This is a genomic window from Scandinavium manionii (assembly GCF_024764775.1).
Lineage (GTDB): Bacteria > Pseudomonadota > Gammaproteobacteria > Enterobacterales > Enterobacteriaceae > Scandinavium > Scandinavium manionii.
The window spans coordinates 1-57,671 of the sequence record NZ_JALIGC010000039.1; the positions used below are offsets into that span (position 1 = coordinate 1).

At 53.2% G+C, this 57,671-nt stretch carries 49 protein-coding genes and 1 rRNA gene (1 of these 50 running past the window's edge); 31 read left to right on the top strand and 19 right to left on the bottom strand.

Features of this window, described 5'->3' with window-relative positions; translation table 11 throughout:
* The first annotated feature begins 5 nt into the window (after positions 1-5).
* Positions 6-121, top strand: a 5S ribosomal RNA gene (rrf, locus tag MUU51_RS14535).
* Positions 122-379: 258 nt separating this feature from the next.
* Positions 380-1,678, top strand: coding sequence for an MFS family transporter (locus tag MUU51_RS14540; protein WP_159776367.1), 1,299 nt, complete (start codon positions 380-382; stop codon positions 1,676-1,678).
* Between the two features lies 1 nt (position 1,679).
* On the opposite strand, the gene MUU51_RS14545 is transcribed toward MUU51_RS14540, so the two are convergent.
* From MUU51_RS14545 to trxC, 5 genes are all read right to left on the bottom strand, one after another.
* Positions 1,680-2,003 carry a YfiM family lipoprotein gene (locus MUU51_RS14545; protein ID WP_159776365.1) on the bottom strand — a complete coding sequence of 108 codons (324 nt, stop codon included), beginning with the start codon at positions 2,001-2,003 and terminating at the stop codon, positions 1,680-1,682.
* Between the two features lie 45 nt (positions 2,004-2,048).
* Positions 2,049-3,404, bottom strand: a complete 1,356-nt coding sequence (pssA, locus tag MUU51_RS14550; protein ID WP_159776363.1) for a CDP-diacylglycerol--serine O-phosphatidyltransferase — start codon at positions 3,402-3,404, stop codon at positions 2,049-2,051.
* A 114-nt stretch (positions 3,405-3,518) separates the two neighbouring features.
* Entirely contained in the window at positions 3,519-6,176 is a 2,658-nt protein-coding gene (locus tag MUU51_RS14555) for a bifunctional acetate--CoA ligase family protein/GNAT family N-acetyltransferase (protein WP_258968002.1), read from the bottom strand.
* 35 nt (positions 6,177-6,211) lie between these two features.
* Entirely contained in the window at positions 6,212-6,910 is a 699-nt protein-coding gene (locus MUU51_RS14560) for a tRNA-uridine aminocarboxypropyltransferase (RefSeq protein WP_159776358.1), read from the bottom strand.
* Between the two features lie 69 nt (positions 6,911-6,979).
* A complete protein-coding gene (gene trxC / locus MUU51_RS14565) occupies positions 6,980-7,405 on the bottom strand; it encodes a thioredoxin TrxC (RefSeq protein ID WP_110508823.1) in 426 nt (141 codons plus the stop codon).
* Positions 7,406-7,613: 208 nt separating this feature from the next.
* On the opposite strand from trxC, the gene MUU51_RS14570 reads away from it, so the two are divergent.
* A complete protein-coding gene (locus MUU51_RS14570) occupies positions 7,614-8,711 on the top strand; it encodes a tRNA/rRNA methyltransferase (protein WP_159776356.1) in 1,098 nt (365 codons plus the stop codon).
* Positions 8,712-8,761: 50 nt separating this feature from the next.
* Here the strand turns inward: MUU51_RS14570 and ung are convergent, their stop codons facing one another.
* Positions 8,762-9,451 carry a uracil-DNA glycosylase gene (gene ung / locus MUU51_RS14575; protein WP_258968003.1) on the bottom strand — a complete coding sequence of 230 codons (690 nt, stop codon included), beginning with the start codon at positions 9,449-9,451 and terminating at the stop codon, positions 8,762-8,764.
* A 318-nt stretch (positions 9,452-9,769) separates the two neighbouring features.
* Here ung and grcA point away from each other — a divergent pair, with 318 nt between their 5' ends.
* Positions 9,770-10,153 (top strand): autonomous glycyl radical cofactor GrcA, encoded by a 384-nt coding sequence (gene grcA / locus MUU51_RS14580; RefSeq protein ID WP_110508829.1) that lies wholly within the window; start codon positions 9,770-9,772, stop codon positions 10,151-10,153.
* Between the two features lie 191 nt (positions 10,154-10,344).
* Here the strand turns inward: grcA and srmB are convergent, their stop codons facing one another.
* Positions 10,345-11,685: an ATP-dependent RNA helicase SrmB gene (srmB, locus tag MUU51_RS14585; protein ID WP_258968004.1), complete on the bottom strand. Its 1,341-nt coding sequence runs from the start codon at positions 11,683-11,685 to the stop codon at positions 10,345-10,347.
* 134 nt (positions 11,686-11,819) lie between these two features.
* On the opposite strand from srmB, the gene trmN reads away from it, so the two are divergent.
* Positions 11,820-12,557, top strand: coding sequence for a tRNA(1)(Val) (adenine(37)-N(6))-methyltransferase TrmN (gene trmN, locus MUU51_RS14590; RefSeq protein ID WP_159776375.1), 738 nt, complete (start codon positions 11,820-11,822; stop codon positions 12,555-12,557).
* Here the strand turns inward: trmN and nadB are convergent.
* A complete protein-coding gene (gene nadB, locus MUU51_RS14595) occupies positions 12,542-14,161 on the bottom strand; it encodes an L-aspartate oxidase (protein WP_258968005.1) in 1,620 nt (539 codons plus the stop codon). The two genes, trmN and nadB, sit on opposite strands and share 16 nt — an antisense overlap.
* Before the next feature lie 423 nt (positions 14,162-14,584).
* On the opposite strand from nadB, the gene rpoE reads away from it, so the two are divergent.
* The 11 genes from rpoE (at position 14,585) to acpS (ending at position 23,930) form a co-directional block, all read left to right on the top strand.
* Complete coding sequence (gene rpoE, locus MUU51_RS14600; protein ID WP_110508841.1) at positions 14,585-15,160, top strand: RNA polymerase sigma factor RpoE; 576 nt, start codon at positions 14,585-14,587, stop codon at positions 15,158-15,160.
* A 31-nt stretch (positions 15,161-15,191) separates the two neighbouring features.
* Positions 15,192-15,851 carry an anti-sigma-E factor RseA gene (gene rseA, locus MUU51_RS14605; RefSeq protein WP_258968006.1) on the top strand — a complete coding sequence of 220 codons (660 nt, stop codon included), beginning with the start codon at positions 15,192-15,194 and terminating at the stop codon, positions 15,849-15,851.
* Entirely contained in the window at positions 15,851-16,804 is a 954-nt protein-coding gene (gene rseB / locus MUU51_RS14610) for a sigma-E factor regulatory protein RseB (RefSeq protein WP_159776346.1), read from the top strand. Before rseA ends, rseB begins: the two co-directional genes overlap by 1 nt.
* Complete coding sequence (gene rseC / locus MUU51_RS14615) at positions 16,801-17,280, top strand: SoxR-reducing system protein RseC (protein WP_159776344.1); 480 nt, start codon at positions 16,801-16,803, stop codon at positions 17,278-17,280. Before rseB ends, rseC begins: the two co-directional genes overlap by 4 nt.
* A 185-nt stretch (positions 17,281-17,465) precedes the next feature.
* Positions 17,466-19,265, top strand: a complete 1,800-nt coding sequence (gene lepA, locus MUU51_RS14620) for a translation elongation factor 4 (protein WP_159776342.1) — start codon at positions 17,466-17,468, stop codon at positions 19,263-19,265.
* A gap of 17 nt (positions 19,266-19,282) precedes the next feature.
* Positions 19,283-20,257: a signal peptidase I gene (gene lepB / locus MUU51_RS14625; RefSeq protein WP_159776340.1), complete on the top strand. Its 975-nt coding sequence runs from the start codon at positions 19,283-19,285 to the stop codon at positions 20,255-20,257.
* A 223-nt stretch (positions 20,258-20,480) separates the two neighbouring features.
* Complete coding sequence (gene rnc, locus MUU51_RS14630; protein WP_159760801.1) at positions 20,481-21,161, top strand: ribonuclease III; 681 nt, start codon at positions 20,481-20,483, stop codon at positions 21,159-21,161.
* Entirely contained in the window at positions 21,158-22,063 is a 906-nt protein-coding gene (era, locus tag MUU51_RS14635; RefSeq protein ID WP_159776338.1) for a GTPase Era, read from the top strand. Before rnc ends, era begins: the two co-directional genes overlap by 4 nt.
* A 12-nt stretch (positions 22,064-22,075) precedes the next feature.
* Entirely contained in the window at positions 22,076-22,792 is a 717-nt protein-coding gene (gene recO / locus MUU51_RS14640) for a DNA repair protein RecO (protein ID WP_159776334.1), read from the top strand.
* 26 nt (positions 22,793-22,818) lie between these two features.
* Positions 22,819-23,550 carry a pyridoxine 5'-phosphate synthase gene (gene pdxJ / locus MUU51_RS14645; RefSeq protein ID WP_159776332.1) on the top strand — a complete coding sequence of 244 codons (732 nt, stop codon included), beginning with the start codon at positions 22,819-22,821 and terminating at the stop codon, positions 23,548-23,550.
* Entirely contained in the window at positions 23,550-23,930 is a 381-nt protein-coding gene (gene acpS / locus MUU51_RS14650; RefSeq protein WP_159776330.1) for a holo-ACP synthase, read from the top strand. The genes pdxJ and acpS overlap by 1 nt, the downstream gene beginning before the upstream one ends.
* On the opposite strand, the gene MUU51_RS14655 is transcribed toward acpS, so the two are convergent.
* Both MUU51_RS14655 and MUU51_RS14660 read right to left on the bottom strand, forming a co-directional pair.
* Positions 23,927-24,187 (bottom strand): YfhL family 4Fe-4S dicluster ferredoxin, encoded by a 261-nt coding sequence (locus tag MUU51_RS14655; RefSeq protein WP_159760791.1) that lies wholly within the window; start codon positions 24,185-24,187, stop codon positions 23,927-23,929. The genes acpS and MUU51_RS14655 overlap by 4 nt on opposite strands.
* Before the next feature lie 56 nt (positions 24,188-24,243).
* Positions 24,244-25,092, bottom strand: a complete 849-nt coding sequence (locus MUU51_RS14660) for a MurR/RpiR family transcriptional regulator (protein ID WP_159760789.1) — start codon at positions 25,090-25,092, stop codon at positions 24,244-24,246.
* 258 nt (positions 25,093-25,350) lie between these two features.
* Between MUU51_RS14660 and yfhb the strand changes: the two genes are divergently transcribed.
* Both yfhb and tadA read left to right on the top strand, forming a co-directional pair.
* Positions 25,351-25,986: a phosphatidylglycerophosphatase C gene (gene yfhb / locus MUU51_RS14665; RefSeq protein ID WP_159776328.1), complete on the top strand. Its 636-nt coding sequence runs from the start codon at positions 25,351-25,353 to the stop codon at positions 25,984-25,986.
* 20 nt (positions 25,987-26,006) lie between these two features.
* Complete coding sequence (gene tadA, locus MUU51_RS14670) at positions 26,007-26,546, top strand: tRNA adenosine(34) deaminase TadA (RefSeq protein WP_258968007.1); 540 nt, start codon at positions 26,007-26,009, stop codon at positions 26,544-26,546.
* Here tadA and mltF read toward each other — a convergent pair.
* On the bottom strand, positions 26,533-28,083 hold the full coding sequence (gene mltF / locus MUU51_RS14675) for a membrane-bound lytic murein transglycosylase MltF (protein ID WP_258968008.1): 1,551 nt from the start codon (positions 28,081-28,083) through the stop codon (positions 26,533-26,535). The genes tadA and mltF overlap by 14 nt on opposite strands.
* A gap of 256 nt (positions 28,084-28,339) precedes the next feature.
* Here mltF and purL point away from each other — a divergent pair, with 256 nt between their 5' ends.
* From purL to glnB, 5 genes are all read left to right on the top strand, one after another.
* Positions 28,340-32,227, top strand: coding sequence for a phosphoribosylformylglycinamidine synthase (gene purL / locus MUU51_RS14680; RefSeq protein WP_258968009.1), 3,888 nt, complete (start codon positions 28,340-28,342; stop codon positions 32,225-32,227).
* Between the two features lie 690 nt (positions 32,228-32,917).
* A complete protein-coding gene (qseE, locus tag MUU51_RS14685) occupies positions 32,918-34,354 on the top strand; it encodes a two component system sensor histidine kinase QseE/GlrK (protein WP_200849732.1) in 1,437 nt (478 codons plus the stop codon).
* Positions 34,351-35,067 (top strand): two-component system QseEF-associated lipoprotein QseG, encoded by a 717-nt coding sequence (gene qseG, locus MUU51_RS14690; RefSeq protein ID WP_258968010.1) that lies wholly within the window; start codon positions 34,351-34,353, stop codon positions 35,065-35,067. Before qseE ends, qseG begins: the two co-directional genes overlap by 4 nt.
* Positions 35,064-36,401: a two-component system response regulator GlrR gene (glrR, locus tag MUU51_RS14695; protein WP_159776316.1), complete on the top strand. Its 1,338-nt coding sequence runs from the start codon at positions 35,064-35,066 to the stop codon at positions 36,399-36,401. Before qseG ends, glrR begins: the two co-directional genes overlap by 4 nt.
* Positions 36,402-36,465: 64 nt before the next feature.
* Positions 36,466-36,804 (top strand): nitrogen regulatory protein P-II, encoded by a 339-nt coding sequence (gene glnB, locus MUU51_RS14700; protein WP_002914032.1) that lies wholly within the window; start codon positions 36,466-36,468, stop codon positions 36,802-36,804.
* A gap of 68 nt (positions 36,805-36,872) precedes the next feature.
* On the opposite strand, the gene dtpD is transcribed toward glnB, so the two are convergent.
* The 5 genes from dtpD to hmpA form a co-directional block, all read right to left on the bottom strand.
* Positions 36,873-38,339: a dipeptide permease DtpD gene (gene dtpD, locus MUU51_RS14705; protein ID WP_258968011.1), complete on the bottom strand. Its 1,467-nt coding sequence runs from the start codon at positions 38,337-38,339 to the stop codon at positions 36,873-36,875.
* Between the two features lie 136 nt (positions 38,340-38,475).
* Positions 38,476-40,617: a lysine decarboxylase CadA gene (cadA, locus tag MUU51_RS14710; RefSeq protein WP_159776311.1), complete on the bottom strand. Its 2,142-nt coding sequence runs from the start codon at positions 40,615-40,617 to the stop codon at positions 38,476-38,478.
* Positions 40,618-40,698: 81 nt separating this feature from the next.
* Complete coding sequence (cadB, locus tag MUU51_RS14715; RefSeq protein ID WP_258968012.1) at positions 40,699-42,024, bottom strand: cadaverine/lysine antiporter; 1,326 nt, start codon at positions 42,022-42,024, stop codon at positions 40,699-40,701.
* Between the two features lie 377 nt (positions 42,025-42,401).
* Entirely contained in the window at positions 42,402-43,901 is a 1,500-nt protein-coding gene (gene cadC, locus MUU51_RS14720) for a lysine decarboxylation/transport transcriptional activator CadC (protein ID WP_258968013.1), read from the bottom strand.
* A 180-nt stretch (positions 43,902-44,081) separates the two neighbouring features.
* Positions 44,082-45,260 (bottom strand): NO-inducible flavohemoprotein, encoded by a 1,179-nt coding sequence (gene hmpA / locus MUU51_RS14725; protein ID WP_258968014.1) that lies wholly within the window; start codon positions 45,258-45,260, stop codon positions 44,082-44,084.
* 315 nt (positions 45,261-45,575) lie between these two features.
* Here hmpA and glyA point away from each other — a divergent pair, with 315 nt between their 5' ends.
* Positions 45,576-46,829, top strand: coding sequence for a serine hydroxymethyltransferase (gene glyA, locus MUU51_RS14730; RefSeq protein WP_159776303.1), 1,254 nt, complete (start codon positions 45,576-45,578; stop codon positions 46,827-46,829).
* A 166-nt stretch (positions 46,830-46,995) separates the two neighbouring features.
* Here glyA and MUU51_RS14735 read toward each other — a convergent pair whose 3' ends face one another.
* Entirely contained in the window at positions 46,996-47,946 is a 951-nt protein-coding gene (locus tag MUU51_RS14735) for a LysR substrate-binding domain-containing protein (protein WP_258968015.1), read from the bottom strand.
* Between the two features lie 825 nt (positions 47,947-48,771).
* On the opposite strand from MUU51_RS14735, the gene MUU51_RS14740 reads away from it, so the two are divergent.
* From MUU51_RS14740 to MUU51_RS14770, 7 genes are all read left to right on the top strand, one after another.
* The gene (locus MUU51_RS14740; protein ID WP_159776298.1) at positions 48,772-49,371 is read left to right on the top strand and encodes a fimbrial protein; all 600 of its coding nucleotides are present in this window, start codon (positions 48,772-48,774) and stop codon (positions 49,369-49,371) included.
* A 122-nt stretch (positions 49,372-49,493) separates the two neighbouring features.
* On the top strand, positions 49,494-50,243 hold the full coding sequence (locus tag MUU51_RS14745; protein WP_258968016.1) for a fimbria/pilus periplasmic chaperone: 750 nt from the start codon (positions 49,494-49,496) through the stop codon (positions 50,241-50,243).
* A gap of 36 nt (positions 50,244-50,279) precedes the next feature.
* Positions 50,280-52,880, top strand: a complete 2,601-nt coding sequence (locus tag MUU51_RS14750; protein ID WP_258968017.1) for a fimbria/pilus outer membrane usher protein — start codon at positions 50,280-50,282, stop codon at positions 52,878-52,880.
* A gap of 18 nt (positions 52,881-52,898) precedes the next feature.
* On the top strand, positions 52,899-53,465 hold the full coding sequence (locus MUU51_RS14755; protein ID WP_258968018.1) for a fimbrial protein: 567 nt from the start codon (positions 52,899-52,901) through the stop codon (positions 53,463-53,465).
* A gap of 11 nt (positions 53,466-53,476) precedes the next feature.
* Positions 53,477-54,055: a fimbrial protein gene (locus MUU51_RS14760; RefSeq protein WP_258968019.1), complete on the top strand. Its 579-nt coding sequence runs from the start codon at positions 53,477-53,479 to the stop codon at positions 54,053-54,055.
* 109 nt (positions 54,056-54,164) lie between these two features.
* Entirely contained in the window at positions 54,165-54,779 is a 615-nt protein-coding gene (locus MUU51_RS14765) for a fimbrial protein (RefSeq protein ID WP_258968020.1), read from the top strand.
* A gap of 12 nt (positions 54,780-54,791) precedes the next feature.
* Entirely contained in the window at positions 54,792-56,000 is a 1,209-nt protein-coding gene (locus MUU51_RS14770) for a fimbrial protein (RefSeq protein ID WP_159776284.1), read from the top strand.
* Positions 56,001-56,103: 103 nt separating this feature from the next.
* Here the strand turns inward: MUU51_RS14770 and chiQ are convergent, their stop codons facing one another.
* The gene (gene chiQ, locus MUU51_RS14775) at positions 56,104-56,295 is read right to left on the bottom strand and encodes a ChiQ/YbfN family lipoprotein (protein ID WP_258968021.1); all 192 of its coding nucleotides are present in this window, start codon (positions 56,293-56,295) and stop codon (positions 56,104-56,106) included.
* Positions 56,288-57,671, bottom strand: the 3' portion of a protein-coding gene (locus MUU51_RS14780) for an alpha-amylase family protein (protein ID WP_258968022.1). 1,550 nt of this gene lie beyond the right edge of the window; 1,384 of the gene's 2,934 nt are visible here — the last part of the coding sequence; its start codon lies beyond the right edge, outside the window; the stop codon is at positions 56,288-56,290. Before MUU51_RS14780 ends, chiQ begins: the two co-directional genes overlap by 8 nt.

The window sequence follows — 57,671 nt, forward strand, 5'->3', positions numbered from 1 at the left end:
ATTTGCCTGGCGGCAACAGCGCGGTGGTCCCACCTGACCCCATGCCGAACTCAGAAGTGAAACGCCGTAGCGCCGATGGTAGTGTGGGGTCTCCCCATGCGAGAGTAGGGAACTGCCAGGCATCAAACAAGTAAGAAACCCCGACCGAAAGGCCGGGGTTTTTTGCGTTTATACGTCATAAAATCCATCCAGCAATACACCCACCTTAATCTCTTGCGACAATTCCTGATTACTGATCCTGCTAACGGAATTTGTGCTTTTGATCACAAAGTATATTATAACAACTATGTAACATTTGGGTTGATAATTGTTCTGCCTGAGCAGATGCTCAATATCTGCATCAGGAGCAGACCTGGTTTTTTGCTGGAGTATAATAACAATGACCGAGAATACGTATTCATCCCGAGAGTCCCTGATGGGCAGTGATTCACGGCGTCGGGTCTGGGCTATCGTGGGTGCTTCATCTGGTAACCTTGTCGAGTGGTTTGATTTTTACGTCTATTCGTTTTGCTCACTCTATTTTGCACATATCTTCTTCCCCTCAGACAATACCACTACACAGCTACTGCAAACCGCCGGCATTTTTGCTGCCGGTTTTCTGATGCGACCGATTGGCGGCTGGTTGTTTGGACGTATTGCCGATCGCCACGGACGAAAAAAGTCGATGCTGATTTCTGTCTGCATGATGTGCTTTGGCTCGTTGGTGATTGCCTGTCTGCCTGGATATGCGGCGATTGGCACCTGGGCTCCGGCATTGCTGCTACTGGCAAGATTGTTCCAGGGACTTTCCGTCGGCGGAGAGTACGGCACCAGCGCAACTTACATGAGTGAAGTGGCGATTGAAGGCCGGAAGGGGTTCTTTGCCTCATTTCAGTATGTAACGCTGATCGGCGGCCAGCTGTTGGCTCTGCTTGTGGTCGTTGTTCTTCAGCAAGTGCTGAGCAATGAGGATTTGCATACCTGGGGCTGGCGTATTCCCTTTGCGCTGGGTGCAGTACTGGCGTTAGTTGCACTTTGGTTACGTCGTCAGCTGGATGAAACGTCACAGCAGGAAACGCGCGCCTTGAAGGAAGCCGGATCGTTCAAAGGCCTGTGGCGCAACCGCAAAGCGTTTTTGATGGTGCTCGGCTTCACTGCCGGTGGTTCTTTGGTGTTCTATACCTTTACAACCTATATGCAAAAGTATTTGGTGAACACCACGGGTATGAGCGCAAGCGTGGCCAGCATCGTGATGACGGCTGCGCTTTTTTGCTATATGGCAGTGCAGCCGTTGTTCGGTGCTCTGTCCGACAGAATTGGTCGGCGTACGTCGATGCTGTGCTTTGGTGGACTGGCCACACTGTTTACCGTCCCAATCCTCACCGCACTCCAGCATGTGCATTCGCCGTATGCCGCGTTTGCATTAGTGATGTGCGCCTTGCTGATCGCCAGTTTTTACACATCGATAAGCGGGATCCTGAAAGCTGAAATGTTCCCCGCTCAGGTGCGTGCGCTTGGTGTTGGGTTATCTTACGCCGTCGCCAACGCGTTGTTCGGTGGTTCGGCAGAGTATGTCGCCCTGTCGCTGAAATCTATGGGCTTTGAGAGTGCGTTCTTCTGGTATGTCACTCTGCTGAGTGCGGTGGCATTTGTGGTATCGCTGATGCTGCACAGCAAAGGGAAGGGATTACGCCTGTAGCTTATTGATAGGCCATATGCCACACCGCATATCCGGTTGTGGCCCCGGCGACATCCCATGCAAAATCTTTCCAACTCCAGCCGCTGCCTGATGGGCGGCTGTCCCATGTTTCCTTTCCTGCACCAAGACTGAGAGAGAACATCAGGCCATAGGCTGCACTTCTATCCTGACTGAATCCTTGATGCTGGGCGTATTCGTTGCCTGCTGCGGAGAGAATGGCGGACGCAATAAAGTGTTGTGCCTTATCCTGTCCGGTCCAGGCATCATTGGCCATATGGCTGCAACCGCAAAGCCACAGTGAAGACAGCAGAACCAGAATACGCATAGCAGGCTCCCTGTAAAAAAGCCCCGACCATGCGGGGCTTGAGGATCACAGAATGCGGCTGATGAGCCTGTCGATTCGAATTCGACGCAGACGGCGAATCAGCTTACGGACTTTAACCGGATAGTCGGCGATACTTTGCAGATCGCGATAATGATTCACCACGGTGGTATGTTTGCGGATCAGTTCCAGCTCTTTATCCCTGGCCTCGGCCAACTGCTGTTTCGGATCGTGAATGAGAATTGCGTTCTCCAGATCCAGTCGCCATGCGCGTGGGTTCAGGTTGTTGCCGGTCAGCAGCATCCATTCATCATCGACCCACATGCCCTTCAGATGGTAGCTGTTGTCTTCATCTTTCCACAGGCGAACTACCAACTGGTCCGTATTCACATAATACTGCAGGCGGCTAAGGAAACGGCGCAGATTGATTTCATACAAATAAGGCAGCGCGCCGATGATTTTAAACGGCTGATCTTCTGGAATATAAAAGTCATTGGCCGTTTTATCACCAACAATAATTTCAACCTTTTTCCCCTGCCGCAGCAGGTGGATAATGTTTCGCACTAATACTGCAGGAAGGTTGAAATAAGGCGTACAGATAGTCAATTTCTCTTCGGCGCACGGCATCAAATGGAAAATCGTCTTATTGAGCATGCTCGATTTTCCGAGCCCAACCAGTGGCGTAACGGAGAGCTGCTCGTTATCAGCATCGCCCTGGAAATGGTAGCCGGTGTCACGCAGTTCCTGGCGATAGAGACGAATATCGTTTTTGATTTCCGGGCTTTTCGGGCGCTCATTATCATCGAGACGGTTTACGCCACGGCCATGCACCAGATTCTGATCCACCCAGTCAAACATGATATCGGCCATCTGCGCATTACCAATCGACTGGTAGCGGTCATAGCGATACTTATCATGCTGATGCAGGTAAACGTCGTTGATGCTCGCGCCGCTGTAGAGCACACAGTCGTCGATGATAAAGCCTTTATAGTGCAGAACACCTAACGCCTCGCGGGTATTAACCGGCACGCCGTACACCGGCACATCCACGCCAGGGTTTCCCTGAGCCATACGGGTGTACCAATCGGCGTTGGTGTTAGATGCAGCGGCACCAATGCGTCCACGCTGGGCGCGGTGCCAGTCTACCAGGATACGGACATCGAGTTCGGGGCGCTGACGCTTGGCGTCATAAATAGCCTGCAAAACCGCTTTACCGCCATCATCTTGTTCCAGATAAAGGGCGATAATGCAGATGCGGCGAGTCGCATTGGCGATTTTAGCCAACAGCACTTGCCGAAAATCCGCAGGGGCGTAAAAGAACTCGACATCATCAACTGACTGAGAAAGCTTAGGTAGTTGAGCAAGGTGTTGTTGATGCTTGTTGCGCTTAAATTTTGACAACATCACAGTGCGATTCTTCTCTGATTAATCAAGGGTCCTCTGTACCATGCAGACGACAGAAGCGAGCAATAATACCATCAGTACCAGCTAAAGTGGTCAACATTTCCAGCAGCTTAGTTACGATGGCGATGAGGATAGTCTTAATGTCAACCCGACAATGCCATCTTCAAGCTGGATATCGACGTCAAAACCCAGCTTACGGGCCAGAGCAATCATTCCCTGATTATTAGGCATGGTAATGCCATTCAAGCGTGATAGCCCATGTTCACGCGTATAGTCGATGAGTTTTTCCAGCAGACGACGCCCCAGGCCAAGGCCTTTTAAATCGGAACGCACCAGCACGGCAAACTCAGCATCAATATTGTCGGGGTCTGAAATCGCGCGCGTAACGCCCAGGATTTCAATCCCTGTCTCCGTGGAATGCACGGCGACAAAAGCCATTTCACGATCGTAGTCGATCTGCGTCATATTGGCTAAATCGTCATGGGTAAATTCATTGATTTCACTGAAGTAGCGGTAGTAGAGATCTTCTTTTGTGACCTGGGCGATAAACTTCTGCAACAGCGGTTCATCCTCCGGCAGGATGGGGCGAAACAGGCAGCGTTCACCGTTCTTCAGTTCGACCCACTCTTCAAATTGCTGCGGATATGGACGCACCGTTAAACGGCTTTCGCTATCCCCTTCAAACGGTCCGATTTCAAGCGTCACATCCAGTGCGGTAAATTCGTTCCCGGAGGCCAGCAAAGGATGAATGTCCAGGCGCTGGATCTCCGGACAGTCGACAATCAGATTCGACACCTGGACCAGCACCTGGCTGAGACCCATCACATCCAGCGGACGCAATGCACTTCTGCCACGGATCTTCTTACTTTTAATCGCCTGAATCACCAGATAACGGGCGAGATTCATGTTCAGCGGTGGCAGCGCCACGGCAGCCTGATCTTCTGCGCGCCATTCAATGCCCCCCTCGCCGAGCATAATAAGCGGGCCAAACAGCGGATCGTGTTCGACGACGATCCGCAGCTCCTGAGCACCCGCGCGGTTCGCCATACTCTGAACTAACAACCCGTGGATCCGCGCCTGAGGCCAGGTCATTTTCACGCGATCGAGAATGGCATCTGCCGCTTGCTGCACTTCTGCGGCGGTACGCAGATACAGCATCACGCCCTGAACTTCTGACTTATGCGGGATATCCGGCGAACGCAGTTTTAGCGCCACCGGATAGCCAATCTGTTCGGCGATATGCACCGCTTCGGCACTGTCTGCTGCTATCCACGTCGGCAGCGTGTGCATGTCGTAAGCTTTGAGGATTGGCTGAACTTCGTGAGTGTCGAGTGACGTGGCACCTTCCGCAATGGCCTGCTGAAGCAGCGCATGGGCGTCGGCGGTATTGGCGGTCAGATTGTCCGGTAATACCGGTGTTTCACGCAGTTGCTTCTGATTACGGCGATATTCCACCATATGCATAAATGCGGTGATGGTACCTTCCGGCGTGCGGTAGGTGGGAATACCGGCATCGCTAAATAAGCGGCGTGCTTCCTGTGAGGAATATTCTCCGCACCAGTTGGTTAACACGGTGACGTATTTGCCACGGGCGTGATGACTGAGGGTATCAATTAACGCCTGGGCGCTTTCTGTTCCCGGTGCGGCTGCGCTCGGGGAATGGATGACCAACAGAGCATCATAATCCTGGCTGTCGAGCAGAATACTCAGCGCTTTTTGATAGTGTTCGCTGCTGGCGTCATCGCGCAGGTCGAGAGGGTTCGCCGCCTCTACGCTACCCGGCAGCGCAACACGAAGATGGCTCAGCGTCTCGTCGCTGAGCGTTGCCAGCTTTCCATTGCGAAGCCAAAGTTCATCCAGCGCCAGTGCCGCAGGGGCTGCGCCGTTGCTGACAATCATCAGGCGTTCACCGCGCAGTGGTCGCATATGGCTCAGCGTTTCGACGGCGGAAAACAGCTCATGTGTATCTTGCACGCGCAATAAACCGGCTCGTTGAATGGCGGCATCCCAGGCCGGATCCATTCCTGAGTTCACATGCAACAAACGTTGGGCAGCCGGACTACGTCCACTCTTAATCACCAGAATCGGTTTATTACGCGAGGCGCTACGGGCAGCCGAAACGAAACGCCGTGCATCGCTGAGGTGCTCCAGATAGAGCAAAATGGCGCTGGTTTTGCTGTCGCGGGCGAGAAAGTCGAGCAGGTCATCAACGTCAATATCGAGACTGTCACCCAAGGCGATAAAATAGGAAAAGCCCATCTCGCGCTGTTGCGCCCAGTCAAGAATGGTATTGGACACCGCTGCCGATTGCGAAATAAACGCCAGCTTACCGCGACGAATCGGCACCGGCGAAAAGCTGGCATTCAGTCCTTGCCAGGGGGCAAGCAGCCCCAGACTGTTAGGGCCGAGAAGGCGCATCTGATAACGGGCGGCGCAGGCTTTCAGTTCGCTGAATTGTTCTGGCGGCGCGGAAAGAATAATACACGTTTTACAGCCTTTCTGACCGAGCGCTTCCAGCAGTTCCAGATTGCGTTTCGCATGGGTGCAGATAACGGCCAGGTCCGGCGTGAACGGCAGGCTGTCGATATCAGGCCAGGCCAGTACCCCCAGCACCGCTTTCCAGGTAGGCGTCACCGGCAAAACCGGCCCGCTAAAACCGCCGGCCAGCAGATTGCGCATCATAAGATAGCCCGCACGCTGCGGCTTCATTGATGCGCCAATGACGGCTATTGATTTGGGTCTCAGTAACGCTTCCAGTCCCCGTTGGCTCATCGCACTCTCTCCTGGACGATCGTTCCTGAATGATTTTAAACGCTTTCTGGCTCCGTCACTGTGATGTTTCCCTTATGCTGAGGTTTTCCTGCCAGATAACGGGCGCGGAAACACTGAAAATGCTTGCCCAGTGCGCCAGCGGCTTCGGTGTCATTCGCTAAATCTAGCAGTGCGATCGCCACTTCTGCAGTGCAGTACTGACCTTCAGCCTGCGCTGCCCGCAGGTGGTAGGCAGAAACGCGTGATAAATCGACAGAAATCACCGGCAGGCCATCGAGATAAGGGCTTTTGCGGAACATTTTCCGTGCTTCGGTCCAGGTACCATCGAGCATAATAAACAGCGGCGGCTTACCTGACGGGGGCGCGGTAATGACTTCGCGTTCAGCCCCGGCATAAGACGCCGGAAAGACAACCATCGGTTGATAATCCGGATTGCGGACTAAATCGAGTAGCGCCTGAGGCGGCTCAGTGCGCGACCATTGAAAGGCTTCGGTATCGGGAAGAATATCGGCAATCAGACGGCCGGTATTACTCGGCTTCATCGGCTCGGTATCAAACATCACCAGACAAAAACGGCTCCGGGCAGCAGAAGGCATGAGGGTTTCGCACAGGCACTGTTTCAGCGGTAAAAGACAGCGCTGGCATCGGCGAATACGATTTCCACGGGCAAGAAACGGGCGAGTGGCGCGGGCGAGACGATCGGCGCGCAGGCGGAGGACGGCGTTATCAGTCATTTGGCGTTGTGCTGGAAAAACGCCATTGTCGCAGAGGGGAAAGCGGGGCACAAGACGTGCCCCGGCAGATCAGGCTTCGGTAGCTTCGTTCAACCAGCTGTCGAACGGTGCTTTAGGCACTGCACCGTTGAGCATGTCCAGCACTTCGCCTTTATGGAAAATCATAATGGTTGGAATGCTGCGAATACGGAAACGTGCGCTAAGCTCGCGTTCGGCTTCAGTATTTACTTTTACGAAACGCATTTTACCGCTGCGCTCTTCCGCGACGTCTTCGAAAATTGGTGCAAAGTTACGACATGGGCCGCACCACGGTGCCCAGAAATCAACCACGACCGGCAAATCGTCTTTCAACAATTTATCCAGCGTTTCACCGGTAGCATTGATAACATCGCCATCAAACAGCTCGTGACCGCAGCGGCCACACTTGGCGGAGTCGTTAATACGATCGTCGGGGATACGGTTAAGCGCCTGGCAACTGGCACAAACGGTATTCATAGCTAACCTCTGGGTAATCGGGTTGAGTCAACGGCCTGAGTGGCCGAAATGTTTCCTTAATGTTGCGTATTATCGATGAGACTGTTTTAAAGGACAATGTGATTTATTCGATGAATATAATAGTCGCAGTCTTTGGTACGAAATCATGGCGAAGCTCGGACACATCGGGTAATCTTCGCGCTTCGCGCAGCGCAGGTGGAGAATAAAGATGAACGACGAACTGAAAAATAAAAGCGGCAAGGTCAAAGTGATGTACGTCCGCAGTGATGATGACTCGGATAAACGCACGGAAAACCCGCGCACCGGTAAAGGCGCTGGCCTGAGCCGCAATAGCCCGTCCCGTTCCGAAGGTGGTCGTCGTCCTGCGCGCGATAGTCGTGATGGAAAGTCTCGCGATGGCAAACCGCGTGGCGGTGACCGTTTCCGCGACCGTGATAACTCACGTGACAGCGGACCACGCGACGACAACCCATGGCGCACCGTGTCCCGCGCACCGGGCGCAGTTGTTGCAGACAAACCCGATCACGGCGGGATCAGCGGCAAGAGTTTTGTCGACCCGGAAGTTATCCGTCGTCAGCGTGCAGAAGAAACCCGTGTTTACGGCGAAAATGCCTGTCAGGCACTGTTCCTGAGCCGTCCGGACTGCATCGTTCGTGCCTGGTTCATCCAGAGCGTGACCCCGCGTTTCAAAGAAGCCCTGCGTTGGATGGCGGCAAACCGTAAAGCCTATCACGTGGTAGACGAAGCGGAGCTGGAGAAAGCGTCTGGCACCGAACACCACGGCGGCGTTTGCTTCCTGATCAAAAAGCGTAACGGTACCAGCGTTAAGCAGTGGGTAAGTGAAGCCGCTGCTGAAGACTGCGTACTGGCGCTGGAAGATGTGGGTAACCCACACAACCTTGGCGCAATAATGCGTAGCTGCGCACACTTCGGTGTGAAGGGGGTCGTGGTTCAGGATGCCGCAGTACTGGAGTCCGGTGCTGCAATCCGTACCGCAGAAGGTGGCGCAGAGCACGTACAACCGATCACCGCTGACAGCTTCATTGACGCGCTGGATCAGTTCCGCAAAGCGGGTTATGCGATTGTGACCACCTCCAGCCATAAAGGCACTCCGCTGTTCAAAGCGACGATGCCGAAGAAAATGGTACTGGTGCTGGGTCAGGAACGTGATGGTCTGTCCGATGCCGCTCTTGAGTCTTCAGACTTGAGCGTCGCTATCAACGGAACCGGCAATGTAGAAAGCCTGAACGTTTCCGTCGCAACCGGCGTTCTGCTGGCCGAATGGTGGCGTCAGAACAAAGGCTGATGCTTCGACATTGCTAAAATGAAAATGCCAGCGCGATGCTGGCATTTTTTTTACTCACTTTCAGCCGGCAGGACCGGCATCCAGTCAATTGGCGGCTCGCCGCGTTGCGCCAGCCATTCGTTGGCCAGTACAAAGTGATTTGAGCCAAAGAAGCCACGATGGGCCGAAAGTGGTGACGGATGCGGCGCTTTCAGCACGTGATGACGCTCGCGGTCGATAATCGCGCCTTTCTTCTGCGCATGCGCACCCCACAGTAAAAAGACCACGCCCTCGCAATGTTCATTGATTAAGGCAATCACTTTATCAGTAAAGGTTTCCCAGCCAAGGCTGGCGTGGGAATGCGCCTGGCCTGCGCGAACCGTCAGTACCGTGTTGAGCAACAGTACGCCCTGACGTGCCCAGCTTTCCAGATAACCGTGCCTCGGGCGAGTGAAGCCCGGAATGGTGCCTTCCAGCTCTTTATACATGTTTAACAGAGAAGGCGGCGTAGCAACGCCCGGGAGAACGGAAAACGCCAGTCCGTGCGCCTGGCCTGGGCCGTGATACGGATCCTGTCCGAGGATCACTACCTTCACATCGCGCAGTTCGGTATAGCGAAACGCATTGAACACATCTTTTTGCGGCGGATAAATCGTGGTTCCTGCCTGACGTTCCTCGGCAACGGTTGCCAGGGTATTGATGAAGTAGGGCTGTTCTTTTTCACTGGCTAGCACGTCGTGCCAGGTTAAGGACGTGGTCATGTCGCTCTCCTGCGAATATTGTTGGCGATAGCTTAACGGCTTCTTTGTATGGAACAAAATTTTGTCAGCGGGAAAGTTTTCTCGATCTCAAATAAAGTTGAATGTTTACAGACATATTTGTGTTTTGCAGGGCTTGAAAATTGACTTAAAACAACAAAATTCATAGATGTACTCAGTACACACACTAATTCTATTGATTTAAATCAATGATTGCCGGGGGGTAGACTGATATATATACACTCAAGCAACAATGGTTTTACCAATTGGCCAGCGTCTGGCCAATGCAAAAACGAATAAATGAGCCTAGGGAGGCATCAAATGATTACTGGTATCCAGATTACTAAAGCTGCAAACGACGACCTGCTCAACTCTTTCTGGCTGCTTGACAGCGAGAAAGGCGAAGCGCGCTGCCTGGTAGCTAAAGGCGGTTTCACTGAAGATCAGGTTGTTGCGGTTAACGCTCTGGGCGAAATCGAATACCGTGAAATCCCGGTAGACGTTCAGCCAGAAGTCCGCGTTGAAGGTGGACAGCACCTGAACGTGAACGTTCTGCGTCGCGAAACGCTGATGGACGCCGTTGAGCACCCAGAAAAATACCCACAGCTGACCATCCGTGTTTCTGGTTACGCGGTGCGTTTCAACTCACTGACTCCAGAACAGCAGCGCGACGTTATCGCTCGTACTTTCACTGAAAGCCTGTAATTTCTCAGGGGTGGGAAGTGACGGCGATCGGCTAAGTTAACGAAAGCCAAAACGCTCAGCACAGAACGGAGAATGACTCAGTCATTCTCCGTTTTTTTATGCGTGAATCGGGATGAAGTCATGCAAGAAGAGTGAGAAAGGGTGGGGGTGGAAAGGACAGAAAAAAGCCGGGAAATATCCCGGCTCACTTTTTACTCTTCGGTTTTCTTCGGCTCGGTCGCCGCGGCAGCAGCTGCACTTGGCTTACGGCGCTTACCGATGTTTTTGGCATCGCGATGGCGATTCTTCACGCGCGGTTTTTCTTTTTCCGCTTTTTTCTTCTCTTCGCGTTTAGCCATCACTTTCTTCGATGGCTTGCCTTGCAGTTTCTCGCTTGGGACACGAGTTTGCGGACGCATTTCATCAACCACGCGAGCTTTCAGTGGCTCTTCAATGTAGCGACCGATTTTGCTCAGCAGCAGATGGTCATGCGCTTCGACTAACGAAATAGCGATACCTTTACGTCCGGCACGGCCCGTACGGCCGATACGGTGCAAATAGGTATCACCGCTGCGTGGCATGTCGAAGTTGAAGACGTGGCTCACATCCGGAATGTCGATCCCGCGAGCAGCAACGTCGGTGGCAACCAGCACATTCACGCGGCCGTCGGTCAGGCGTAAAATCGCTTCGTTACGTTTGGCCTGAACCATCTCACCTTCGAGATAACAGTTATTGATGCCTTTCTCACGCAGCCAGCCTGCCAGCTCATGTACACGCTCACGTTTACGCACAAACACGATTGAACGCGTCGCGTCTTCTTGCTGAAGCAGGTGGATCAGCAGCGCCGTTTTGTGCTGAACGTCATCGGCACGGTAGTACCACTGGTGGATCTTCTTGCGCTCGCGGGTAGACGGCGTCGCAGACACTTCCACCGGTTCTTGCAGCAGACGCTCGGAGAAGTCCTTGATAGCATCGCCTTCCAGCGTGGCAGAGAACAGCATGGTCTGCTTACGCCAGCGCGTTTCCGCAGCGATGGTTTCGATATCCTGGGCAAAGCCCATGTCCAGCATGCGGTCCGCTTCATCGAGGATCAGCGTTTCAACCGCGCGGCAGTCAAAGTTTTCTTCTTTGATGTACTGCAGCAGACGTCCGGTGGTGGCCACCACGATGTCCTGGTTTTCACTGAACACTTCAGCGTGGTTCATATAGGCCACGCCGCCAGTGATGGTAGCGATGTCTAAATGGGTATTTTTCGCCAGCTCACGAGCATGATCGGCAACCTGCATCGCCAGTTCGCGAGTTGGGGTCACAATCAGAATGCGCGGCGGGCCGGATTTTTTGCGCGGGAAGTCGAGCAGGTGCTGCAACGCTGGCAGCAGATACGCCGCCGTTTTACCGGTGCCTGTCGGCGCAGAACCGAGGACATCACGGCCATCGAGCGCAGGCGGGATCGCAGCGGCCTGAATGGCGGTCGGGCGTGTGAAGCCTTTTTCCTGGAGCGCATCCAGAAGGCTATCGTCGAGTTCTAGTTCGGAAAAAGTCGTTACAGTCATGTTCTACCTCAGTATGGGCCGCCGATTATAGACGTTATGGCCGTAATCTTCATCTGTTTGTATGGCTATCTGTTCTCGGGTATTGTGCAGTACCCGACGCTCAGGGGATTTTATCAGGAAAAAGGTTGTTGATGATGAGTCAGTCTTCATCCGTGCTTCGTCGCAATGGATTTACGTTTAAGCAATTTTTTGTCGCTCACGATCGCTGTGCCATGAAGGTCGGGACGGACGGTATTCTGCTCGGTGCCTGGGCTCCTATTGCCCGTGTCAAACGGATCCTCGACATGGGGACCGGCAGTGGTCTGCTGGCGTTAATGTTAGCGCAGCGAACGGAAAACACAGTGATGATTGATGCCGTTGAACTCGACGCCGACGCCGCTGGGCAAGCTGCAGAAAACGTCGCCGAGTCGCCGTGGGCGGATCGTGTTCATATTCATACCGCCGATGTACAGCGCTGGCTGGTGGAAGAAAACAGCCGCTATGACCTGATTATCAGTAATCCTCCGTATTATGAGCAGGGGGTGGAATGCGCCACAACTCAGCGCGAGCAGGCACGATATACCACCACCCTCGATCACGCGGCGCTGCTTAACTGTGCGGCCAATGCGATTACCGAAGACGGTTTTTTCTGTGTAGTGTTGCCAGAGAATATCGGTAATGCGTTTACCGAACGCGCGCTGTCGATGGGTTGGCATTTACGTCTGCGAACCGACGTAGCAGAAACCGAGCTGCGTCTGCCGCATCGCGCGCTACTGGCCTTCTCGCCTCAGGCGGGCGAATGCTTCAGCGACAGGCTGGTTATCCGTGGGCCAGAGCAGCAATATTCCGAAGGCTACACTGCGCTGACCCAGGCATTTTACTTGTTTATGTGAGTCAACGGGGAGAGTACCGACGGCCCTGAGTTTTCCTGCAATTCAGGATAATCCAGAGTGTAATGCAGGCCGCGGCTCTCTTTACGCATCAGGGCGCAGCGTACGATTAGCTCCGCCACTTGCACCAGATTTCGCAATTCAAGCAGGTTATTCGACACGCGGAAACGGGAGTAGTACTCGTCCAGTTCCTGCTGCAATAAGGTAATACGACGCAGCGCGCGCTCCAGACGTTTGGTGGTGCGCACAATGCCGACGTAGTCCCACATAAACAGCCGCAGTTCGTGCCAATTATGCTGAATAACCACCAGTTCATCCGGATTCTCTACCCGACTTTCATCCCAGGCAGGCAGCGAATTGACTTCGCGAGCATAAGGCATCCGTTTCTTGATATCTTCAGCCGCCGACCAGCCATACACCAGACACTCAAGCAGTGAGTTTGACGCCATGCGATTGGCGCCGTGCAGGCCGGTGTAGCTGACTTCGCCGATGGCATAAAGCCCGTCAACGTCAGTCCGACCAAAATCATCCACCATCACGCCGCCGCAGGTGTAATGCGCAGCGGGAACGATCGGCACCGGTTCTTTCGTCAAATCGATGCCGAGGCTCAGCAGTTTTTCGTGGATCATCGGGAAATGCTGACGGACAAATGCTTCCGGTTTGTGGCTGATGTCGAGATACATACAGTCCGCGCCGAGACGTTTCATTTCATGATCAATCGCGCGGGCGACAATATCGCGCGGCGCTAGCTCTTCGCGTTCGTCGAAGTCTGGCATAAAGCGCGAGCCGTCCGGGCGTTTGAGCAGAGCGCCTTCGCCGCGCAGAGCTTCGGTCAGCAAGAAATTGCGCGCCTGCGGATGATAAAGCGCGGTCGGGTGGAACTGATTGAACTCAAGATTCGCTACCTGGCAGCCCGCACGCCAGGCCATCGCAATGCCATCGCCGGAGGAAATATCTGGATTAGTGGTGTACTGATACACCTTCGAGGCGCCACCGGTTGCCAGCACCACGGATTTTGCCGCGCAGGTTTCTACCGATTCTTTATTGCGATTCCAGACCCATGCGCCAACGACTCGTCGTGTTCCGGGCAGGCCAATTTTGTCGGAGACGATCAGGTCCACGGCGTTGCTGCGCTCAATCACCTGAATATTCGGGTGGTTTAACGCTTTTCCGACAAGCGTTGTTTCAACCTCTTTCCCTGTGGCATCAGCGGCATGAAGTATACGGCGATGGCTGTGACCACCTTCACGTGTCAGATGATAGCTGGCTTCGCCATTGGCCTGGACTTCCGTATCAAACAGCACGCCCTGGTCGATAAGCCACTGGACGCACGGGCGGGCGTTGCTGGCGACAAACGATACCGCATGGCGGTCGCAAAGACCGGCCCCGGCAATCAGCGTGTCGTCGACATGAGATTCAATGCTGTCCGTTTCGTCGAACACGGCGGCAATCCCACCCTGAGCGTAAAACGTCGAGCCTTCGCTGATGGGGCCTTTACTGAGCACAATGACTGAACTGTGCTCGGCGAGGCGTAGCGCAAGGGATAAACCGGCAGCACCGCTACCGACAATGAGCACATCACAGGAGAGGTCGGGAGTCGTTGTCATAGTCTGTGTTTAATTTACTAAACAAGGTTCAGGCAATGTAGCACCAGAGTCCCGCTTTTAGCACGATTATTTTTCTGTGTGGTTGTAATGGCTAAACAGAGAGGCTGAGCGGGAAAGTTTGTAAATCAAAGAAAATTATTGCGAAGCAGATCGTTACCTTCAGATTTTATGATGAAAAAGAGGTGGCATTACGGTACTCTGCAGACAGATTTCAGACGTTTATTGTGCGCCTGACACTTCATTTAGCAGTGGTAGACTTATAATGAGTGATAATGAACTGTCTATCCACAGTCACAAAAAGCAAAGGCGTAACTGAACTTTACGATAATAGCCCACTCTAAGCTGTTGCTTGCTCATAGTGCAGTATGTGGAGTGGCGTTTTGATTACGCATGGGAATAAGGTTTGAGGAGACATTACCTCGGATGAGCGAGCAGTTAACGGATCAGGTCCTTGTCGAGCGGGTCCAAAAGGGAGATCAGAAGGCCTTCAACCTGCTGGTGATACGCTATCAGCATAAAGTGGCAAACCTGGTTTCCCGATACGTACCGTCTGGCGATGTGCCTGACGTAGTACAAGAGTCTTTTATAAAGGCCTATCGTGCGCTGGATTCGTTCCGGGGAGATAGTGCTTTCTATACATGGCTGTACCGAATCGCCGTGAACACGGCAAAAAATTACCTGGTTGCTCAGGGGAGACGCCCACCAGCAAGTGATGTTGACGCGATTGAAGCAGAAAATTACGAAAGTGGCGGTGCACTGAAAGAAATTTCGAACCCTGAGAACTTAATGTTGTCAGAAGAACTGAGACAAATAGTGTTCCGTACCATTGAGTCTCTCCCGGAAGATTTACGCATGGCAATCACGTTACGGGAGTTGGATGGCCTGAGCTATGAAGAGATAGCCGCTATCATGGATTGTCCAGTGGGTACGGTTCGCTCGCGCATTTTCCGTGCACGAGAAGCTATTGATAATAAAGTTCAACCGCTAATCAGGCGTTGACGATAGCGGAATACTGGAAAAGGTATTAGGCATGCAGAAAGAAAAACTTTCCGCCTTAATGGATGGTGAAACGCTGGATAACGAGTTGCTCAATGAGCTGACCCGTTCATCTGAGATGCAAAAAGCATGGGAGAGCTACCATCTTATCCGCGATACCATGCGTGGTGAGACGGCGCAGACTCTCAATTTTGATATTTCAGCCCGCGTTATGGCCGCTATTGAGAATGAACCTGTACGTCTGGCGACGCCGCTCATTCCTGAAGCCCAACCCGCACCACACCAGTGGCAGAATATGCCGTTCTGGAAAAAAGTGCGTCCGTGGGCCAGCTCCCTTACCCAAATGGGCGTTGCAGCTTGCGTATCACTTGCGGTGATCGTGGGCGTTCAGCACTACAACGGGCAATCCAATTCGCCCGACCAGCCTGAAACGCCGGTGTTTAACACACTGCCGATGATGGGCAAAGCAAGTCCGGTCAGTCTGGGTGTTCCAGCCGATGCCAGCGCGAGCAGTAATGCAGGTACAGGTCAGCAGCAAGTTCAGGAACAGCGCCGTCGTATCAACGCGATGCTTCAGGACTACGAATTGCAGCGTCGTCTGCACTCCGAACAGCTTCAGTTTGAACAAGCCCAGACTCAGCAAGCTGCTGTTCAGGTGCCTGGATATCAAACGTTAGGAACGCAATCGCAGTAATGAAGCAACTTTGGTGTGCCATGTCTTTAATGGCTGGTAGCCTGTTCTTCTCCGCCAACGCCTCGGCAGATGTCTCGTCCGGGGCGTTGTTGCAGCAGATGAATCTGGCCAGCCAGTCTCTCAACTACGAGCTGTCGTTTGTCAGCATCAATAAGCAGGGCGTAGAGTCACTACGCTATCGTCACGCGCGTCTGAATAATCAGGCCCTGGCGCAACTGCTGCAGATGGACGGTCCGCGCCGTGAAGTCGTCCAGCGCGGAAACGAAATCAGCTATTTCGAGCCCGGTCTCGATCCCTTCACCCTGAACGGCGATTACATCGTCGATTCACTGCCATCTCTGGTCTATACCGACTTCAAACGCCTCGCGCCATACTACGACTTTATCTCCGTGGGTCGCACCCGCATTGCCGACAGGCTGTGTGAGGTCATCCGCGTGGTGGCGCGTGACGGGACGCGCTACAGCTATATCGTGTGGCTGGACTCGGAAACCAAACTGCCGATGCGTGTCGACTTGCTGGACAGAGACGGTGAAACGCTCGAGCAGTTCCGCGTTGTGGCGTTTAACGTCAGCGAGCAGGTGAGCAGCAACATGCAGACGTTGTCCACCGCGAGCCTGCCGCCGCTGTTGTCCGTGCCGGTTGGCGATAAAGTGAAATTCAGCTGGCTGCCGAGCTGGCTGCCGCAAGGGTTTGTTGAGGTTGCCGGAAGCCGTAGAACGTTGCCGACAATTGATACGCCGGTCGAGTCACGTCTTTATTCCGACGGGCTGTTTAGTTTCTCGGTGAACGTGAATCATGCCAATGCCAACAGCAGCGAGCAAGTCCTGCGCACCGGACGCCGTACAGTCAGCACCTCCGTTCGCGACAACTCTGAAATCACCATTGTGGGTGAGCTGCCACCGCAGACGGCGAAACGCATCGCGGACAGCATCAAATTCAAGGCGGCGCCATGATTAAAGAGTGGGCCACGGTTATCTCCTGGGGCGACGGAGTCGCGAAGGTGAGCTGTGACGTCAAATCCTCCTGTAGCAGTTGCTCCTCGCGGGCAGGCTGTGGCAGCCGGGTACTCAATAAGCTCGGGCCGCAAACGGAACATACCATTATCGTGCCCAGCGCGGAGCCGCTGATGGTGGGACAGAAAGTAGAGCTTGGCATCAGCGAGGGTAGCCTGTTGACCTCCGCGGTGCTGGTCTACATGACGCCGCTACTGGGTCTTTTCGTCATGGCTGCGGTGTTCCAGCTGTTATTTGGTAGTGATGTAGCCGCGTTTGCCGGTGGTGTTTTAGGTGGCGTGGGTGGCTTTTTGGTAGCCCGTGGCCTTTCCCCAAAACTGGCTTCTCGTGAAGCGTGGCAGCCGGTCATTATCAGTGTCGGTCTGCCGCCAAATATGCTGCGCGTCGACGCCTCATCTTCTGAACTGAGCCAGTAATTACGCTGGCTTTTATCTTTATTTACATCTCCAGCAGGATCTCCCCACAACTAACCGCTAAGCTTGCCGGAAGAGCATTTCCTGGCGACGGAGATGTAGTGTAGAATGCGGCGTTTTCGAACGATCAAACGTCAGGCGCAGACCCGCGGCCTCCAGGAATTCGTAAGGCATAACTAACTCTAACTATGAAGAATATACGTAACTTTTCGATCATTGCTCACATCGACCACGGTAAATCGACGTTGTCTGACCGTATTATCCAGATTTGCGGTGGTCTTTCCGATCGTGAAATGGCGGCGCAGGTTCTAGATTCCATGGATCTGGAACGTGAACGCGGCATCACCATCAAAGCGCAGAGCGTGACCCTGGATTACAAAGCGACGGATGGTGAAACCTACCAGCTTAACTTCATCGACACCCCGGGCCACGTTGACTTCTCCTATGAAGTTTCTCGTTCTTTGGCCGCCTGTGAAGGCGCACTGCTGGTGGTTGACGCCGGGCAGGGCGTAGAAGCACAGACGCTGGCCAACTGCTACACCGCGATGGAAATGAACCTGGAAGTGGTTCCCGTCCTGAACAAAATTGACCTGCCAGCGGCCGATCCGGAACGTGTGGCGGAAGAAATTGAAGATATCGTCGGCATCGACGCCGCAGACGCAGTGCGCTGCTCGGCGAAAACCGGCGTCGGCGTGCCTGAAGTATTAGAACGTCTGGTGCGTGATATCCCCGCGCCACAGGGCGATCCGGAAGCACCGCTGCAGGCGCTGATCATCGACTCCTGGTTTGATAACTACCTCGGCGTTGTGTCGCTTATTCGTGTGAAAAACGGCACCCTGCGCAAAGGCGACAAAGTTAAAGTCATGAGTACCGGCCAGGTCTACAACGCAGACCGCTTGGGTATCTTCACCCCTAAACAGGTTGACCGTACCCAGCTGAACTGCGGCGAAGTAGGCTGGCTGGTTTGTGCGATCAAAGACATCCTGGGCGCACCGGTTGGCGATACTCTGACGCTGTCCCGTAACCCGGCTGACAAAGCGCTGCCTGGCTTCAAGAAAGTCAAACCGCAGGTTTACGCGGGCCTGTTCCCGGTCAGTTCCGATGATTACGAGAACTTCCGTGACGCGCTGGGCAAACTGAGCCTCAACGATGCTTCCCTGTTCTACGAGCCAGAAAGCTCAACGGCGCTGGGCTTCGGCTTCCGCTGTGGCTTCCTCGGCCTGCTGCACATGGAAATCATCCAGGAGCGTCTGGAGCGTGAATACGATCTGGATCTGATCACCACCGCGCCGACGGTAGTGTATGAAGTGCAGACCACCAACAATGAAGTTATCTACGTTGATAGCCCGTCTAAACTGCCGCCGCTGAATAACATTGAAGAGCTCCGTGAGCCTATCGCTGAGTGTCACATGCTGCTGCCGCAGGAATATCTCGGCAACGTCATGACCCTGTGCGTGGAGAAACGTGGCGTGCAGACCAACATGGTTTACCACGGTAACCAGGTTGCGCTGACCTATGAAATTCCAATGGCTGAAGTGGTGCTCGACTTCTTCGACCGTCTGAAGTCCACCTCCCGTGGCTACGCGTCACTGGATTACAACTTCAAACGCTTCCAGGCATCCAACATGGTGCGTGTTGATGTCCTGATCAACGGCGAGCGTGTTGATGCCCTGGCGCTGATCACCCATAACGACAATGCGCCGTATCGCGGTCGTGAACTGGTTGAGAAGATGAAAGAACTGATCCCGCGTCAGCAGTTTGATATCGCGATCCAGGCGGCCATCGGTAACCACATCATTGCGCGTTCTACTGTGAAACAGCTGCGTAAAAACGTTCTGGCTAAATGCTACGGCGGCGATGTCAGCCGTAAGAAAAAGCTGCTGCAGAAACAGAAAGACGGTAAAAAACGTATGAAACAGGTTGGTAACGTTGAGCTGCCACAGGAAGCGTTCCTCGCCATTCTGCATGTCGGAAAAGATGGTAAATAACCAATAAAGGAGTTGGCATGGCGAACATGTTTGCCCTGATCCTGGTCATTGCGACCCTGGTGACAGGGATTTTATGGTGCCTGGATAAGTTTATTTTTGCACCAAAACGCCGTGAACGTCAGGCCGTTGCGCAGGTTGCAGCGGGTGATACGCTGGATAAAAAGACGTTGAAGAAAGTTGGCCCGAAACCGGGCTGGCTGGAAACGGGCGCATCTGTATTCCCGGTGCTGGCTATCGTGCTGATTGTGCGCTCATTTATTTATGAGCCATTCCAGATCCCATCAGGTTCCATGATGCCAACGCTGTTAATCGGTGACTTTATTCTGGTGGAGAAATTCGCCTATGGAATCAAAGACCCGATTTATCAGAATACGTTAATTGAAACCGGTCATCCGAAACGGGGTGATGTTGTGGTGTTCAAATATCCGGAAGATCCGCGTCTTGATTATATTAAGCGCGCTGTTGGTCTGCCGGGTGATAAAGTGACGTACGATCCTATCGCCAAAGAAGTCACCATTCAGCCAAACTGCAGTTCCGGTCAGGCGTGTGGTAACGCACTGCCGGTGACGTACTCCCACGTTGAGCCAAGCGATTTCGTACAGACCTTTGCCCGTCGTAACGGCGGCGAAGCGACTAGCGGTTTCTGGCAGTTGCCGAAAGGTGAGAACAAAGACAACGGCGTGCGTCTGAGCGAGCGCAAAGAAACGCTCGGTGATGTCACACACCGTATTCTGACTGTGCCAATCGCGCAGGACCAGCTGGGTATGTACTATCAACAGCAGGGCCAGCAGTTGGCGACCTGGGTTGTTCCACCGGGACACTACTTCATGATGGGTGATAACCGTGATAATAGCGCAGACAGCCGCTACTGGGGCTTTGTTCCGGAAGCGAATCTGGTCGGCAAAGCGGTTGGCATCTGGATGAGTTTCGAAAAACAGGAAGGTGAATGGCCGACGGGCGTACGCTTAAGTCGTATCGGCGGTATTCATTAATTTCTGACTTTTGTTCATGCTGCCATGCTTATCGTGGCAGCATGAATTATTTCGAATATAAATACCTTCCAGCTAACGACATCCCTACGCGTTGCGTATAGAATGTCCCCCCGAAGTTTTAGGTTGGTACCCATCAGGGATCCACGGCACACGAAACCGCGTTGGCTTTTTCAGGTCGGTTTCGTGTGCTGAATTATTGACGCATTCATCTATTTGGTAACGCATGAACCCCATCGTAATTAATCGGCTTCAACGGAAGCTGGGCTACACTTTTCAACATCAGGATCTGTTGCAGCAGGCTTTAACCCATCGAAGCGCGAGCAGTAAGCATAATGAACGCCTCGAATTCCTGGGTGACTCCATTTTAAGTTACGTCATCGCCAACGCGTTGTATCACCGTTTTCCGCGCGTAGATGAAGGTGATATGAGCCGTATGCGTGCCACGCTTGTGCGCGGCAATACGCTGGCCGAAATCGCCCGTGAATTTGAACTGGGTGAGTGCCTGCGTCTTGGTCCGGGTGAGCTGAAAAGCGGAGGCTTCCGCCGAGAATCAATTCTGGCTGATACCGTTGAAGCGCTGATCGGCGGCGTATTCCTCGACAGCGATATTCAAAATGTCGAAAGGCTGATCCTGAGCTGGTATCAAACCCGCCTGGATGAAATCAGCCCGGGTGATAAGCAAAAAGATCCGAAAACACGTTTGCAGGAATATTTACAGGGTCGTCACTTGCCACTGCCTTCCTATCTGGTTGTGCAGGTGCGTGGCGAAGCCCACGATCAGGAATTTACTATCCACTGCCAGGTCAGCGGCCTGAGTGAACCGGTAGTTGGCACAGGTTCCAGTCGCCGCAAGGCGGAGCAGGCTGCCGCCGAACAGGCGCTGAAAAAACTGGAGCTGGAATGAGCGACGAAAAGAGTTACTGCGGGTTTATTGCCATCGTTGGACGTCCCAACGTCGGCAAATCCACGCTGCTGAACAATCTGCTTGGGCAGAAGATATCCATTACCTCACGCAAAGCGCAAACCACGCGCCACCGCATCGTCGGTATCCATACCGAAGGGGCCTATCAGGCGATTTACGTCGATACCCCGGGTCTGCATATGGAAGAGAAGCGTGCCATCAACCGTCTGATGAACAAAGCCGCGAGCAGCTCTATCGGTGACGTTGAGCTGATCATCTTCGTGGTGGAAGGCACTCGCTGGACCGCTGACGACGAAATGGTGCTGAACAAGCTCCGTGGCGGTCGTGCGCCGGTTATCCTGGCGATCAACAAAGTGGATAACGTTCAGGAAAAAGCTGACCTGCTGCCGCATCTGCAGTTCCTTGGCAAGCAGATGGACTTCCTGGATATCGTGCCTATTTCTGCGGAAACCGGCTTCAACGTCGATACCATGGCAGGCATCGTGCGTAAGCATCTGCCGGAAGCGATTCACCACTTCCCGGAAGATTACATTACCGACCGTTCCCAGCGTTTCATGGCTTCTGAAATCATCCGTGAAAAACTGATGCGTTTCTTGGGTGCCGAACTGCCGTACTCCGTCACGGTAGAAATCGAGCGTTTCCAGACTAACGAACGCGGTGGATATGACATTCACGGTTTGATCCTGGTGGAGCGTGAAGGCCAGAAAAAGATGGTGATTGGCAACAAAGGTGCCAAGATCAAAACCATCGGAATCGAAGCCCGCAAAGATATGCAGGAGATGTTCGAATCCCCTGTACACCTTGAGCTGTGGGTGAAAGTGAAATCTGGCTGGGCCGATGACGAGCGTGCTTTACGTAGTCTCGGTTATGTCGATGATCTTTAAGTAATCCCAGATATGGATGGATGGCAGCGCGCTTTCGTCCTCCACAGCCGTCCCTGGAGCGAAACCAGTCTTATTCTGGACGTCTTCACGGAAGAGTCGGGCCGCGTGCGCCTTGTTGCTAAAGGCGCACGTTCCAAACGTTCAAATCTCAAAGGTGCGCTTCAGCCCTTTACCCCCTTGCTGGTTCGTTTTGGTGGCCGCGGTGATGTCAAAACGCTGCGCAGCGCCGAAGCTGTCTCTCTCGCACTTCCCCTCAGCGGTTTCGCGCTTTATAGCGGTTTATACGTCAACGAACTCATCTCTCGCGTGCTGGAAAACGAAACCCGTTTCTCCGAGCTCTTTTTCGATTATCTGCACTGTATTCAGGCGCTGGCTGGTGTGACGGGTACGCCGGAGCCTGTGCTGCGTCGCTTTGAGCTGGCGCTGCTGGCACATCTCGGATACGGCGTGGATTTCCTGCACTGTGCGGGCAGCGGTGAGCCGGTGGAAGACACCATGACCTACCGTTATCGTGAAGAAAAAGGCTTTATCGCAAGTGTAGTGATTGATAACAACACGTTTACCGGGCACCATTTGAAGGCTCTCGCCAACCGCGAATTCCCCGATGTGGATGCATTGCGGGCGGCGAAGCGCTTCACCCGTATGGCGCTCAAGCCGTACCTGGGAGGAAAACCGCTCAAAAGCCGCGAACTGTTCCGACAGTTTGTGCCAAAGCGTCAGGAACCGTAGAACCAAAATCAAAAACGAGGATTGTCATGGCTGAATTACTGTTAGGCGTCAACATTGACCATATCGCCACGCTGCGTAACGCACGCGGTACCGCGTATCCGGACCCGGTTCAGGCTGCATTTATCGCCGAACAGGCGGGTGCTGATGGCATCACGGTGCATCTGCGCGAAGACCGTCGTCACATCACAGACCGCGACGTGCGCATTCTGCGCCAGACCCTCGATACCCGCATGAACCTCGAAATGGCCGTTACCGAAGAAATGCTGACGATTGCCTGTGAAACCAAACCGCATTTCTGCTGCCTGGTGCCGGAAAAGCGTCAGGAAGTGACCACCGAAGGCGGGCTGGACGTTGCCGGGCAGCTCGACAAAATGCGCGACGCCTGTAAACGTCTGGCGGATGCCGGGATCCTGGTGTCGCTGTTTATCGACGCCGACCGCGCACAAATTAAAGCCGCTGCCGATGTGGGCGCGCCGTACATTGAAATCCACACTGGCTGTTACGCCGATGCGGAAAGTGAAGCGCAGCAGACAAAAGAGCTGGAACGCATCGCCAGCGCGGCGACCTACGCGGCGAGTCTTGGCCTGAAGGTGAACGCCGGGCACGGCCTGACCTATCACAACGTCAAAGCCATTGCCGCGCTGCCGGAAATGCACGAGTTGAATATCGGCCACGCGATTATTGGTCGTGCGGTAATGAGTGGCCTGAAAGAGGCTGTTTCAGAAATGAAGCGTCTGATGCAGGAAGCGCGTCGCTAATGGCCATCGTCGGTATCGGTACCGATATCGTTGAAATTACCCGCATCGAAGCGGTGATCGCCCGCAGTGGCGATCGCCTTGCGCGACGGGTGCTCAGCGAAGGCGAATGGAAAATCTGGGAAACGCACCAGCAGCCGGTGCGTTTTCTCGCCAAGCGATTTGCGGTGAAAGAGGCGGCGTCAAAAGCGCTCGGCACCGGTATCCGTAACGGACTGGCGTTTGAACAGTTTGAAGTTTACAACGATGAGCTGGGCAAACCGAAGCTGCGACTCTGGGGCGCTGCAAGCGAGCTGGCCGATCAGCTGGGCGTGGCCCATATTCACGTCACGCTGGCGGACGAACGTCATTACGCCTGCGCAACGGTGATAATGGAGAGTTAGATTTTATCTGCGTGGTGCAGCTGGACGAACTTATCCCACAGCTGCTCTTCGTTTTCAACGTGCTCAGGATTGACGATGATGGTGTTGGGGATAGGGCACACTTTCTGACAGGTCGGCGTTTCGTAATGGCCGACACACTCCGTACAGCGATCGCTGTTAATCTCATAAATGCTATTGCCCATCGAAATCGCCTCGTTAGGGCATTCCGGTTCGCACATATCGCAATTGATGCATTTTTTGGTAATTAACAGCGCCATACAGAAATTCTCAGAAACAACACAAACAGGGCGGGCATTATACGCTCATTCCTTGCTCAAACCAGCTTTTTCACCAGCGCTTCACTGTGCCGAATTCTGTCCGGCGCATGTTCCAGATCCTGCTGAACCAGCCCCATAAACAGCAAATCGGTCAGCATCATCTGTGCGCTGGTGGAAGAGATCGCCGCGCTGCGCGTCGCGAGTTCTTCTGCAATGGTGTACAAACAATGGCTCGCCCGTTGCTGTAACGCATTCGGTGAAAAACCGGTAATCGCCAGAATTTTCCCGCCCACGCGCAGCGTTTCGTCCGCCGCGAGGTTTATCTCCCGCCGTTCACCAGAATAGGAAATTGCCAGCAGTAAATCGTCAGAGGTCATCGCCTGCACTGTAGCCAGTAACGCGTGCATGTCCTGCTCGGCAACGGCGTTAAAACCAATCTTCATTAACTTCCAGCTGAAGTTTTGCGCCACCAGGCCTGAAGCACCGATTCCGGTCAGCACGATGCGCCGGGCATTACGCAGTAAATCAACGCTTTCCCGTAGCTTCTCTTCGGTATTCACATCCAGCGACGCATGCATCGCCGAGATATTGTCTTTGATGAGTTTCTCACCCACCAGACGCAGCGGATCGTCGCCGCGAATTTGGTTATGAACCGGCACCGACTGCGGATGAGGATTGCTGGCCAGCGCTTCACTCAACGCCAGTTTCAGTGCCGGAAACCCCTTAAAACCCAGTTTCTGGGCGAACTTCACTACACTAGACTGGCTGACACCGGCTACGCCAGCCAGCTGCTGCGAGCTGAGATGGCGCGCCTCGTCCGGCTGCGTCAAGATGAAATCCGCCAGCTTTTTATCACTTTGCGCAAGCCCGGAATAACGCTGGCGAATACGAATCAAACAGTTCATTGGCTCTCCAGAGGGCCGGACAACGGCCGCCTGTCAGAATTTTGTCTTTGATTATAGGGGATTGTGATGCACACACGGCTCATTACGGAATAGTCGTGCTGCGTCCTTAACCGATTCATTATTTTAATCAAAAGGATACGCTGTCTCCCTCACAAGGGAAAGACGCATTGCGGATCGTTTTTGGAAATGTGAGGTTCTGGCTGTTAGGCTATTTGACAGGAGTGACTCATACGCGCTGACCTTTTTAAGGAGAACAGTTTGGTAAGCAACTCGCGTCGGGTAGTGTTTTTTGACCTGGATGGTACGCTGCATCAGCAGGATATGTTTGGCAGCTTTTTACGGTATTTGTTACGCCATAACCCATTAAATGTGCTCTTGGTTCTGCCGATATTACCGGTGATTGGCGTCGCGCTGCTGGTGAAAGGGCGGGCGGCACGCTGGCCGATGAGCCTCCTGCTGTGGGCCGCAACGTTTGGGCACAGTGAGGTGCGGCTGAAGGCCATTGAAGCCAAATTTGTGCAGTGGTTCCGCGGGCATGTGACGGCGTTCCCGGTGGTGCATCAGCGCCTCACGGAGTACCTGACCAGCTCCGATGCCGACGTCTGGCTGATAACCGGTTCGCCTAAATCGCTGGTCGAGCAGGTATATGTCGACACGCCGTGGCTGCCGAGGGTGAATCTCATCGCCAGCATGACCGAGCGACGTTACGGTGGCTGGGTGCTGACGCTGCGCTGTTTAGGCCATGAAAAAGTTGCGCAGCTCGAGCAGAAAATTGGCACGCCGCTACGCCTGTATAGCGGCTACAGCGACAGCAATCAGGACAACCCGCTGCTCTATTTCTGCCAGCACCGTTGGCGGGTGACGCCGCAGGGTAATCTACAACAGCTGGAGTAAAAACCGCTCCGCTGTGTATAATGCGCCCCGTTTTTAAACCCGGAGTAGACGCTTTGTCTGATATCGAACTGAACCACGAACACTGGATGCGTCATGCGCTAACTCTTGCCCAACGTGCCAGGGAAGAAGGGGAGGTGCCGGTCGGGGCGGTACTGGTTTATCAGAATCAGGCGATTGGCGAAGGCTGGAACCGCCCGATTGGGCGTCATGACCCGACGGCGCATGCTGAAATCATGGCGCTGCGACAGGGCGGGATGGTGTTACAGAACTACCGTCTGATAGACACCACGCTGTACGTGACCCTTGAACCGTGCGTGATGTGCGCCGGAGCGATGGTACACAGCCGCATCGGACAGCTGGTGTTTGGTGCGCGGGATGCCAAAACCGGGGCCGCGGGTTCATTGATTGATGTGCTGCATCATCCAGGCATGAATCATCGGGTAGAGATAACGGAAGGGGTGCTGGCCGACGACTGCTCGTCAATGCTAAGTGATTTCTTCCGTCATCGTCGTGAGCAGAAAAAAAACCTCAAACGAGGCACACACGCTAACGACGCGTAAAATCAAACAGGCCGTTCGGATGCTTGACTTCTATCTGACCGCTGCGTTCATCGGAATGCAGCGAGATAAACGGCAGCACGCCCAGGCTAGTGTGGTTTAACTCATTTGGCCTGACCGCCGGATAATCCTGCGCGTACTCCACTTCCTGCGCCGCTTTCTTCTCTTTTTCCAGCAAATAGCCGACCAGGCTTATCTGATACTTACGGATGTTTTCCACGTAAGCGTAGGCTTCGTGCCCGCGCGCATAGCCGTACGTCAGACGCGTGTAGTAAGGCTTCTGGCTGAGAAGCGGCAGGCGCTGCTTCACATCGGCCCAGCTGTCCGGATTGCCTTTTTGTTTCGCAGTTAGCGCCCGGGCATCGAGCATATGCGCGTATCCCATGTTATACGCCGCCAGCGCAAACCAAATCCGTTCCTCTTTCGGCACCGTGTCCGGCACCTTATCCATCATGTCCTGCAAATAACGCATCCCGCCACTGATGCTCTGTTCAGCATCGGTTCGGTCGGTCAGGCCCAGGCTTTGCGCGGTATTTTTGGTGAGCATCATCATGCCGCGCACGCCAGTCGGGGAGGTCGCCAGCGGGTCCCAATGGGATTCCTGCCAGGCAATCGCTGCCAGCAGACGCCAGTCAATGTCCTCGGCGTACTTCAGGAACAGCGGCTCAAAATCGGGCAGCAGGTTATCGACCGCGCGCAGGAAGGTGCGGGTATCGAAATAGTCGAAGTCGCCACCGTGGCCGAGATACTTCTCTTCAAGACGCGCCAGAGTGCCGTCTTCATTAATGTTGTTGAAGAAATCGAGCATCGCCGCAGGTAGCGTGTTATCGCTATCCTTCATGCTAAACCAGGTGACAGGCTGTTCATCAGTGATATCCAGCGCCACCGCCAACTCCGGGTGAACGCGCTGGAACAGGCTTATCGCTACCGAATCGGCAATGGTGTAATCGAGCTTGCCGTCGATAATATCCTCCATCAGCTCAACGCTGCCGCGCTTATCGTCCACCGTCCAGTCGAGGTTGGGGTACTTTTCCGCCTTCAGAGCCTGTAAATCGGTGATCGCCACGTGGCCCGGTGCAATGGTTAATTGCTGTGCGGTGATATTATCCAGCGTTCGCGGACGGAAACTACCTTTGCGGTAAACCAGCTGCTGGGAAACTGAGTAGTACGCCGGGCCAGCCTGATAGTTTTTGGTGCGCTCGCTGTTGTACACCAGACCGGCGGCCAGCATATCGGCATTGTCGTTATCGAGGTCATCAAACAGCTGACTGATGTTCTGGCGAACGGTGATTTTGAGCTTAACGCCAAGATAATTGGCAAACTGCTGAGCCAGTTCGTAGTCGAGGCCGTAATCTTTTTCGTTAATGCTGGCGAACGTCAGGGGAGAAACCAGGGTACTGACGCGCAGCTCACCGCGCGCCTGGATAGCGGCGATGCGATTCTCTGGTTTACTGAACCAGGGAATAGAGGGCCATAGCGCCGCTGCCAGTAGCAGGGTGACAATGCCGATAAACAGATAATTAATCTTTAATTTTTTCAATTAGTTAATTCTCTGTGAAGAGAGCGATCTCAGGCAATAGTTACCATGTTAAAGTTTAGGGGCACTTCAGAATGAGCGGCATTTTGCTTAACAATGCGGCAGTTGGCAACCCATTCATGCATTTCACCGCATCGGGTGGTAAAACGCAGCGGCAATTTTATTTTGACGCAAACGGTTACGTCGCTGCTTCAGATCCACTATAATGGCGCCCGTTTTCCGCCATTGCGCACACTGAAACCCAGAAGACGAGAGACTTATGATGGAAATTCTGCGTGGTTCGCCTGCACTGTCTGCATTTCGTATTACTAAACTGCTGGCACGTTTTCAGGCAGCCAACCTTCCGGTCAGCAACATTTACGCCGAGTACGTGCATTTCGCCGAACTGAACGCCCCGCTTTCAGAACAGGAACATGACCGACTGGCACAGTTGCTGCAGTATGGCCCAAGCCTCAGCAGCCATACGCCCGCTGGAAAATTACTGCTCGTCACCCCCCGCCCTGGCACCATCTCCCCCTGGTCTTCAAAAGCAACGGACATCGCCCATAACTGCGGCCTGGACACCATCGTCCGCCTCGAGCGCGGCGTTGCGTATTACGTTGAAGCCTCAACCCTGAGCGATGCTCAGTGGAGCCAGGTAGCGGCAGAATTGCATGACCGCATGATGGAAACCGTATTTGGTGCGCTGCAGGATGCGGAAAACCTGTTCGCCCATCATCAACCGGCCCCGGTATCCAGCGTGGACGTGCTGGGTCAGGGACGTCAGGCGTTAGTGGAAGCCAACCAGCGTCTCGGTCTGGCGCTGGCGGAAGATGAAATCGACTATCTGTTCGACGCGTTCACCACCCTGAACCGTAACCCGAACGATATCGAACTCTACATGTTTGCGCAGGCTAACTCTGAGCACTGCCGACACAAAATTTTCAACGCCGATTGGGTTATCGACGGTGAAGTACAGCCGAAGTCGCTGTTCAAGATGATCAAAAATACCTTCGAGAAAACCCCGGATCACGTGCTGTCTGCTTACAAAGACAACGCCGCGGTAATGGAAGGTTCGGACGTCGGTCGCTTCTATGCCGACCGTGACGCCCTGCGTTATGACTTCCATCAGGAACCGACCCACATCCTGATGAAAGTAGAAACTCACAACCACCCGACAGCCATCTCTCCGTGGCCGGGGGCAGCGACAGGCTCCGGCGGTGAAATTCGCGATGAAGGCGCGACCGGGCGCGGCGCGAAGCCAAAAGCTGGGCTGGGCGGTTTCTCCGTTTCCAACCTGCGCATCCCGGGCTTTGAACAGCCGTGGGAAGAAGATTTCGGTAAACCAGACCGCATCGTCACTGCGCTGGACATCATGACCGACGGCCCGCTGGGCGGTGCCGCGTTCAACAATGAATTTGGTCGCCCGGCGCTGAACGGCTACTTCCGTACCTACGAAGAGAAAGTGAACAGTCATAACGGTGAAGAGCTGCGCGGCTATCACAAGCCGATCATGCTGGCGGGCGGGATCGGCAACATTCGTGCCGATCACGTGCAAAAAGGCGAGATCAACGTCGGCGCGAAGCTGATAGTCCTCGGCGGTCCGGCGATGAATATCGGCCTCGGCGGCGGGGCAGCCTCCTCCATGGCGTCCGGCCAGTCTGATGCGGATCTGGATTTTGCCTCCGTACAGCGCGATAACCCGGAAATGGAACGTCGCTGTCAGGAAGTCATCGACCGCTGCTGGCAAATGGGCGAAGCGAACCCGATTCTGTTTATTCACGACGTTGGCGCGGGCGGTTTGTCTAACGCGATGCCGGAGCTGGTGAGTGACGGTAATCGCGGCGGGCGCTTTAACCTGCGCGATATCCTCAGCGATGAGCCGGGCATGAGCCCACTGGAAATCTGGTGTAACGAATCCCAGGAGCGCTACGTGCTCGCCGTTGCCGCAGAACAGCTGCCGCTGTTTGATGAGCTGTGCCGCCGCGAGCGCGCACCGTATGCGGTGATTGGTGAAGCGACCGAAGAGATGCACCTGAGCCTCAGCGACACCCATTTCGACAACCAGCCTATCGATCTGCCGCTGGATGTGCTGCTCGGCAAAACGCCGAAAATGACCCGCGATGCGACAACTCAGAACGCTCATGGCGAAGCGCTGGACCGTCAGGGCATCACTCTCGAAGACGCGGTCAACCGCGTGCTGCATCTGCCAACGGTGGCTGAGAAAACCTTCCTCGTTACCATCGGCGACCGTTCGGTAACCGGTATGGTGGCGCGTGACCAGATGGTCGGCCCATGGCAGGTTCCAGTCGCAAACTGTGCGGTGACCACCGCCAGCCTTGATAGCTACTACGGTGAAGCGATGGCGATGGGGGAACGTGCGCCGGTAGCGCTGCTCGATTTCGCCGCGTCTGCCCGTCTGGCTGTCGGCGAAGCGTTGACCAACATCGTCGGTACGCAGGTCGGCGACCTGAAACGCATCAAACTTTCCGCTAACTGGATGGCGGCGGCAGGGCACCCGGGTGAAGATGCAGGCCTGTACGCGGCGGTGAAAGCGGTCGGCGAAGAGCTGTGTCCGGCGCTGGGTCTGACCATACCGGTCGGTAAAGACTCAATGTCGATGAAAACCCGCTGGCAGGAAGGCAGCGAACAGCGTGAAATGACGTCGCCGTTGTCGCTGGTGATTACCGCCTTTGCCCGCGTGGAAGATGTGCGTCGCACCGTTACTCCGCAGCTTTCTACCGAAGATAACGCCTTGCTGCTTATCGATCTCGGCAAAGGCCACAACGCGCTCGGCGCTACGGCGCTGGCGCAGGTTTATCGCCAGCTCGGCGACAAAACCGCCGACGTTCGCAGTACCGAACAACTGAAAGGCTTCTGGGATGCGATGCAGGTGCTGGTGGCAGAACGTAAACTGCTGGCCTGGCACGACCGCTCTGACGGCGGTCTGCTGGTGACGCTCGCGGAAATGGTCTTCACCGGTCACTGCGGTGTTGACGTTGATATCGCTGCGTTGGGTGAAGATAATCTGGCGGCGCTGTTTAACGAAGAGCTGGGCGGTGTCATTCAGGTTCGTGCAGAAGACCGCGCGCAGGTCGAAAGCATCTTTGCCGCACATGGCCTCGCCGATTGCGTCCATGTGCTCGGTAAAGCGACCGAAGGCGATCGTTTCGTGATAACCGCAGGCGGTCATCCGGTTTACAGCGAAAGCCGTACCACGCTTCGTATGTGGTGGGCAGAAACCACCTGGCAGATGCAGCGTCTGCGCGACAACCCGGAGTGCGCCGATCAGGAGCACGAGGCGAAGCGCAATGACAACGATCCGGGCCTGAACGTGAAGCTCAGTTTCGACATCAACGAAGACGTCGCGGCACCGTACATTGCCAAAGGCGCACGTCCGAAAGTGGCGGTCTTGCGTGAGCAGGGCGTGAACTCCCACGTTGAAATGGCGGCGGCGTTCCACCGCGCAGGCTTCGATGCCATCGACGTTCACATGAGTGATCTGCTGGCTGGCCGTACCGGTCTGGACGATTTCCAGGCGCTGGTAGCCTGTGGCGGCTTCTCTTACGGTGACGTACTGGGTGCCGGTGAAGGCTGGGCGAAATCGATTCTGTTCAATGACCGCGTGCGCAATGAGTTCGAAACCTTCTTCCATCGGCCACATACCCTGGCGTTGGGCGTATGCAACGGCTGTCAGATGATGTCGAACCTGCGTGACCTGATCCCGGGCAGCAGCCTGTGGCCGCGCTTTGTGCGTAACCATTCTGACCGTTTTGAAGCGCGTTTCAGCCTGGTCGAAGTGACTCAGAGCCCATCGCTGCTGTTGCAGGGCATGGTCGGTTCGCAGATGCCCATCGCCGTTTCCCACGGTGAAGGCCGCGTTGAAGTACGTGACGACGCGCATCTGGCGCAGCTGGAAAGCAAAGGTCTGGTGGCGTTGCGGTTTGTCGACCATTACGGCAACGTGACGCAGAATTACCCGGCAAACCCGAACGGTTCACCGAACGGGATCACCGCCGTAACCAGCGAAAGCGGGCGCGTCACCCTGATGATGCCGCATCCGGAGCGCGTATACCGTACGGTTGCCAACTCCTGGCACCCGGAAAACTGGGGCGAAGATAGTCCGTGGATGCGTATTTTCCGCAACGCGCGTAAGCAGTTGGGTTAATCTGCTTCCCCGTCTAAAAAGCCTTCCCGATAACGGAAGGCTTTTTTATTTGTGACGCAGGATGAAAAGAGTGTCTGGAAAAGACGACAGGGCCCCGTTGCGCTGTCGCCATTTGGAGACGTTTATTGTACTGATATTTATGATTTATTTTTTTTGCTGATAATTCTGTCTCTTATTGGAGACAGTGTGGTTGAAAAGTACTCCGCTTGGGATGTGTCATTTTTACCTATAATCGTTATTAATATCAGATGCTTAAATATAAACTTTGCGTTATGGCACGGTTACTGCATAATACTGTGCAGTGGCTCATTCACCTTCTTATGTCAGCCCCTTCGGGAAGCGCTACATAAACCTCGAATGACGCACAAAAAGGTGCCTGCCGTCCAACATCTGATATCAGCATAGCTATATCAACCATCGGGCGAAACGTGGAGTTAGGCACCGCCTTATTCAATAACAACGCCGGGTTTAGCCCGGCGTTGTTGTATCTGTACCCTGACCTCAGTTACCCTGCCTTCGAGCCTATTCCATTAGGGCTATCTTTTTTGCCATTTTGGACTTGGGCAGTGCTCGAAATCCTCATGTACTACGTGTACGCTCCGGTTTCTGCGCGCTGTCCGCGTCTAAACTGTCTGTAACGATAACGCCTACTGGAATAGACTCTTACTCTAATAACTAAGGGCGAACCCATTGAAACGCTGGTCTCTTTTCCCCCGCTCGCTGCGCCAACTGGTGATGCTGTCGTTTCTGTTGATCCTGCTTCCGCTGCTGGTGCTGGCGTGGCAGGCATGGCAGAGCCTGAATGCGCTAAGTTCGCAGGCTGCACAGACCAATCGCACGACGCTGATTGATGCGCGTCGTAGCGAAGCGATGACCAATGCCGCCCTGGAAATGGAGCGCAGCTACCGCCAGTACTGCGTGCTGGATGACGCCACGCTGGCGAAGGTTTATCAGGGCCAGCGTAAGCGCTACAGCGAAATGCTGGATGCACACGCGGGTGTTCTGCCTGATGACAAGCTTTATCAAACGCTGCGTCAGGATTTGAGCGACCTTGCCGAGCTGCGCTGCAAAAACAGTGGGCCGGAAGAAAAAGCTGCCGCACAGCTGGAAGCGTTCGCCTCTGCCAATACCGAGATGGTTCAGGCTACCCGCACGGTGGTGTTTTCGCGTGGTCAGCAGCTGCAAAAGGAAATCGCCGAGCGCGGGCAGTTCTTTGGCTGGCAGGCGCTGGTGCTGTTCATGGTCAGCCTGACCATGATGGTGCTTTTTACCCGCATGATTATCGGCCCGGTAAAGAACATCCAGCGGATGATTAACCGGCTGGGCGAAGGCAAATCGCTCGGCAGTTCGGCGATGCTGACCGGCCCGCGCGAGCTGCAGTCTGTCGGACAGCGTATTGTCTGGCTCAGCGAACGCCTGTCCTGGCTTGAGTCCCAGCGCCATCAGTTTTTACGCCATCTCTCCCATGAGTTAAAAACGCCGCTCGCCAGTATGCGTGAGGGTACCGAACTGCTGGCGGATGAGGTCGTCGGGCCGCTCACCTCAGAGCAAAAAGAGGTGGTATCGATTCTTGATGACAGTAGCCGCAATCTGCAAAAGCTGATTGAGCAACTGCTTGATTACAACCGAAAACTGGCCGACAGCCCGGTGGAAATGGAAAAAGTCGAGCTGGCACCGCTGATGGAGAGGGTCGTCTCCGCCCACAGTTTGCCGGCACGAGCTAAAATGATGCATACCCGCGTTGAACTTGAGGCGGGGGAGTGCTGGGCCGAGCCGATGTTGCTGCTGAGCGCGCTGGATAATCTCTATTCCAATGCGGTGCACTACGGCAGTGAATCCGGTACCATTTATCTGCGCAGTCGCCAGCAGGGAAACACGATTTTCCTTGAGGTGATGAACAGCGGGACGCCGATCCCGGATGCGGAACTGACCATGATTTTTGAGCCTTTTTATCAGGGCAGTCATCAACGCAAAGGAGCTGTGAAGGGAAGCGGTTTGGGACTGAGTATTGCCCAGGATTGTATTCGCCGGATGCAGGGTTCCCTGCAGTTGGTCGATGCGCCAGAAGGCAACGTTTGCTTCCGCATAGAGCTCTCTCTTTCAGACACGGATAAACCTATTAAATGAAGCAATGTCTGGTGAAAATGTCCCCCATTTTTCTTTCGCTCCTGGCCGGAGCGTCATGTTTGCTGCTGGCCGGGTGTACCCCTTCTCCGCATGCAATGAATGCCAGTGACGAAGACAAGTTGCCTCAGCAGCAGGTGGCGGATTTCCTCTCCACCGACTGTATGGACGTCTGGTCGCTGCACGGTGATGCCACTGAGAAAAACCCGCTGTACTGGCTGCGTGGGATGGATTGTGCCGAGCGTCTGTCGCCTGAAATGGCGCGTAGCGAGGCCCGTCAGCATATCGACGACAACTGGCAGGACGCATTCCGCCGCGGCATATTGCTCGCCAGCGCCAAAATAAGCCCGCTCGAGCGCCGGGATGCGGTGAGCCGCCTCGACAGTTTTATCCCGCAGTTTCCATCACAGGTGCGCCCGCTGTATCAAATCTGGCGCGACGGCCAGGCCTCGCAGCTCCAGCTATCCGACGAGCGTTCGCGCTACAGTAAACTGCAACAGTCATCAGATGCTGAACTCGATATTCTTCGTCAACAGCAGCAGCATCTGCGAAGCCAGCTCGATTTAACCACGCGTAAACTGGAGAATCTGACCGATATCGAACGTCAGCTTTCCAGCCGCAAACCGGCGAACAGCAGCTTTACCCCGGATCCGGGGCATGCGGCTGACTCGTCACCCGCGGCGAAAGACGCCCCGGCCGGAGAGGAAAAACCATGACAGGACGCAAGCCCGCACACCTTTTACTGGTCGATGACGATCCTGGCTTACTTAAGCTGCTCGGCATGCGTTTGACCAGCGAAGGCTTCTCGGTGGTAACCGCCGAAAGCGGACAGGAAGGGCTGCGCGTGCTGGCGCGTGAAAACGTCGATCTGGTGATAAGCGATCTGCGGATGGACGAAATGGACGGGCTGCAGCTTTTCGCTGAGATCCAAAAAGTGCAGCCGGGGAAACCGGTGATCATCCTGACCGCGCACGGATCGATTCCTGATGCCGTCGCCGCCACGCAGCAGGGCGTCTTCAGCTTCCTGACCAAGCCGGTGGACAAAGACGCGCTGTATAAAGCCATTGATGAAGCGCTGGTGCATACCGCCGCCGCGACTGACGATCAGTGGCGCGAATCGATTGTAACCCGAAGCCCGGTGATGCTGCGTTTGCTGGAGCAGGCGCGAATGGTGGCACAGTCCGATGTCAGCGTGCTGATTAACGGGCAGAGCGGTACCGGGAAAGAGATTTTCGCCCAGGCCATTCACAATGCCAGCCCGCGCGGAAAGTACCCGTTCATCGCCATCAACTGTGGCGCACTGCCGGAACAGCTGTTGGAGTCTGAACTGTTCGGTCATGCGCGCGGGGCGTTTACCGGCGCGGTCAGCAATCGTGAAGGCCTGTTCCAGGCAGCTGAAGGCGGCACGCTGTTCCTTGATGAGATTGGTGATATGCCGTCGCCGCTGCAGGTCAAACTGCTGCGCGTACTGCAGGAGCGCAAAATCCGTCCGCTGGGCAGCAACCGCGATATCGACATTAACGTGCGGATTGTTTCCGCCACCCACCGTGATTTACCGAAGGCGATGGCGCGCGGCGAATTCCGCGAGGATTTGTACTACCGTCTCAACGTCGTCAGCCTGAAAATTCCGTCGCTGGCCGAGCGTACCGAAGATATCCCGCTGCTGGCCAATCATCTGCTGCGTCAGTCCGCCGACCGCCATAAGCCGTTCGTCAGGGCATTCTCGACCGATGCGATGAAACGACTGATGACCGCCAACTGGCCGGGGAACGTACGTCAGCTGGTGAACGTCATCGAGCAGTGCGTGGCGCTCACGTCGTCGCCGGTGATTGGCGATGCGCTGGTGGAGCAGGCGCTGGAAGGGGAAAACACCGCGCTGCCGACGTTTGTCGAGGCGCGTAATCAGTTTGAACTCAACTACCTGCGCAAGCTGCTGCAAATCACCAAAGGGAATGTGACGCACGCCGCGAGAATGGCGGGGCGCAACCGTACCGAATTCTACAAATTACTCTCGCGCCACGAACTCGATGCCAACGATTTTAAAGAGTAGCCCGCCACCCGCTACGACGTTATGATAGGGTAAGCAACCGGTTACGCGGATAAGACAGGAAACCATGAAAAAGATTGATGCGATTATTAAACCCTTCAAACTCGATGATGTGCGTGAAGCGCTGGCGGAAGTCGGCATCACCGGGATGACGGTAACGGAAGTGAAAGGCTTTGGTCGTCAGAAAGGTCACACCGAGCTGTACCGTGGCGCGGAATACATGGTCGATTTTCTGCCGAAGGTGAAAATTGAAATTGTGGTGACTGACGATATCGTCGATACCTGCGTGGATACCATTATCCGCACGGCACAGACCGGAAAAATCGGTGACGGCAAGATTTTTGTCTTCGACGTAGCGCGCGTGATTCGTATCCGTACCGGCGAAGAAGACGACGCGGCAATCTGATTTTTGCGCGTCTCTCCCCGAGGCGCGTTATCGCTGCCCGCCACGTTCCGCGGGCAGCGGTTTAAACGTTACTCCTCACCGGCCTCTGCCAGCTCTGGCACACCGTTTCCCAACAGTTTTCTGCCCGCCAGCACAATAATCATCACTGCCACGCAGCCGAGCGTCCATTCGCTCATTTGTGAGAAAAAGTGACCGTAGGCGGCGACGGCAGTTTCGCTGATTTGCGATTCGGTGGTGCGCTGTGCCACCACGCCCGCCAGCCAGTTAGCGACGGCACCGGTCGCCAGCATGTAGATGCCAGTCAGCACGCCGGTGACGCCCGGCATATTCAGACGCGTTATTTGCGCCATTGCGACTGGATCGATAAACAATTCGGCAAACCCCATTAGTGCCAGACCCGCCACCATCAGGCTCATAGAGGCGTGACCGTGGATCTGGCCCTCGCGAGCATTGAGTGCCAGCAGCATAAAGCCTGCGCCCATCAGCGCCAGACCGAAGGCAAACTTCAGCCATACGCGTAATGCTGAATGAGGATGATCACCCGGATTCACTAGCCAGGCCAGCACCACGCCTGCGCTCATCACCGCAACCGCATTCACCGACTGGAACAGCGCGGTCGGCACAGTGAACTGCAGCCACTGGCGGTTAACAAAGTGGTCTATAAACAGGCTTATTGAGCTGCCGCCCTGCTGAGCTAATACCCAGAACAGTGTGCCGCTCAGCATCAGCAGAACAATTTGCCACAGCGCGCGACGGTGCTCCGGCGAAGTAATCATAATCCGCGCCATCATCTGTGCAGCAAAGAGGCAGACCGCCGCCAGCAGATAACCTGCCCAGTCGCGTTCCAGCAATATAGTGAAGAACACCGGTGCGATGCACAGCATTACCACCAGCCAGCCCCAGACCGGCAGGACAAAGTGTTTGCTGTTCAGGGCAGGTCGATTGACGCCGCGGGTATGACGAAAGTGATGATGACCGCTGAGGAAAACCATCAGGCCGATAAACATGCCGATTCCGGCCAGCGCAAAGCCGACATGCCAGCCGTACCACTGAGCGGCCAGCCCGCAGACAATTGGGGCGGCGATAGAGCCGATGTTTCCCGCGGCGTACAACAGCGAGAATCCGCCGTCACGGCGGCTGTCATTCGCGTCGTACAGTTCTCCCAGCAAGCAGCTGATGTTCGATTTGAACAGGCCATAGCCGCAGATGATGATCGCCAGCGCCAGATACAGGCTCGTCGCGGAATCAGACTCGAGGCCCAGCACGATGTGGCCCAGCGTCATCAGAAGCGCACCGGTAATCACTGCGACGCGGTTGCCGAGCAGACGGTCGGCAATCCAGCCGCCGAGAATAGGGGTGACGTACACCAGTGAGGCGTAGGCGCTGAACAGGCCAATGGCGTGGCTGTCGTCGAAGCCGAGCTGGTGGGTGAGATAAAGGATGAGCAGGGCACGCATGCCGTAAAAGCTGAAGTATTCCCAGATTTGAATCGCCACGATGTAGTAAATCGCGCGCGGTTGTGAGGGTGTTTGCATGTTGTCTCCCTGCGCTTTGTCAGAGTTGCCCGGCGGCGTTGTGCTTGCGCGGGCCTACGGGATAAAAATGTAGTAGGCCGGGTAAGCGCCGCGCCACCCGGCAAAAAGGGAAGTGGCACGCCACTTCCCTCGTTTCTTACTTACTGTTTTTCAGCACTTTAACGGTGTAACGCCCGTCAGTCTGACGATAAGCACCGTGGATGTCGGTTTCGAAGCCCGGATAGTGAGCGCCGATTTCACACAGCATCTGCAAGAATTCCAGCACCGGACGGCTTTCCTCGGTGATCATCTCACCTGGCATAACCAGCGGTACGCCTGGAGGATACGGCAGGATCATGTTGGCATTCACCCGACCCACGGTCTCCTCGAGGTAAACCTCTTCGGTTTCACCGTGCAGCTCTTTCTGGAACGCGTCGAACGGCGTCATCACCATCGCTGGCAGCACTTCAAATGCCCGGAACATCAGGTCCGGCAGGTTGTGATGTTCAACCAGTTTGTGGATGTTCTGCGCCAAATCCTGTACGCGCATGTTTTCGTAAAATTCTGGATTTTCACGATACAGTGATGGCAGCAGGTTTTTCACTCGCAGGTTCAGGTCGAACGCACGTTTGAAATCGGTCAGCGCACGCAGCAGGCTCAACGCTTTGGTTTTGTCGATCCCGATGCTGAACAGGAACAGCAGGTTATACGGACCGGTTTTCTCAACCACGAGCCCACGCTCATCGAGGTATTTCGCCACGATGCTCGCCGGAATACCAAACTCATCCATCGAACCGTCTTTTTTCATTCCCGGAGTCAGAATGGTGACTTTGATCGGGTCAAGATACATATGTTCGTTGTCGATGTTTTTGAAGCCGTGCCACGCGCTGTCTGAGCGCAACGGCCAGCATTCCGCACCGTCAATGTGCTCAGGCTGCCAGACGTCGAAGAACCAGCCTTCGGATTCGCCTTTCAGACGTTTAATCTCTTTACGGAACTTGATAGCGCGTTCAATAGAACCGTTGATCAGGCGCTTACCGGCGTTACCTTTCATCATCGCCGCTGCGGTTTCGGTGGAGGCCACAATCCCGTAATGCGGAGAAGTAGTCGTGTGCATCATGTAGGCTTCGTTAAAGGTTTCTTCGTTAACGTCGCCCTTCACGTGGATCATCGATGCCTGAGAGAACGCAGCCAGTAGTTTGTGCGTAGACTGGGTTTCGTAAATCACTTTCCCTTCCACGCGACCGCCGCTCATCCCGCTTTTCCCCGCGTAAATCGGCGAGAAGTTGGTGTAAGGCACCCAGGCAGAATCGAAGTGAATCGATTTCACATCGAGGGTTTTCTTGATGAAGTCGGTGTTATACAGCAGACCATCATACGTCGAGTTGGTGATCACCGCGTGTACCGGCCAGCTGGCGTTCGGTGTTTCTTTTACGCGTTTCGCAATGGTCGCGCGCTGGAATTCGCTCTGCGGAATGCCGCCGAGGATGCCGTAGGCGTTACGGGTCGGACGGAAATAAATCGGCGTGATGTTGCTCATCATCATCAGATGGGTGAGCGACTTATGGCAGTTACGGTCGATAAGCACGGTGCTGCCCGCCGGAGCGGAATACATACCGACGATTTTGTTCGCCGTGGATGTGCCGTTGGTCACCATATAGCTGCGTTCAGCGTTGAAGACGCGGGCGATGTACTCTTCCGCTTCTTTGTGCGGGCCGCTGTGGTCGAGCAGAGATCCCAGTTCAGACACGGAAATCGACACGTCAGATTTCATGGTGTTCGGGCCAAAGAAATCATAAAACAGGCTGCCGACCGGGCTTTTCTGGAAGGCGGTACCGCCCATGTGGCCTGGCGTACAGAAGGTGTATTTGCCTTCACGCACATATTTGAACAGCGATTTGGTCAGCGGCGGCAGGATTGTGTCGATGTACTCGTCGGTATTCTGCTGGATTTTCGCCGCGATATCTTCCGCTGCACCCAGCGCATATTCGAAGAAGCGCACCTGCATCCGCAGGTCATTCAGGCTCACATCGAGAGTTGAGTAGGTATTGGCAAAGGCGTACAGCGGCATGTACTCGTTCAGCTTGCTAATTTCTTCACACAGTTCGAGATTGTATTTATCCCAGTCGAAAATCACGCCGCACAGGCGGGCATTGTTCTCAATCAGCTTCAGTAAATCTTCGCGATCGTTAGGGTAAACGATGCGGAAATCCAGGTGCTCAAGGGCGCGGTGCAGTTCACGAATAGGCTCTTCTTTGAAGTAGACACCCATGTGATTCATGATTGCGATAACGTTCATAGTCGTATCTCCAGGCGTAGAAGGCCCCTCCCGTCACGAGGTGACAGGTGAAGAGAGGAGCCGTGAGAAATGGGTTAGGGCTTAGTGAGCGCTGGCGGTGTTGTCGTCGCTGTGTTCACGCTGGTTCATTTTGCGGCCGTAGAACATCAGGATGATGAGGCTCACGATAAAGGTGCCGGACAGCTCGAAGGAGCTGGCGCCCATCAGGGCAATGAAGCAGAACGCACAGCCGAGCACGGCACAAATCAGGCTCACCAGGTTGCGGATGTTGACGCCTTCAAAACGAATCAGGTCAACGCAGGAGTAAAAGTAAGGCAGCATGGTCAGCAGAACCGCGATACCGGTTAACTCGCCGAACAGGTCAGAGGCTTTACCGCCACTGGAGTTCATCACCGTAATCAGGATCATCAGGGCGGTCATTTTCACCGCGGCCAGCAGCAGACCTTTTTTAGGGATGCCGTTGGCATCAACTTCGGCATACACTTTCGGGAAGTTGCCATCATCAGCGGCACGTTTACCGGCCTGGCCGACCAGCATCATCCACGAACCCAGAGAGGTCAGGCAGGCGAACGCGGTAAAGGCGGAGACCATCGGCGCAGCCCAGCTGCCCATAATGGTGGAGGCGCTGATAGCGAACGGCGCTCCCGATGCTGCCATTTCAGCCGCAGGGTACATACCGGTAATGACCTGAGTCGCCAGAATATAAATCACACCCGCGATTGCTGTACCCAGCATGGTTGCCAGCGGTACGGTGCGTTTCGGGTTTTTGACCATACCGGTGCTGACAGCGGCAGATTCAACGCCGACGAACGCCCACAGGCACAGCAAGATACTTTTGATTACCGCGTGATAATCCGTGGTGGCCGAGGTGTTCCAGTTAGCCTGATAAGTCGCCATATCAAACCAGTGCCAGCCGATAACCGCTGTCACCACGACCGGAATAAGCACCAGCACCAGACCAATGGTGGTCAGGCGACTCACCCAGGTACCACCGAGCATATTCACGAAGGTGAAAATCCAGACAATAGCAATACAGGCCAGACCGGCCGGTACGGGATCATTTAAGACCGGGAAGAAGGTCGAAAGATAAGAAACGGCGGTAATGCCGATTGCCAGGTTACCAATCCAGTTCGCGTGGTAATAAAGGACACCGGTCTGGAAGCCGAACGCCGGGGATAATTCACCCGCGTAGGCAATCGGGCCACCTTCTTGTGGGTTTTTGGTTGCCAGTCGGGCGTAAACATAAGCCAGAGACATTGCACCAATAATAGAAATAACCCAGCCCCAGATGGCAATGCCACCGATGCTGGCGAGGTTCGCGGGTAATAAGGCAATGCCGCTCCCCATCATATTCCCGGCGACTACACCGGTACAGGCGAAGAGCCCGATCTTTTTGGCAGAACTCATGGTTTGTATTCTCCTGGTGTTTATTTTGGAGGCCCGGGACATATTGCAAGTTATGGTTATGACCCGACCGACTGAGTTCAAGATTAAAGATCTCCAGCAGAGAAGTCCTAAAGATAAAGTGAAGTAATCGCAAACGTCAGACAAATGACATCCTGACTTTTCTGCGTTAACACATCAGGATGACATGTTGATATCATGAAAAGGTAAATATCGTTGTTTTTCAGTGTGTTGTTTTTGGTTTTGCGGGTTAAATCAATGTTGCTTTGCGCGGGTTTTTGTCTCGAAAGAGATAACAATTCAGGTGTTCATGAGATACATATAATTAACCTCATCACGCGTGTTTTATTCCACGCGATGAGGTTATTCATATTTCTGACTTATTCTGCAGCGAGGAAGTTGTCGAGATAGGGGACGACGCGGGTAACGGAAGTCTGGAATACGCTATTTTCAATCCAGTAAAGTGTGTTCTCGCCTGGTCGCAAATTGAATGCGGTAATATACGCGTCTGCCGCGAGACGGTTTTTACCTTTCATTTCGTAGACCTTGCCGAGCAACACGTAATTCATCCACGACATTTCAAGGTCAATGCCTGAATTAATCGCCGTGAATGCATCATCAACTTTTCCTTGTCCAAGCATATCGATGGTCTTTATTTGATAGAATGCCGCGGTATTTTTAATCTCAGGATTATTGCTGACACGGGTTATTTCCGCATTGAGCTCCGCCAGCTGTGTTTCATTCATCGGCTGCTGAGAATGACGTAAGACATCGACAATGGCTTTTTCCGCCAGCGCATAGGTAAAGCCCGGCGAATCGGAAATCACGTCGTCGAGAACCGCGCTGGCTTTGCTGAGTGAATCAATATCGCCTTTCATTAATAGCTGATGCGCCTGATAAAAGTGAGTCAGCGATGTGCTCTGCGGCGGCTGGTACATGTGAAGCATGGCCTGCATCCGCTCTGGCCACGGCTGCGTCAGCGCCTCCGACAGGCTGCTCATCAGGTCGTTCTGAATCGACAGCGGGTTAGCGCTGGTGACGAAGTAACGCTTATCGAGCATCATGGAGCCGTCGGCGTTATCAACCAGCTGCACTGACATAAAGCACTGCTGAGCGCGGTAATGGCGCTGATTCACAAACTCAATGGTCAGCGTTTTACCCGAACTGCTCGGCTCGTTGACGTTGTAGTTGGTTTTGTCATGCACCATATAGGTCGAGAAAGTATTTAACGACGTGGTAATCAGGCTGCCAAGCCCCACCGCGTACGTTCGCTGCGAGGCCGCATTATTACAGGAGTTGCCGTCCGCCAAACGGATATCGATATCGCGCGGGTTGAGCAACAGGCGCGTTTTGGTGACTGGCGGATGGGAGTTTATTGTCGACATTGCGACCAGCGCCACACAGCTGAACAACGCCAGCAAGAACAGTCCCCAGACCCACCAGGTCGTAATGCTGCGGCGTTTTTCTGGCGGGGTTGTTCGTGCACGGTCAGGTTCTGTGCCTGGGATTATTATCGCCGCAGGAGGCGGGACTGGCGTTAATTCTGCACCTTCTTCCGTGCACCAGATAACGGTGGCCGCCAGCTTATAGCCGCGCTTCGGCACCGTCACAATGTATTCCGGGCTGCTCTCATCACCGTCTTTCAGCGACTTACGCAATTCAGAAATGCTCTGGGTCACGACGTGGTTGGTCACGACATTGCGCGTCCAGACGTGGTCGATAAGTTCATCTCTGCTCAGGACTTCATCGGGGTGATGGGCAAAGTAAACCAGAAGGTCAATGAGGCGAGGTTCTAGTGTAAGTTGACGTCCCTGACGGCTTATCTGATTTACGGCAGGCGTAACCAGCCATTCGCCAATGAGTACAACAGGTTGTTGCATAAAAAAGGGGCCCAAAAAAGACAACGGGAAGACGGGCATTCTAACACGATCAGATTACCCCTTTTTTGACCCACCCGTGCTTCACGGTGGTGATATGAAAGGTTTTTCGTATGGTTTTGCGTATAGAAGCAGCGTTTGCGGGCCAGAGAAACAGCGTGGCCCGCGAGAGAGAAGAAGACGTTACAGTACCTTATGTGGGCCGAAGCATTCGTAATGGATATTGCCCTGCTCCACGCCCAGCGCCACGAGCTGCTGCGCGGCAAACTGCATGAACCCGACTGGGCCGCAAAGATAGAACTGGGTCGCCGGATCGCTGAACAGGCCTTCATGCTGGCGCAAATCCATCAGCCCGGCGCTGTCATACACGTCATGGCTTTCAGGCTTGTTGTACCAGACGTGGGAGGCGAAGCGCGGCAGCGTTGCGCCCAGGGCTTCGACTTCTTGGGCGAACGCGTGAACCGTGCCGTTTTCAGCCGCGTGGAACCAGTTCACCTGAGCCGGATGCGCGCGGTTTGCCAGGGTGTCGAGCATCGCCAGCATTGGCGTCTGGCCGACACCAGCGGAAATCAGTGTCACCGGTGCGGAGGCGTCAACCGACATAAAGAAGTCACCGGCAGGTGCGGCAAGATAAACGGTATCGCCCACGCGGGCCTGGTCATGCAACCATTCGGACACCTGGCCGCCGTTTTCGCGCTTCACCGCAATGCGATAGTTTTTGGCGTTCGGGCTGCGGGTGAGTGAATACTGACGGATTTCCTGATGCGCAAAACCTTCCGGCTTCAGCCACACGCCGAGATATTGACCCGGCTGATAATCCGCCACGTCGCCGCCGTCCTGCGGGGCAAACTCAAACGCAGTGATCAGGGCGCTTTGCGGCGTTCTACTAACTATCTGGAATGCGCGCGTGCCTTCCCAGCCGCCGATTTTTGCGGCGCTCTGCTGATAGATTTCCCCTTCGCGTTTAATGAACACGTCGGCCAGCACGCCGTAGGCTTTGCCCCAGGCGTCCAGCACTTCCTGGCCCGGGCTGAACATCTCGTCGAGCGTCGCCAGCAAATGGCCGCCAACGATGGCGTATTGCTCGGGTTGGATCTGGAAACTGGTGTGCTTCTGGGCAATTTTTTCGACCGCGGGCAGCAGGGCTGCCAGGTTTTCAATATTGCTGGCGTAGGCGGCAATGGCGTTGAAAAGCGCTTCACGCTGATCGCCGTTGCGCTGGTTGCTCATGTTGAAGATCTCTTTCAACTCTGGGTTATGAGCAAACATGCGATCGTAAAAATGAGCGGTGAGTTTAGGGCCAGTTTCGACCAGCAGGGGAATGGTGGCTTTCACCGTCGCGATGGTTTGTGCGTCAAGCATGGCTATGTCCTTTTGCGGTTTCTTCGTCATGTTTCTTAATGGTGCATTTTAAATGCATCTTATAAGAATGACCCTATGATGTAAATGGTTCTTTGAAAGATGAAAAATGTGCATCACAAACCTGAAAAGAAATCCGCTTAAATCAAGTGAGCCTTTATCGCTCAAACCCTTGCGCGGCGGCAAGGTAATCGTTTGCGTAAAATCATTTGTCAAGACCTGTTATCGAAGAACTTATCAGTTATACTGTTGGCCGTTGCCCAAAAGGGCCCCCTTTTTTAGCGGTAAAACTACTGTTAGCTGAGTCAGGAGATGCGGATGTTAAAGCGTGAAATGAACATTGCCGATTATGATGCCGAACTGTGGCAGGCTATGGAGCAGGAAAAAGTACGTCAGGAAGAGCACATCGAACTGATCGCCTCCGAAAACTACACCAGCCCGCGCGTCATGCAGGCGCAGGGTTCTCAGTTAACCAACAAGTACGCTGAAGGTTACCCGGGCAAACGCTATTACGGCGGCTGTGAATATGTTGATATCGTTGAGCAGTTGGCTATCGATCGTGCCAAAGAGCTGTTTGGCGCAGATTACGCCAACGTGCAGCCGCACTCCGGTTCCCAGGCGAACTTCGCGGTTTACACCGCGCTGCTGCAACCGGGCGATACCGTGCTCGGTATGAACCTAGCGCAAGGGGGTCACCTGACTCACGGTTCCCCGGTGAATTTCTCCGGTAAGCTGTACAACATCATTCCTTACGGTATTGATGAGTCCGGTAAAATTGACTACGAAGACATGGCAAAGCAGGCGCAGACCCATAAACCGAAAATGATCATCGGCGGCTTCTCTGCTTATTCCGGCGTGGTTGACTGGGCTAAAATGCGTGAAATCGCTGACAGCATCGGCGCATACCTGTTCGTTGATATGGCGCACGTTGCTGGTCTGATTGCCGCAGACGTTTACCCGAACCCGGTTCCACATGCACACGTGGTCACCACCACCACCCACAAAACCCTGGCGGGTCCGCGCGGCGGCCTGATCCTGGCGAAAGGTGGTGACGAAGAGCTGTACAAAAAACTGAACTCTGCCGTATTCCCAAGCGCGCAGGGCGGCCCACTGATGCACGTGATTGCCGCGAAAGCCGTCGCGCTGAAAGAAGCGATGGAGCCAGAGTTCAAAGTTTACCAGCAGCAAGTGGCGAAAAACGCGAAAGCGATGGTGGAAGTGTTCCTGAACCGCGGCTACAAAGTGGTCTCTGGCGGTACTGAGAACCACCTGTTCCTGCTGGATTTGGTAGACAAAAACCTGACCGGTAAAGAAGCCGATGCCGCTCTGGGTCGCGCCAATATTACCGTGAACAAAAACAGCGTACCAAACGATCCGAAGAGTCCGTTTGTGACTTCCGGTATTCGTATTGGTTCTCCGGCCATCACCCGTCGCGGTTTCAAAGAAGCCGAAGCGAAAGAGCTGGCTGGCTGGATGTGTGACGTGCTGGACAACATCAATGATGAAGCCGCCATCGAACGCATCAAAGGTAAAGTACTGGATATCTGCGCACGCTTCCCGGTTTACGCCTAATTTATTGCAGTAAACACAAAGGCCGCTGATGCGGCCTTTTGCTTTTTTAGCTGTGCCGTTAAGTCGTAAGGTGTCGCCGGCAATAACCTCGTGAAAGCGAAAAGGAACAGGACGGCGGCTTCCAGGAGAAGCGCGCCTACGAATAGAACGTTGCCGATCTGCTACGTCACTGTCCGTTGAGATGTATCATCATTTTTTTAATAATATTTTCAATAACCGGATTTTCCAGTGTCGCTTTCTTCACGATCATATATAGCGTTATTTTGGGCAGGATGATGTCGGTATTGATAACCTTTAATGAGAAGCCTTCTTTCATCTGCAGGTATAAAGTTAACGGAATAATCGCCAGTGAGTCTGTCGCCGCTGTCATGGCCGCAATGGTAAAAATGGAATTGCTTCGCAGAGAGAACGCTTTTCTTCTGATGCTGAGATCAAGACGATACTGTTTGTCGATGAGGTTTTGCAGTCCATCCGCGACGTTAAACATGGATATATTCTCTTCCCGTATCTTCTCCGCCGGGACATAGTCGCCTATACGGGGATGGTCCTGGCGACAGACCAATACCAGCTCCTCTTCCCACAGGGCATTACAGACAAAATCGACGCGATGGATGGGCATGGCGTCGAACAGAATATCCACTTTCCGCAACATCAGCAGTTCTTCTGCGCTCGAATTGCTGGCATCGATGATGTGGTGCAGGATCTTACACTGGAGATCGTGTTTTTCGATGACACTCCCCAATAACGGAATGATCCGAATACCCGAATATCCCCGGGTAAATACATTAATTTCGCTGGTGTTTTGTCCGGTAATAAAATAACCCAGTTCGCTGAGTAAATCCTCATATTTATCATGGAGTTTTGCATGAATATTGTCAGCCACTGTGGTGCTGGTCAATTTCATTCCATGACGTACAAATAAAGGATCTGAAAAATGAAGACGTAATTTATTTAAGGATTGGCTTATTGCCGCGCTACTCTTGTTGAGCTGGTTCGCGGCATGCTTGACGCTTTTAAAAAGATACACGGATTCAAATACTTCAAGTAAATTTAAATCAAATTCGTGTGATTCATTTATCGTAGCCTTAGGCTGTTGAAGAGTATTTAGTCCATTCATGTTGACCTCACTTGCCAGCAATAATCCATATTAGCGGGAGCGCCCATGCGTCCGTCGGTTATCTCTGTTTCAATCTCAGGAGAGAATAATCGCGACGGATAAATGAACGGTCAGTATAAAACTGGAGACTTTTGCGGGCAGACTAGCCCACGTGTTGACAGTACTTAAAACTAACGTATCAAGATTAGCATTAAACCAAAAGCCAGGGTAGTAAGTTACTTTCAAAGAGACGGCATGGCATCAACCAGAGAATGTTGCCAGACCATGATACCGCCCGCAACAACATGGCTCGCGCAGCTATGGCTAAAATGAACATCAATACGAGACAAATCACGGGGCAACACTGCGGCCAGGTATCCAAAAAAGCGGAGACTGGAATTATAACGGCTGTTGAATTATTGATTGGAATAATATATCGAGGTGTGTTCCATCCTCAGTTTTTTTCCGATTAAACGAAAGAACGATGTCTCTGATGACTGGCTGGTTTTTGTAATAGTGTCAAATATATGTGTCTGGTGAATTTGTCATTTAATGAGATTGTTTCAAGCTTAAATTCATCAAGCGTGAGGATATCTACTGGTTGACCTCTCCCCCACGGTTTGCCTCAATAGTAAGCTTTTCAAAATAAGTCATTCAGGAAAGTAGTGTTGTTTAAGGCATCCACCATATGTATGCTTATCGCAGCACGCTTTAGGTAAGGTTATGTAATATTCTTGGGAATAGAGTAATCATCCAAAGTGTCACCTCTGCATAGCTATTCACCATCGAAACAGTGATGTTCCGATTATTAATATTTTTCTGGAACGAAAATAAAGGACTTTCCAAATGAAAAAAATCGTCGTGTTCTCTTTTGCCCTCTCGGCGGCATTTTCTCTCACTGCTGCTCAGGCATCTGATGGACAAATGCAAATAAACGGTCAGGTTTTTAATACCAGCTGTACCATCGCCATTGATGGTTCACCAACGGCGAATAAGACCATTGTTCTGGACGGTATTCCTGTTACGGCGCTGAGCAAATCAGTCAATACCGTATCCGGAAGTGCATTAATGGCTTCTGACACCATGAAAACCGTCACTATCAGCCTCAAAGATTGCACATTGCCGCAAGATAAAACGACCGTAGGCGTGAGCTTTGACACCAATGGTTACGGTGATTCGCGTTATTCCTCTTATCGCAACATGCTGCTGGATTCCATTAACACCCAGTCCACAGCCGCTAAGGGCGTAAACATCGGTTTCACCGCGCCTGGTGCCGAAACAGAATTAGTCATGGGAGAGGATAAAGCAATCTTTAAAGCGCCTGACACGAATAATGAAGTCGCCTATGACTATCAGATTCGTTATGTCACCACCGGCGCTGATACTACGGGTGTGACTGCAGGTGACCTGGATACCGTAGCGACATTCAGCGTGGTTTATGAATAAACCCTTAAATTAATCTGCCGGCTAAGGGGAGCACTGCCTCTGCCGCAGATTAATCGGCATTATACAATTATCCAGTCAGTTTACTGACTGGATATCGATTTTCTTTGCTTAAAAGAATTGTCATGAAAAAACTCAATGCTATTTTAATTACCGGTGCATTATTTCTGATAAGTCAGAGCAGTTTTGCTGATATTGTCATTAATGGTACGCGTGTCATTTATCCAGAAAAATCAAAAGAAGTGAATGTCAGATTAACGAACGTGGGCACAAGGCCATTGCTGGTGCAATCCTGGCTGGATAAGGGGGAAGCGCAGGAGTCGCCTGAAAATATTAACGTCCCGTTTATTATCAACCCACCGGTTTCGCGAATTGATGCGAAAAAGGGCCAGGTACTGCGAATTTCAGCCCTGAAAAACGACTTACCGAAAGATCGTGAAAGTATTTTTTATCTGAACGTGCTGGAAGTTCCGCCAAAAATGAAAGCGGATAAAAAAAACGGAGAGGATAAAGCTGTCCAGGATTCAGGCAACAGCCGACTTCAACTGGCGTTTCGTACCCGTATAAAATTTTTCTGGCGTCCTGATAGTATCGCGAAAATGACCCCGGCTGAGCAACTGAAAAAAATCAACTGGACGCTGGTGAATAATGGTAAAGGTTGGGCAATTAAAGCGACAAACAATACACCGTACCATTTCACCTTCAGCCAGGTCAGGGTAGGTGGACAAGATGCTAAAGCAGGAATGGTTGCCCCATTAAGCAGCGCTGAGTTCCCTATGAATAATAATGCGAAGCCAACCGGTAGCGATGTGAAATTCTCCTGGATTAATGATTTTGGCTCAGATGTTGAATCTCAATCAATGTTGAGCCGGTAAGTTATACAAGCCCCGTGAATAATACCTGGTTGAATAATGGAAAGAAAATTTCGACGTACTTTGATTGCTATCGCACTGACCGCTATGATTTCCTCCGTATCGAATGTCAGAGCGGAAGACGTTGCGACGTCTGAAGGAAATCAGGCCGCAGCGACCAATAATAGAGAGTTAAACAAAGATGTGTCGAAGGCTGACCACGATTCCAATGAAACGGATGAGGATCAGGTCGAATTTGATAGCGCTTTCTTTTCCGGCAGCGGGGTTGATGTATCGCGTTATTCTCGCGGCAACCCGGTACCTGCGGGTATGTATTTCGTCAAGGTCAGTGTCAATGAAAAACTGGTTGGCCATTCTGAAATTAAATTTATTGATAACCCGAAAGACCCGCTGAGGGCGCTACCCTGCCTGGACAGTAAATTTTTTGATGTGACCGGTATTAAAATCGATGAGATGGACGACGAGCAGTGTCGGCCATTAAACGACTGGCTGCCTGATGCCCGGTGGAAACTGGATGTTAACGAGCAGGTCTTTCAGCTTACCGTTCCGCAGGCATTAATTATTGAACGCCGTGCGGATGAAGTGCCCGTCGCGTTGTGGGATGACGGCATTAATGCTGCGTTTATGGGATATAACCTGAACTATTACCGCTCCCATTCTTCCGGGGAAACGACCGATACGGCGTATGCGGGAATTGACGGCGGGCTGAATCTGTTCGGCTGGCGTGCGAGGATCCGCGGTAATGCGAACTATGATTCTACCAGCGATGACACTTCGTTCGACAGCAGCAATTTATACGTTGAGCATGATGTTACGGCGCTAAAATCTCAGTTTCGTGCCGGGGAAATTTACGGCAGCTCCAGCTTTTTCGACTCTTTCCCGATGAAAGGCGTGTCGTTAAGCAGCGATACCCGTATGCTGCCGGATTCATTAAATAATTTTAAACCGGTTATTCGCGGCGTCGCGGAAACAAACGCAAAAGTTGTCGTCAAACAAAAAGGCAACACCATCCTGGAAACGACCGTTCCGCCGGGCGCATTTAATATCCAGGACTATAACCCGATCAGTTCTTCGGACGATCTGGATATCACCATCAACGAAGCCGATGGTCGGACACGTTCTTTCAGTATTCCCTATAACAGCGGCTCACGGTTACTGTATCCGGGGGTTGGACTCTATACGCTGAACGTGGGTCGATATGACCAGTCTGATAACGACGATCCGTTGATTGCGCAGGCGACGTATCAGTACGGCCTGAACAACCTGATCACCCTTTATAGCGGCGTTGAGTATCTCACTGATTATTACGCGGCACAGGGCGGGGTGTCTTTCAACACTTCAATCGGGGCGATTTCGCTGGATGTCACACATTCGTCATTAGATACCGATGAGGGAGATACCCTGAGCGGGCAAAGCTGGGGATTGACCTACAGCGGTAAAGTGAATTCGACCGATACCAACATTGATCTCTCGGCGTATCGTTATTCGACGGAGAATTATTACGATCTGGATGATGCCATCTATTATCTCAGCGACGACAATGACAATCGCGTTGATAATATGCGATCGAAAATTCAGGTTAATATTAACCAGACCTTTGCCGACGGCTGGGGATCCATTTACACCTCTGGCACATGGACTGACTACTGGGATTCGGATCGCACCGAGAAAAGTTACCAGCTGGGTTATAACAATAATATTGGTCGCATCAGCTACAGTATATCGGTAAACCGTTATTATAACGAAGATAACGAAAAAGATGATCAGATCTATCTGTCTCTTTCCATTCCTTTGGGCGGCGAGAGCAAAGATAATTTATTTGACTATATGAACGTAAACTACACCAGTAACAATAATGGTAAAAATCGAGGGCTTTCGACAAATTCGTCCGGTTATAGCAAAGAAAAAGATCTCTATTATGGCGTGAATGCGGGCTATAACAAAAACGATGGCTATGGCGATGACCGCCTGGCGAACGCGGGCGGTAACCTGTCATGGAATAGCCGTTTTGGTACGCTGGGAGGCAGCGTTTCCGCCAGCACCGACGACAGCCGTCAATTATCGCTATCCGCCGACGGTGGGGTGATTGTGCATCGCGGCGGCGTAACCTTTGGTCGTGATATTAACAACGATTCCGCCATTGCGCTGGTCGAGGCGAAAGGGGCAAAAGGGGCGCGCGTCACCAATGACAACGCGGTCAGCGTGAATAACGCCGGATATGCTTTTGTCTCCAATCTTTCTCCTTACCACTATAACGACGTGGCGCTTGACCCGTCGACCATGGAAAAAGATACCGAATTAAAAGAAACCTCTGTTCGCGTCGTACCGCGCGCGGGCGCCATTATTGAAGTTCCCTTCCGCACTGACGATCGCCGTTCAGTGTTTTTAATGATGCGTAAAGCGGACGGCAGCAATGTGCCGTTTGGCGCCGAAGTTTTCAACGAGCAGCGTGAGTCGGTCGGTATGTTGGGGCAAAACGGCAGGGCATTTACCCGTGGGCTGGCGGATTCCGGGCACCTGACCGTCGAATGGGGAAACAAACCTGAAGAGCAGTGTGCAGTTGATTTCAAACTGCCGGTTGTTGCCCACGACGATATTCAGCAAATGACGTTGCTGGTTGATCATCTAATTTGTCGTTAATAGAAAAAGGATTTATGTATGAATCATAAAATAATACCGCTCATTATTTCAGGTGGTCTCTTTGCTTGCCTGAGTTCGTCATTCGCCCGTGCGGAAAACCTGGATTTTACGGCATCCGTTACCGTCGAACCGACCAGTTGTACCATTGAACAACTGGATGATGGAAAACTAAGATATGACTTTGGCGAGGTCTCTCCACTGCAGGTAATGAATGGCAATACGTTTCATGAAAGTTCATTTATTATAAAAAATTGTTGGGGGACATTAAATGGTTTTGTTGACCTGACACTTATTAGCCCGAGCAGTCAGGAAGTTACCGGAGACGATGCCGGGAAGTGGATCACCCCTGCTGCGGGGGAAGGAAAGGCCGTCGGTGTGGCTTATAAAACGGAATTGAAATGGACGGGTAAAGAGTATCGCATTTTTCCTGTGGATCATACCCAAACCAGTGTTGAGACCGGTACAGATAACTTCCCCACCACGGTCACGATTATGGCCACCCTGATCCCGACCGTCGACAGTCAGTCGGAAATGACGGCAGGTAATATGGATGCTACTGCAACAATTCAAATTGCATACAAGTGAGGGAACGAATGATGAAAAAATTAGCTGCACTGTTTATGATATTCACGGCGCTGAATGTTTATGCCGATGATAATATTGACCTTGAATTTACCGGGACATTAGCGGCTCCCACTTGCTCCGCCTCCTTTGAGAGTACTAACGGTACGGATATTCATTTTGACACTATCCACGCGGGTGATTTTATGGACTCGCAAAATGGGGATGTGGTCACCACCGGTACGCCAGTATCCGCTTTTATTCGCCTGTCGGGGTGTGGGTCAAACGTCGCCAATTTGATTATGGATTTCACTGGAGCTGTATCCGGCTACGGTTTTCAAGGTAAGTCCGTCTATTTAAAATCGAGTGCGGGTGCGAACACCAGGTTAGGTGTCGCACTGTTTAAAGACAGTACGGCGCAAACCAGGGATGAGGCGATCAGTTTTGATGCGGGTACAAAAGAAACCGTGCCATTAAGCAGTTTAATTATCGATGGCGCTGACTATAAGTTCCCGTTATATGCACGCATTATTCTGGCCAATGCTCAAAATGGTTTTTATGATTCCATCGGGGATTTAACCGCCACGGCGCAGGTCGCAGTGACTTATGAATAGTGCGCGTGAGCGTTGCTGAGAGATATATCACCGGAAAGCTGAAATATATGCGTCCATGTACATACGGGTCTGCAACAGCAATATTGCTTATCCGGGGAGAAGAGAGCTGATGACCAGAACAATCCCGAAAATTATTACCCTTATTTTTTGTTGGCTGCTGTTGACAAGTTTTTTCTTCGGTCGCCATGTCATGGCCTCCGAGGAAGCAACCGTCACAGATACAGCTGATGAAATCGGTCTGGTTTTATCCGGCACGCTTCGTTCTGCGACCTGTAACGTCCATTTTGCCGAGGATATTCTTCAGCTTGAAGGGGTGGGTATTTCATTGTTCCATCAGCCTGGCGATATATCAGGCTATGCAAAACCTTTTTCACTGACGGTCAGTGATTGTCAGTTGCCGGTGACACAGCAAGCACAGCTCACGCTGAATTTCAAAACCCAGGCGATGACCGATATGGTTCCGCCTGGAGCCTTTGCTAATCAGCTGCTGGATAATCAGGGGATGTTAGTGCCGACGGGCATTGGTTTTTCTATCTACGATAGCCGCGATGACAGTAATGTGCTGGATACCAATGGCCAGTCCAGGGAGTTGGTTTATACCATCACCGACCCGGAATTGTTATCGATAAACCGTGATTTTTATGTCCGCTATATGCAGACGGATAACGTTACCCAGGCAGGGCCGGTCAGTGTGGTGGTCATGGTCAGCGCGATTTATAATTGATGGAGCAATAAGATGAAGTATTGTTGTGCGGGGCTGCTGTTATTCTCTATGACAGTTTTGGCTGAGACAGGACCGGTATTAACGTCATCACCAACGTCATATGATCAACAAATTTATATAGATGGTGATAACACTTCTGTTGCCAATCGTAAATTCTCATACCCTTATACCTTTCGATCCCTGGGGAGTTCTGAATATACCGGCCAGGATGCCAGTTATATGACTGACGGGGTATTAGCCTATGGCCCGCAATTTGTGTCGGCGAGCTGGGATCCCAGCGCTATCGATACCAGCGATAGCAAAAATATCGACGGCATCACTTACTATCGCTATAAAAGGGAATTAGCGGCGAATTTATATATTGCGATACAGCAAGGGGTTTACTCTAATCAGACCCAACATTATATCATCCATGACGTCCCTTTTTCTGGCGTAAGTAATTACGGTGTCTCCCGAACAGATCGTACTGCCGGTGTCTGTGAGGGAACCCGGAATTCTACATGGGCTGCGAATATCACTTGTGATGGCGCCAGTATTAAATTAGTCAAAGATGACGGTATTGCTGCGCGGGTAGGTACTGTCTTACTCTATTTTGCCGGAACGCCGAGTAGCCCCATTAATTTCTCCGGCGTCACTATTGCCAGATTATCTGTGGGCGATAAGTTAATGCCCGGGGGTAACGAAAACGACTCGTATAATGGAAGTTATACCACCTATGGCACTATATCGCTGACCGGCAACATTACTTTTGTTAATAGCTGCAATATTACTGAATCAGGCACTGTGCAGGTTCCGTTTGGTGAAATCCCGCCGAGTATTTTCACCACCAAAGGTAGCAAACCCAGTAATAATTATGTGAAGAAAACAGAGATTCACTACCAGTGTGAGTTCCCTATTCATAATGCTCAAAGTTCCGGCGTTAAATGGATGCTGGAAGCCACAGGGGCAAGCAAAAATGCTGAACAAAGCAATGGGTTATTAGCCGCGGTTGCCACCGGCTCAAATACCATTAATAACCTCGGCATCAAGGTCACTCGTGACGAGTCCGGGGCCAACGTTGTCGATACTACGGGGGCGACCAGCTATGACACCACTTATTCGTCCGATGACAAACAAGCCACCGCGACGTTTTACGCATACCCCACCATGATCAATGATACCAAACCCAAAGGCGGCGGTGATTTCAAAGCCACAGCGACGCTGAGATTTGATATTCCCTAAAGCAGCGTGCGGAATTTTCTGTGTCAGGCTTTGCCTTTCAGTACGAGCATCCTGGAAAAGCCTGACATATTTCACGCTTTGTCACCCCTGCAAGGGGGATTCTTTAACGGGTATTCTGTAGAACCCTCTGGCACTTCTCATCACTATCTGCGCCATTCCCGCTCATAGCCGCCTGAATACAGGCCTGATAATCTGTCGGTGAAACCGTCTCCTGCGTCTCCTGCGTTGGCTGCGACGGGGCGGCCTGGCAGCCGGCCAGTAATAATCCGCAGATCAGAATGGCTGATTTAGTCATTTTCTCCTCCAGTGGCGTGACTATAAAAGGTGAGTAAAAGAGTATGCTGAGGCTCATCCTGCCAGGTTTTGCCGGCATCAATCGAAATAAGCAGCCGGCCTGTCGCGCCGGATGAACGCTTCCCTGCCAGTACGCCATAACTGTTTTTCCCTGAGGGTTCGAAGCGGGACCCTTCTGAGCTGAAAATCAGCGCATAGCGTTTAGCCGTATCCAGCCCGCTCAGGCGCGGGAATACAGAATAAATCGCCGGATTAGCGGGTAAATTGAACGGGGGCAACGCCGCCGTAAACAGAGTTTTAGACGGCCGATCTTGCGCATTGAGTTCCACCACGCGGAGACGCAAGTTGTCGCCAGGCACGGCGTCGACATAATGCTCAAATAACCAGAAGTCGATTTTCGGCAGATCGCTGTGGCTGAGTTTGAAGGTCTGCATTAACTGATGATTTCCTTGAATGTCGGTGCGCTTCATGCCGGGGCCAATACTGTCCTCGGTTATCTTCAAGGCAGACACAGAAGATTGCTGTTGATACGCCTCAAGAGTGGGGGTCGTCAGAGGACCATCATGGCTGGCGAAATCCAGGCGAAGACGCCTGACCTGAATATCAGGGAAGGAAAAAGTGCGTTTGTCGCCGACAATAAAGCCCTGCGCGAGCTTATTCCATGCCGCGCCGTCAAATCCGGAAAGGGTGTAGTTGCGTATTGCGAAGGGGGCTGGCTCTTTAATGATCACCTGATTCAGGCCGGTGGACTGGCCGAGATCCCACTCATAGCGGTTTTTGCCTGCGATAGAGGATTTTCCGTGCAGCAGATCCCCCGCCTCAGATGTCGATTTCGCGGTCTGTCGGCTGAAATGGAGCAGGGCAGTTTCTCCTGCTTTCAGTGAATACGCCACCTCGCCGCCCTGATGCGGCCAGCTTCGTCCGCTATAGAGTTCGGTTATCTGATACGGGGTATTAGCGGTTAATCCCAGCCCGGCAGGCGCAAGCCGCCAGTGCTGCGTAGTATTTTGCCAGTTGCTCAGACCGACATAACTTCCGCCGTCGCCGTCGGTACGAACCAGCACTGCCGGGCTATGTTCGCCAGCGTGATAAAAATTGGTCATCGAGACCGGGCGTGCGGCGATGCCTGCCTGGGCCACTTTCAGTAACGATCTGTTTTTAATCCAGGTCATTCTGTCTTCATCGATGAAAGGTAAGTTATCCCCCACCAGCCAATGCCCTCCGGCCAGTGCAACCGTTGTTGCCAGGCGCAATGCGGCGAGCTGCCCCAGTCGCCCGGCGCCCTGCAACAGTTGTTCCGGCAGAAACATATCGGCATCGTTATAGTCATAAAGCGTGCCGTTGCTCCACCAGGAGGCAGCGCTATTAAAGGCCTGG

What these genes read in the sequence shown, in the direction of transcription:
- MUU51_RS14540 (WP_159776367.1), top strand. Translation starts at nt 380, where the DNA reads ATGACCGAGAATACGTATTCATCCCGAGAGTCCCTGATGGGCAGTGAT.
- MUU51_RS14545 (WP_159776365.1), bottom strand. Translation starts at nt 2,003, where the DNA reads ATGCGTATTCTGGTTCTGCTGTCTTCACTGTGGCTTTGCGGTTGCAGC.
- pssA (WP_159776363.1), bottom strand. Translation starts at nt 3,404, where the DNA reads ATGTTGTCAAAATTTAAGCGCAACAAGCATCAACAACACCTTGCTCAA.
- MUU51_RS14555 (WP_258968002.1), bottom strand. Translation starts at nt 6,176, where the DNA reads ATGAGCCAACGGGGACTGGAAGCGTTACTGAGACCCAAATCAATAGCC.
- MUU51_RS14560 (WP_159776358.1), bottom strand. Translation starts at nt 6,910, where the DNA reads ATGACTGATAACGCCGTCCTCCGCCTGCGCGCCGATCGTCTCGCCCGC.
- trxC (WP_110508823.1), bottom strand. Translation starts at nt 7,405, where the DNA reads ATGAATACCGTTTGTGCCAGTTGCCAGGCGCTTAACCGTATCCCCGAC.
- MUU51_RS14570 (WP_159776356.1), top strand. Translation starts at nt 7,614, where the DNA reads ATGAACGACGAACTGAAAAATAAAAGCGGCAAGGTCAAAGTGATGTAC.
- ung (WP_258968003.1), bottom strand. Translation starts at nt 9,451, where the DNA reads ATGACCACGTCCTTAACCTGGCACGACGTGCTAGCCAGTGAAAAAGAA.
- grcA (WP_110508829.1), top strand. Translation starts at nt 9,770, where the DNA reads ATGATTACTGGTATCCAGATTACTAAAGCTGCAAACGACGACCTGCTC.
- srmB (WP_258968004.1), bottom strand. Translation starts at nt 11,685, where the DNA reads ATGACTGTAACGACTTTTTCCGAACTAGAACTCGACGATAGCCTTCTG.
- trmN (WP_159776375.1), top strand. Translation starts at nt 11,820, where the DNA reads ATGAGTCAGTCTTCATCCGTGCTTCGTCGCAATGGATTTACGTTTAAG.
- nadB (WP_258968005.1), bottom strand. Translation starts at nt 14,161, where the DNA reads ATGACAACGACTCCCGACCTCTCCTGTGATGTGCTCATTGTCGGTAGC.
- rpoE (WP_110508841.1), top strand. Translation starts at nt 14,585, where the DNA reads ATGAGCGAGCAGTTAACGGATCAGGTCCTTGTCGAGCGGGTCCAAAAG.
- rseA (WP_258968006.1), top strand. Translation starts at nt 15,192, where the DNA reads ATGCAGAAAGAAAAACTTTCCGCCTTAATGGATGGTGAAACGCTGGAT.
- rseB (WP_159776346.1), top strand. Translation starts at nt 15,851, where the DNA reads ATGAAGCAACTTTGGTGTGCCATGTCTTTAATGGCTGGTAGCCTGTTC.
- rseC (WP_159776344.1), top strand. Translation starts at nt 16,801, where the DNA reads ATGATTAAAGAGTGGGCCACGGTTATCTCCTGGGGCGACGGAGTCGCG.
- lepA (WP_159776342.1), top strand. Translation starts at nt 17,466, where the DNA reads ATGAAGAATATACGTAACTTTTCGATCATTGCTCACATCGACCACGGT.
- lepB (WP_159776340.1), top strand. Translation starts at nt 19,283, where the DNA reads ATGGCGAACATGTTTGCCCTGATCCTGGTCATTGCGACCCTGGTGACA.
- rnc (WP_159760801.1), top strand. Translation starts at nt 20,481, where the DNA reads ATGAACCCCATCGTAATTAATCGGCTTCAACGGAAGCTGGGCTACACT.
- era (WP_159776338.1), top strand. Translation starts at nt 21,158, where the DNA reads ATGAGCGACGAAAAGAGTTACTGCGGGTTTATTGCCATCGTTGGACGT.
- recO (WP_159776334.1), top strand. Translation starts at nt 22,076, where the DNA reads ATGGATGGATGGCAGCGCGCTTTCGTCCTCCACAGCCGTCCCTGGAGC.
- pdxJ (WP_159776332.1), top strand. Translation starts at nt 22,819, where the DNA reads ATGGCTGAATTACTGTTAGGCGTCAACATTGACCATATCGCCACGCTG.
- acpS (WP_159776330.1), top strand. Translation starts at nt 23,550, where the DNA reads ATGGCCATCGTCGGTATCGGTACCGATATCGTTGAAATTACCCGCATC.
- MUU51_RS14655 (WP_159760791.1), bottom strand. Translation starts at nt 24,187, where the DNA reads ATGGCGCTGTTAATTACCAAAAAATGCATCAATTGCGATATGTGCGAA.
- MUU51_RS14660 (WP_159760789.1), bottom strand. Translation starts at nt 25,092, where the DNA reads ATGAACTGTTTGATTCGTATTCGCCAGCGTTATTCCGGGCTTGCGCAA.
- tadA (WP_258968007.1), top strand. Translation starts at nt 26,007, where the DNA reads ATGCGCCCCGTTTTTAAACCCGGAGTAGACGCTTTGTCTGATATCGAA.
- purL (WP_258968009.1), top strand. Translation starts at nt 28,340, where the DNA reads ATGATGGAAATTCTGCGTGGTTCGCCTGCACTGTCTGCATTTCGTATT.
- qseG (WP_258968010.1), top strand. Translation starts at nt 34,351, where the DNA reads ATGAAGCAATGTCTGGTGAAAATGTCCCCCATTTTTCTTTCGCTCCTG.
- glrR (WP_159776316.1), top strand. Translation starts at nt 35,064, where the DNA reads ATGACAGGACGCAAGCCCGCACACCTTTTACTGGTCGATGACGATCCT.
- glnB (WP_002914032.1), top strand. Translation starts at nt 36,466, where the DNA reads ATGAAAAAGATTGATGCGATTATTAAACCCTTCAAACTCGATGATGTG.
- dtpD (WP_258968011.1), bottom strand. Translation starts at nt 38,339, where the DNA reads ATGCAAACACCCTCACAACCGCGCGCGATTTACTACATCGTGGCGATT.
- cadA (WP_159776311.1), bottom strand. Translation starts at nt 40,617, where the DNA reads ATGAACGTTATCGCAATCATGAATCACATGGGTGTCTACTTCAAAGAA.
- cadB (WP_258968012.1), bottom strand. Translation starts at nt 42,024, where the DNA reads ATGAGTTCTGCCAAAAAGATCGGGCTCTTCGCCTGTACCGGTGTAGTC.
- cadC (WP_258968013.1), bottom strand. Translation starts at nt 43,901, where the DNA reads ATGCAACAACCTGTTGTACTCATTGGCGAATGGCTGGTTACGCCTGCC.
- hmpA (WP_258968014.1), bottom strand. Translation starts at nt 45,260, where the DNA reads ATGCTTGACGCACAAACCATCGCGACGGTGAAAGCCACCATTCCCCTG.
- glyA (WP_159776303.1), top strand. Translation starts at nt 45,576, where the DNA reads ATGTTAAAGCGTGAAATGAACATTGCCGATTATGATGCCGAACTGTGG.
- MUU51_RS14735 (WP_258968015.1), bottom strand. Translation starts at nt 47,946, where the DNA reads ATGAATGGACTAAATACTCTTCAACAGCCTAAGGCTACGATAAATGAA.
- MUU51_RS14740 (WP_159776298.1), top strand. Translation starts at nt 48,772, where the DNA reads ATGAAAAAAATCGTCGTGTTCTCTTTTGCCCTCTCGGCGGCATTTTCT.
- MUU51_RS14745 (WP_258968016.1), top strand. Translation starts at nt 49,494, where the DNA reads ATGAAAAAACTCAATGCTATTTTAATTACCGGTGCATTATTTCTGATA.
- MUU51_RS14750 (WP_258968017.1), top strand. Translation starts at nt 50,280, where the DNA reads ATGGAAAGAAAATTTCGACGTACTTTGATTGCTATCGCACTGACCGCT.
- MUU51_RS14755 (WP_258968018.1), top strand. Translation starts at nt 52,899, where the DNA reads ATGAATCATAAAATAATACCGCTCATTATTTCAGGTGGTCTCTTTGCT.
- MUU51_RS14760 (WP_258968019.1), top strand. Translation starts at nt 53,477, where the DNA reads ATGAAAAAATTAGCTGCACTGTTTATGATATTCACGGCGCTGAATGTT.
- MUU51_RS14765 (WP_258968020.1), top strand. Translation starts at nt 54,165, where the DNA reads ATGACCAGAACAATCCCGAAAATTATTACCCTTATTTTTTGTTGGCTG.
- MUU51_RS14770 (WP_159776284.1), top strand. Translation starts at nt 54,792, where the DNA reads ATGAAGTATTGTTGTGCGGGGCTGCTGTTATTCTCTATGACAGTTTTG.
- chiQ (WP_258968021.1), bottom strand. Translation starts at nt 56,295, where the DNA reads ATGACTAAATCAGCCATTCTGATCTGCGGATTATTACTGGCCGGCTGC.